Origin of the sequence: Enterobacter sp. Acro-832 (genome assembly GCF_011752745.1) — a bacterium.
Classification (GTDB): domain Bacteria; phylum Pseudomonadota; class Gammaproteobacteria; order Enterobacterales; family Enterobacteriaceae; genus Enterobacter; species Enterobacter quasiroggenkampii.
This window is the reverse complement of sequence record NZ_VWWX01000003.1, coordinates 511,906-569,576: the sequence shown is the minus strand read 5'-3', so window position 1 is coordinate 569,576 and position 57,671 is coordinate 511,906. Positions and strand designations below refer to the sequence as shown.

Sequence of the window (57,671 nt, the reverse complement as noted above, 5' to 3'; positions counted from 1 at the left end):
AACTTGCTATCAACAAACCCTATCGCCATTTAACAGTGGGATATTTCAGAAAGCGCCATGAAGACCGCAATACCAAGATACCGAAGCGCTACAGCGTGCATGCGGCGCTGAGCTTAAAAGGAGACTGGCTTGAACAGGCAGGGTTTACCACCCACTCCCGGGTTCGCGTGGGCGTTGAGCATGGAAAAATAGTCATTGAGTTAATGTCGGAAGATGCCTCGTAAAGCGACGGCATTTTTCTGCGCCGTACCTTTTTTTCATGCGACAATAGAAGGAACAAACGGCCACTGAGCCGCTCAAAACGGTTTATATTCAAAGAAATGGACATCATAACTCCATGAGCACACTCGACAATTTCGACGCACATACGCCGATGATGCATTGGTGTGTTACAATTGATTTATAAACACTTTTTACTAAAAAAATATAAAAACAACATAATGACCTACATTTTAGATACACAGTGCAGCGACTAGATTAATCGGGAAAACGATTGTACCGGTCAAGGACATGGTGGTTCGCTAGGTTGCTTGGGCAGCATTCTCAAGATATTCACTGTAATACCGGAACTGTACGCCCCTTGAGCGCCATTTGCAGACATCGCCTGTTAGCAGAAATTGAGCTGGATCGCGTCACTCGTTTGCAGTGTTTAACACCGTTTAGCCAGCTGGTCCCAACAGTCAGGCCCAAAACGTATCCCCTTGTTGTTCGGCGGAGATTAATGGTCTGTAGATTAGCCGAGTCGTTCAGACAGCCTAACTGTATCGGGGAGCCCTAAGGTAGTTTGAAGATGTTAAAAATAAACTGCTATCTGGCACAACCAGACACTGCTAATATCATGCTAATCACAATCTACTCTAAAGTGATATAGATAGATGAATAAATCGCTGATATTAAACAAATCATGGTGGGAATATTTACTACCTAAGCAGCTTATTCCCCGCCGCCGGGAAGTAGAATCTCTTATTAATGAGTATATTCATGCTGGTTCCTTTGTTAGAGAATGGTTACGGGTGGCTCAAAATCCTGAAGGTGTCTTCCGGGTTAAACCTGGCAACCTCATTCCAAATCTACACATTGTATTCATCGGCAAAAAACCTGGATTCATCGCTCCTTTCAGCAAGATAAAGGAAGGTCATCGGAGCGTCGGGAGAACATCTCTATTCGCATCTGGAAAAGCTCTTGAAAATGACGAACTCGTAACCGTTCCCATTATTTCTGTGGAAATGGTCACTGACCCGCTGTTCATCACGGCTTCAGCGCAAGGTATGACCTCAATAGATGAAAACAAGATTACACAACCGAGTCTGCTATTCTCCATACCTGCTCATTATCTCTTATCCCCAAAACTTTCCCCTTCTAACGCGTATGTACTTTATCAGCATATTTTCGGGCAGGGTGCATCTTACCCTATAGATGGTTACTTCTATGTGGGGGTAACCAAACGCAACTGGCAGAAGCGGTGGGCTGAACATAAGCGCGCAATTAATAATGACAGTCCGTTGCTTTTTCATAGAAAATTTCGCGAAGAGCTTCAAAATGGCCGTGTAACCTATTTGCATCATAAGGTCATGGAGATTACTAATGACCTTGAGCAATTATATGAAGCCGAGGAGTTCTTAGTTGAAGGACACTGGGATGATGAGCGTCGTCTTAACATGATCCCCGGTGGGAAATCAGGTCTACGCTATATGCGTGAGAACGGCATGGTCAAAGGATCTTTAGTTCCCCAGTCTGATGAACGTGATGGCATTGTAAGCACATGGCTAAAGGAACACCCCCGGAAGGGCTTACCAGCGCCATGGATTGCCGAAAAATGGAAAGATAATAATTGGGCCATCGCTCAAATTTGTGGACGAGATGACCGATTATCAGTTGAGCAGGTACGCGCAATTCGCAAACTGGCTGAGACCTTTACATCGGAAGAGATTTGTACTCGTATAGGTGAAAAAGATGTAAACAAGGTTAATCGTGTTATTAAGGGAAAAACATATTCTCGCATTGATTAACTGTCTTGAAAGATCCAATATATAAAAATGAGAACCTGATGAATAATGCAATTGCAATAAGATTTGATTACAGCGATGAAAGAAAAAACCCTGAAGATATTTTACTTATACTCAGTGAATACGTTAAGTTTTACAAAAGGATTGGGATCATAACTTTATCATCAATAGATGAGAAAGACAGTGCTCAGTTTGATCTTGTAAGCTTGCAAGATGGTTCTGCCGTTGCGTGGATCAGATGCAAGATCGCAAAATGGGAAAATTTCTTATTTAATTCAGCCGAAGATCTGGCTGATTATATAGATAATAATCCTGAGATTGCTACCTGTGAAGATCTGGAGGCAGCATCAAACTTCTTGTCCACCTCGATTTCTAAAAATGTAGAACATCAATTGTTAACAGAACCGTATATAGATATGGAGCAATTGGGTAAAGCACTGTCTGATTATTCAGCTTTAAATTCTAAGCTTTACACTGATGAAACCGCTTCAATAGGAATTGGTCAACCAGGCACATCTGATTTCAGCGACTTCAAAACCCTGACAAAAAATTTTGTCTTCTCAGGAAACGTTGTTGATATGTTTTCCAGCGAAATAAAACATTTTAAAAGGACCTCAAAATTTTACGTTCACGTACCCGTAAATAAGGGGAATAACGTCTGGCGCTTAGAGGAATTAACCACCGAGAATCATTTTGCAGCAAGGGTTGTTAATAGTGATTGGTTAGAAAACTATCAATCAGGATTTATAGATCCAATTGGCCCCAAAGACCTTATTGAAGCTATTATCGAGTATGATGAAGTTGTTGCAAAAATTAGTGACAGAAAATCACGTAGGCAAATAAGAAATGCTAAAATTTTAGAAGTGCTTAATATAAATAGAAACCGAGGGGAGCAAGATGGCCTCTTCTAAAAGGACGTATACTGATAAAAAATCAATGTTAGCCGATATTTATGGTGAGGTTATTTTTTTGATGATTCCTTTTTTAGGCTTGATTTTTGTCACTATCTTTAAAAGTCCGCCGACCTTTTCATCCATTCTGCTTTCTTTGGTCTGCACTACAGACTGGTCTATAATGTCTGCCGTCATTTTCGGACAATGTGCATATAAAATCTCTAGAGTAATTCCATTATTGGGGGGTAAAGTAGACGGCCGAAGATTTACATTTTATCTATCCAAGAGAATACTCATGATTTTTGTTTCATTATTTATGTATGCCGTTATGGTATTTAAGCCGAATATATTCGTAGGTATAATTCAAATAACAATATTCTTACTATCAATTTTTTTCTTTTTTAAGGACAGTCTTGCATCATCCATCCTACACTATAGACACAATGAAATTAACAAGTGAATTACTAGATTATTAACAGCGCAATATCTTTTTATAATTAGATAAATATTCAGACTCATATGTGCTGTAGCATGTTCTCTAAAGACACTGAACATGTATTATTTTTCTTTTTTGCGGGATTTCCACAGGCTGCAATGTCGGTTTCTCGTTAAAAGTAAACTGTCTATATAGTGCGACTTGCCTTGTTTTTTTACTTGATATAATTAAGTAAAACGCAAACAGATAACCATGCGAAATGCGAATGGATGGTCAAGAGAATGCGAATCCCCAACTGATGTTTGAAAAGTTTTGGGAGTTCAGGAGAAAAGTTCGGATTTGAAAGTTTTGGAACTTCAGGAGCTAAAGTTTCAGCTCCGAAACTTTAGGACCATCCGATAAGTTTCATTTTCTGTAACTTTCAAAAAATCTCAAAGCAAAAATACAATTAAAAAACCTTAATTTTCAGTGTGTTACAAGAAAAATCACTGTAAGCATATGGAATCTGTAAAGAGTCTAGGTACCAATTCGGTACGCTTAACTAGCGAACTCAGAACATGCCAAATGCACGTTTAATCAAAATCACAACCGTCCTAGAAGTATGCGCGCTTTCCCGTGCAACACTTTATCGTCAAATCAAGGCTGGCTACTTTCCAGAACCAGTTCGTCTTACTGGTGGTAAGTCTTCACGTTCCGTTGCATGGAGAGAAGAAGAGGTACAGAACTGGATAGCCGAGCGCCAAACAGTGAATCTTCGATATAACGCAGTATCTACTTAATATACACCTTCATGTTTTTGCTCTAATAGCACGCTATAGACATATAGCTATAAATATCTGTATATACACATATTAATATGTATCTATACTGCGTAATTTACTATGAATGCATTACTATTTCAATCATATTAACTAACGACTAAAAAATGTATATTAACAAAAAAAACATAGACTTTAATATATCACAAAAAGTTGGAAAAGATGTAGAAGGGCGGACAATCAGAATGAGAATCGACAAACTAACTTTAGTTAGCAATGTCGAAAGCCATCATGAAAACAACTTGATCTATGAAAAACTTGACTATCTCAGTTCTCGGAAATACAAAAAATATCGCATCCAATCAATTCGAGGAATTAATGGGAAGCCATACAGAAAAGCCATAATAATAAGAAAAAAAAATAAAACCATCCCCTCTAATACTAAGGATTGATTATTTCCCCATCAACCATAAAACAGGTAGTATACGCTTAGAGTTTCATCCTCAACATCTCACACCCAAAAACATTGATCATCTAGTATGTTGGCTGAATAAAAAATTAGATAATAAACTAAATGCTTTACTATTGGAATCGTGGATCACTCAAATAGATACTGCTGTAGATATTTATGGAGCACAGCTTGAAGATTATATTTTTGGTTTAAAAAACTCAGAGACCGCAAAATACTTCGACAAAAAATATGGATTACCGGGTCTGAGATTAGGTAGCATACGCTCTCAACTACATATTCATTGTTATGAAAAAATAGATGGGTACAGAAATGAAATTATCAGTTCAATGAAACGAACAAGCCTAATGAATATTCATCCGAATGACTGCGATAAGTTTCTTCGAATAGAATCTCGTTTTAGGCCCAAAAAAAATATTTCAAGCCAAGATAATCGCATTCTTTTGAAAAATATTTTACAAATTGACAACCCTGTTACTCGACTTAGTGTCTTCGATAGAAAAATAGCATTAATTCTCTATAAAAAAGGATTTATAAGATCATATCCCTGTAACCCTAGTCTTATAGAGCTAAAATCCTGCATAAAATCCACTGAAAAAATATCACGATTAACACAAAAACATCTTCACTTGGTATCTAAAAGTGAAATTTCACTATTTGACATTAATATGGTATGGAAATCTTGGCCAAAATGTGTATCTAGATTAGGAAATGCATTTGAAAAAATCATAAAAAAAACCTTCATCACGAAAAAAACCAATCCTTAATACGTTAAGATTGCACACAGATAATATAAACCTGAACTATGCAATTAATTTAAATCATTACACATCAAAATTATGCCCATTAAAATCAGCGCAAATAAATTATTTTAACCCTATCAAAACATAATTCACCTTTAATTTACTTCATTTGCAAATAATATGATCTTTGTTTTTTTCTCCGATAAGTTACATTTCTACTTCAATGTAGAAGATCAATTGATTAATTACACTAAATATAATTTATATAGATTATAGCCATGTATTTTATCGTAAAAAACCCATGATGACTGGTTCATATATAATACTAATCAACACGTGAATAATTCTGGCATATGAGATAGTAATAAAGTCTTTCGGTTTTTTTAGTTATATGTAAAGAAAAGGAATAAACTAATGTACATAAAAAATTAGAATCAAACTTTCTGGGAGGCTTGATATCATATCAAGCCTCCCTTAAATAAAATTATCTAAACCTGCACTTTTCTTGAGCGTATATCATATACTTTAGCTATTGCCATCCTAACTTTATGTTCCAACTCTAACAAAGCTGCGTATTGCTCATCAACATTATTAGCGTTGCTGACTTTGGATACAGAATCTGTAACTTCATCAATGTTTGTTGCAGAAACATTGCTATAGTTTGTATCTTTCCCAAACCTTAATAGCCCACACAGTACAATAGTTTTAACCCCTTTATCAGTGCGACCTCTATATATTAAAAAATTATCGCGAATTTCAATATGTTCATCATAATCATCAATATGCGGATGTACGATGAGGTAATCCTCAGATTTTTCTAGAAAATTCACACGATGATTGGCTTGTGAATTAACAAGAACTTCCTGATCTAATTTGGCTCCGTTACAATCTTTGCAGCTTATAGCTAAGTTTTTAGGCTCGAATATAAATGCGGGATGTTTAGATTTTGGAATTATATGTTCTGCATCCCAAGCCCCTTTATGTTTTACTATAATTTTTTGTTTACAATAACAACATGTATAATCCTGCTCTAATATATAATGAGCTTTTATGGTAGATTTAATATTAACAACGCAAGCATCCTTAACATCCCAGTACGTCCCGACTTTATCTGCATGTGGTCTCGCAGCGAATTCCGCATACGTAATCAAATCATCATCAATAAACTCAACAGAATTAGTAATTTTTTGAGGGTAATGATGCATTATATGATCCTCATCGTATCCTCAACAAGCGACATTAAACGCTTGACTGGATCATCTTCCAATATTTTATCTTTCAGCATAAGTGCATTTTTCATTTCAGAATGCTCTTCTTTTGAAAAAGACTCATTTTTAGAAAACTTAACCAACCAAGAAACCAGTATTCTTGTTAAATATTCATTATTGGAACCTGGTGCATTAAATACATTTGCAAGTTGATAATCCGAAGATCGCTCTTTATATTCACTTGAGTTGAAAAGCATCTCATTGTTTATATTGTAAATATATGCCTTTTTATTACTTAACTTGGAAATTATTTGTGGTGAATGAGTTGCTATTACAAATAAACAATTCCGATAATCGTCAAAAATATCCTTCAGAAAATCAATAAATCGTTCCTGCCATTCAGGATGCAAACTAATTTCTGGCTCATCAATGAATATAATACTATTATTGTCTATTCTAGAGGCAATGCCTACGAGCGTTAAAATAATACTTTGTTCGCCAGAACTTGCTAGCCTCATTGAAGTCCATTCATTCGGACGTCTTTTTTGTTCATATTTTCCAAACCTCACATCAATGATTCTAACTATCTCGTTGTCAATCAACCACATCAATATATCCAATTCTCGATGTTCTAATTTCCCGCCATGATATAACCTAACATCTTCCCCGAGAATATATCCAAGCCGGATGTTATTATTTCTATCTTTTTGAGAGTTAAAAGTTGACATCAACTCGTCAATTAATAATGTTTTTGATTTTTCACTCTCAAATGCAATACGCTCTCCTTTTTTCTCAAAAACATACCCACCAAAAACATCATCCAAAATTGAAACTGAGGGGTCTATTTTTATAATATATTCTAGAACCGGATCGAAGCCAATTGTTTGAAACATCTCTCTTAACTTTACATGACTGCTACCAAGACTGTAATTGTTATATTTTTCGTTATAACTTCTGAGTAATCCCAAACAAGATGAAATAATTAAATTCATCGACGTCCTATTATTTCCACCTCTACTCAAAATGGATTTAGTCCCAATGTAATGATATTTAACACGTCGCTTAATATCACTCATTGTCATTTTCGATGGAAATATCTCAAATACACTAGTAGATGTTGCGATAATATTTTCATACAAATCAGGGGATTTAAATGCTTGTTCAATTAATTTATTTAGAAGACGACTCTTACCCTCCCCATTCTTACCTGTAATAACTAAAAAAACATTATCCTCCCATCTAATAACACTATCAAGAAGATCGTTTCTTGGTACACGCTGAGATAACATCATAATTCAAACCTTTTATTAAAAAATATTTCATTTCCCAATAATTTTAGCTAAGCGAAATATAGAGACAAACACGCTACCTAAGCTCTTCTATTTCGATTTTGTTAAAATCCTATCAAATACTTTAAACCCAACCATTTACAGTAATGTTGAATTACACACTTTCAATTTATGCCATCAAGGTAATCAGCCCAAATCTGTAGCCACTTTCTACATTCAGCATCATATTTATAGAGGTTATAAACCCCTTCAACGCCCCCCTTGGTATGTCCCAAGATTGCCTCCCCTACTTCATTAGGGCATTGCAACCGCGACAATCCAGTTCTCACTGTTCTCCGTAAATCGTGCGGAGTCCAGCTCGGAATATCTAACATTTGCCCTGCTTCACGCATACGCCATGCATTTTCTGTAAGATATTTTTGTAGTATCGGTTGCTTTGTTCGCGATGAGGGGAATAAATACTTGTCAGTATTAAGGCGAAGTATTTTCAGAAATTCTGTAGCTTGTTTAGATAGTTGGACATAACGCTCTACATTCGTTTTGGTATCGCGAAGATGTATAGTCCCTTTTTCCAGATCGACATCTTCCCACGCCATATTACAGACCTCACCTGTACGACACCCCGTCCAAAGCGTCATGCGGAGAACATTTTTTACTGTAGGTGAGTATGCAGATCCAGGCAACCATCGTAATAATTTGGTCAGTTCATTTTCACTAAGAACACGTGTGCCTCGGTCATTAGTTAATTTGAGGCGAGCCTGTCTGAAACTGGATTTTGCTAATACAGCGGGATTGGCAAAGCTCTCCTCAAATCGCCCAAGCCCAATGGCGAATTCATACGCAAGCGATAACTCCCGCAGCACATTCCCTGCCTGGACCTTTGCCCCGCGAGCGACAACGCTGTTTATCAGGTTCACGACATCATTTCTGGTGATCTCGGCTGCGCTTCGGCTTCCCAATTTATTAACAGCATCCGCATAGAGTGTTCTGCGAACTTCCTCCTGTCCCTTCTTCTTTCTCGCCCCTAGAACCAGTTTCCCATCACTTGTTTTACGGTCTTCAATACGTTCCGACAAGTAAAGGTCAACAAGCCCCTTGATGGTTAATGCTGGTACCTTCTCTTTCTCAGCTTCCATTTGCTTAAAGAGCTTTTGTTGTTTTAACTCTGTTGCCGGACATCGCCCATCCTGCCGGATTAATTTCAATTCATGTAATTTGGTACGAGCTACAGCAAGTGTGATTTGTGGAAAGTTGCCAATCTTGACTTGAACTAGCTTGCCCGTCAGGGGACTTGTATATCTATAGAAAAAGGATTTTACGCCAGTTTTACCACACGCCACCCTTAAGCCACGGTTTTCCCCCACATCGGCTTTATCATTATCTCCTGCCCTCATCATCTCGACAGCTTTAGATGAAAGTGGCTTCCCATGTTGTTTTCCTGCCACAAAGACTCCGTTATCATATCCTAATGTACTTATGAGAAAAGTGTAGGTTTCATTAGAACAACCTTACATGACTGAAATGTAGGTTTGCAAGCTACATTTCGACCTACACATTTGTGTAGGTTTTCATGAGATCTTATGAGACAAAGTGAGACTAAATGAGACCCAAAAATCACTTTAACTCATTAATTCATATACAGATGGACATCATAACCTGATGAGTACACTAGAAAATTTCGACACCCACACCCCAATGATGCAGCAGTATCTGAAGCTGAAGGCACAGCATCCGGAAATCCTGCTGTTTTACCGTATGGGCGATTTTTACGAGCTGTTTTATGACGATGCTAAGCGTGCATCGCAGCTGCTCGACATCTCGCTGACTAAACGTGGCGCATCGGCAGGTGAGCCCATCCCGATGGCAGGCATTCCGCACCATGCGGTAGAAAACTACCTGGCGAAACTGGTGAATCAGGGTGAATCTGTCGCCATCTGCGAACAGATCGGCGACCCCGCGACCTCAAAAGGTCCGGTGGAACGCAAAGTCGTGCGCATCGTCACGCCAGGCACCATCAGTGATGAAGCCCTGCTTCAGGAGCGCCAGGATAACCTGCTGGCCGCGCTCTGGCAGGACGGCAAAGGGTTTGGCTACGCGACGCTGGACATCAGCTCCGGGCGTTTTCGTCTGAGTGAACCGGCCGATCGTGAAACGATGGCAGCCGAACTGCAGCGCACCAACCCGGCAGAATTGCTCTACGCCGAAGATTTCGCCGAAATGGCGCTGATTGAAGGTCGTCGCGGGTTGCGCCGCCGTCCGCTGTGGGAATTCGAAATTGATACCGCGCGCCAGCAGTTGAATTTGCAGTTTGGCACCCGCGATTTGATTGGCTTTGGCGTTGAAAATGCCCCACGCGGGCTGTGCGCGGCCGGTTGCCTCCTGCAGTACGTGAAAGATACCCAGCGCACTGCCCTGCCGCACATTCGCTCTATCACCATGGAGCGCCAGCAGGACAGCATCATCATGGATGCCGCCACGCGCCGTAACCTGGAGATCACGCAGAACCTGGCGGGCGGTGTAGAAAATACGCTTGCGTCGGTCCTGGACAGTACGGTCACGCCAATGGGCAGCCGTATGCTGAAACGCTGGCTGCATATGCCGATTCGCGATACCGCAACGCTGGTTTGCCGTCAGCAGACGATTGCCGCCCTGCAGGATCGGTATACCGAGCTGCAGCCTGTCCTGCGCCAGGTGGGGGATCTGGAACGTATCCTGGCCCGTCTGGCGCTGCGCACGGCGCGACCGCGCGACCTCGCGCGGATGCGTCATGCTTTCCAGCAGTTACCGGAACTCCGTGCGCAGCTGAGCGACGTTGACAGCGCGCCGGTACAGAAACTCCGCGAAACCATGGGTGAATTTACCGAACTCCGCGAGCTACTTGAACGCGCCATTATTGATGCGCCTCCGGTTCTCGTGCGTGATGGCGGCGTGATTGCTCCGGGCTACAACGAGGAGCTGGACGAATGGCGGGCGCTGGCCGACGGCGCGACAGACTACCTTGATAAGCTGGAGATCCGCGAGCGCGAGCGTCTTGGGCTCGACACCCTGAAGGTGGGTTATAACGCGGTTCACGGTTACTACATTCAAATCAGCCGCGGGCAGAGCCACCTGGCGCCGATTCACTACGTGCGCCGCCAGACGTTGAAAAACGCTGAACGCTATATCATTCCCGAGCTGAAAGAGTACGAAGACAAAGTCCTCACCTCGAAAGGGAAAGCGCTGGCGCTGGAAAAACAGCTCTATGAAGAGCTGTTCGACATGCTGATGCCGCACCTGGCCGACCTGCAGCTGAGCGCCAGCGCGCTGGCGGAACTGGACGTGCTGGTGAACCTGGCAGAGCGCGCGGAAACGCTGAACTACACCTGCCCGACCTTTACCGACAAGCCCGGCATTCGTATTACCGAAGGCCGTCATCCGGTGGTCGAGCAGGTGCTGAACGAACCGTTCATCGCCAACCCGCTGAGCCTGTCGCCGCAGAGAAGAATGTTGATCATTACCGGTCCGAACATGGGCGGTAAGAGTACCTATATGCGTCAGACGGCGCTGATTGCCCTGCTTGCCTATATCGGCAGCTACGTTCCGGCGCAAAACGTGGAGATTGGCCCCATCGACCGTATCTTTACCCGCGTCGGGGCAGCGGACGATCTGGCGAGCGGCCGCTCAACCTTCATGGTCGAAATGACCGAAACGGCTAACATTCTGCATAACGCGACGGAGCACAGCCTGGTGCTGATGGACGAAGTCGGACGCGGAACATCAACCTATGACGGTTTGTCGCTGGCATGGGCCTGTGCGGAAAGCCTCGCGAATAAAATCAAGGCCATGACGCTGTTCGCCACCCACTACTTCGAGCTGACGCAACTGCCGGAGAAAATGGAAGGGGTGGCTAACGTCCACCTTGATGCGCTGGAGCACGGCGACACCATCGCCTTCATGCACACGGTGCAGGATGGCGCGGCAAGCAAGAGCTATGGTCTGGCCGTTGCGGCGCTGGCCGGGGTACCGAAAGAGGTGATCAAGCGTGCGCGTCAGAAACTGCGTGAACTGGAAAGCCTGTCACCGAATGCGGCGGCGACGCAGATTGACGGTACGCAGATGTCGCTGCTGGTACCGGCGGAAGAGACATCGCCTGCCGTGGAAGCGCTGGAAAACCTCGATCCGGATTCGCTTACGCCGCGTCAGGCGCTGGAGTGGATTTATCGCTTGAAGAGTCTGGTTTAGTTTTCTGCGATCTTTGCCCGGTGGCGCTGCGCTTACCGGGCCAACGGTTTTTGTAGGCCGGGTAAGGCGAAGCCGCCACCCGGCAAAAAAGACCGCACGATGTTATCACCCGGTAAGCGCAGCGCCACCGGGCTTTTTTTACAGTAGCGGCGGGATTGTCGGTACCTGCGGCGCCTCATCGATATCCTTCTGCGTCATGCGGAACGCTTCCGGGTAATGTTCGCGGCTGGTACGACGCAACGGTTCGGTATCGCGCCAGGTATACAGACAATGCTGGCACTGATAAACGGTCCAGACCCCTTTCACCGGTGACGTCGCCATCACTTCAATATGCTCATCGGCACAACGTGGACAAATCATCTTTTCCTCCTTATTGGCGTGCAGCCAGCATCGCGGTCAGTTTTTCAGCCCAGGCTTTGGTTTCGGGGAGATCCTGTACCGGCTGGCTATAGTGGCCCCGGGTATCCGGTGCGACAGGCGTGGTCGCATCGATAATCAGTTTGTCGGTAATGCCCGCCGGACTGGATCCTGGATCGAGTTCCAGCACCGACATGTTCGGCAGCTGCACCAGATCGCCCGCCGGGTTGACCTTCGATGACAGCGCCCACATCACCTGCGGGAGGTTGAACGGGTCGACATCCTCATCCACCATGATCACCATCTTCACGTAGCCCAGGCCGTGTGGTGTGGTCATGGCGCGCAAGCCGACCGCGCGGGCAAAACCGCCGTAACGCTTTTTGGTGGAGATAATCGCCAGCAGGCCGTGGGTGTACATCGCGTTCACCGCCTGCACTTCCGGGAACTCCGCTTTCAGCTGCTGGTAGAGCGGCACGCAGGTGGCTGGCCCCATCAGATAATCAATCTCGGTCCACGGCATACCGAGATAAAGGGATTCGAAAATCGGTTTGGTGCGGTAAGAAACTTTGTCGATACGCACAACCGTCATGTTACGGCCACCGGAGTAGTGCCCGGTAAACTCGCCAAACGGACCTTCAATTTCGCGCTTGCGGCCTTCAATCACCCCTTCCAGGATCACTTCAGAACCCCACGGTACGTCGAAGCCGGTCAGCGGCGCGGTGGCAATCGGATATGGGCTTTCACGCAGCGCGCCGGCCATTTCATACTCTGACTGATCGTATTTCAGCGGCGTCGCGCCCATCAGGGTAATGATCGGATCGTTGCCGAGGGTAATGGCAATCGGCAGGTCTTCGCCGCGCTCTTCGGCTTTGTGCAGATGCAGAGCGATATCGTGCATCGGTACCGGCTGCAGGCCGAGCTTGCGCTTGCCCTTCACTTCCATGCGATAGATGCCGACGTTCTGCTTGCCGAAGTTATCCGGGTCGAGCGGATCGCGCGAGACGACGCACGCTTTATCGAGATAGAAACCCCCGTCGCCGTCGTTCAGACGGAACAGCGGCAGAATATCGAACAGGTTAATGTCTTCACCGTCCACCGTATTCTGCGCCCAGGCCGGATTGGCGCGGCGCTCTGGCGCAATCGGGAATTTATCCCAGCGGCGAATAAACTCGTCGATCTGCTTTTTCACCGGCGTGTTCGCAGGCAGCCCCATCGAGATGGCATGGTTCTGCCAGGAGCCGATAGTGTTCATCACCACGCGGGCATCGGTAAACCCGCGAATGTTGTCGAACCACAGCGCGGGCGCGCCGTCACCGATGCGGCCGGTCGCGTTGGCTGCCGCCGCCAGATCCGGCTCGGCGTTTACCTCTTCCTCAATTTTCAGCAGTTGCCCTTGCTCATCGAGCGCCTGCAGGAAGCTTCTCAAATCATCAAATGCCATCTTTATTCTCCTGTGAAAAATGTTTCGCCTCCCGCAACCCGTTCCAGCGGCGCGCCTTTTTATGCTCCAGACCAAACTGGTCAAGCACGCGGGTCACAATATGCTGGGTAATGTCATCGGCGGTTTGCGGGTGGTTGTAATACGCAGGCATAGGCGGCACCATCGCCACACCCATGCGGGAGAGCGCAAGCATATTCTCCAGATGAATGGTGCTGAGCGGCGTTTCACGGGGCACCAGCACCAGCTTGCGCCCCTCTTTCAGCACCACATCCGCCGCACGGCCCACCAGCCCTTCGGCATAGCCCGCGCGGATCCCGGCCAGCGTTTTCATGCTGCAGGGAATGACGATCATGCCGTCGGTACGAAATGAACCGGAGGAGATGGTGGCGGCCTGGTCAGCCGGGCTGTGGACGACGTCAGCCAGCGCAGCAACGTCCTGCGCGGTGTAAGGGGTTTCCAGTTCAATGGTGGTTTTTGCCCACTTCGACATCACCAGATGCGTCTCTACTTCCGGCATTTCCCGCAGCGCCTGCAGCAGCGCCACGCCCAGCGGAGCACCCGTTGCTCCCGTCATTCCCACGATTAATCTCATTCAGCACCTCAATCAATTTGTTCGTACACGAACATTATGAGTAAACTACTCCCGGATCGATTTCCTGACAAGATTGTTCGCATACGATCACACGAATTGCTAAAAAATGCCGCGTTAAAATCCAGAGCAAGAGCGGCTATCATAGAGGGAGATTTTTTCCGTCGGAGTGTTCATGGAACTAAGACAAGAGGCGTTCCACCTGTTACGTCAGCTTTTTCAACAGCATACCGCCCAGTGGCAACATGCATTACCGGAGCTGACCAAGCCGCAGTATGCGGTGATGCGCTCCATTGCCGAGCATCCAGGCATCGAACAGGTGGCATTGACTGAAGTCGCGGTCAGCACGAAAGCGACCCTGGCGGAAATGCTCAGCCGCATGGAGGCGCGTGGGCTGGTCAAACGCGAGCACGACCCTGCGGATAAGCGCCGTCGCTTTGTCTTCCTCACACCAGAAGGTGAGGCCCTGCTTGCAGACTGTAAGCCGGTAGGCAATGAGGTTGATGAGGCCTTTTTAGGCCGTCTAAACAAGGCCGAGCGGGAGCAGTTCTCGGCTCTCATCAAAAAGATGATGCACGATTAATTCACGCTGGTGCGCATAAAATCGATAAAGGTGCGCACTTTCGCTGACACATGCCGGGCATCAGGATAGACCGCATAGATCCCCTGCCGCGCAAAGGTATACCCCGGTAAAACCGTCACCAGCGTTCCCGCATCAAGCGCATCGCGCACCAGCCATTCCGGCAGTAACGCCACGCCACCGCCTGCGAGCGCAAAAGCCATTAGCGACTGAGCGCTGTCAGCAAACAAACGCGGCGCTTTTTTTATCTCCAGCATGTCAGGCACACCGCTGGCATCTTTCACCTGCCAGCGCAGCGGCGAGGCCAGGCGCTCGTGGATGATCCAGTCGGCTTGCGACAGTTGCGCAAGCGAGTCGATCGGGTTTCGCGCAAGCCACTCGGGCGTTGCGACGGGGAGAATAGAAAAGTGAGAAATCAGTGCGGCATGGTTGCGCGAATCGACAAGCGTCCCCAGCCGGATGGCCACGTCAAAGCGCTCCGAGATAAGGTCAGCATGCAGTGACGACGAAGCATGTCGTACGCGAAGATCCGGGTGTTGGTGGCTAAATCTGGCCAGCAGCGGCACCACGACCCGGGCGCCATATTCAGGCGTGGTCGTGATCCGCAGTTCGCCGGTGAGCCCCGCATGGTTCGCGCGGACATCTTCCTGCAGCCGTTCGGCGTCCTTCAGAAGCGCCACGCTGCGCTGATGAAACAGCGCGCCCGCCTCGGTTAACGTCAGGCGGCGGGTGGAGCGCAGCAGCAGCGTAACGCCCAGCTCATCTTCAAGCTGGCGAATATTGAAGCTGACGACCGCTTTTGTCAGCCCCATCGCCTCGGCGGCCGCCGTAAAACTGCCGGTGTCGGCCACTGCGACAAACATCTGCGTCCGCTGTAGGTTAATCATCATCACGCCCGATACTGTCAAAATATTTTTGACAGTATATCGCGCTTTGTCAGGTTTATCCGTGATTCCCGAGCCGATACGATACGCCACCTCACCGGAGGATCCACCATGACGTATCGCAGCAAAATTGCCGTTGTCTATCTGCTGGGCTTTTTTCTTGATTTGATCAACATGTTTATTGCCAGCGTCGCCTTTCCGGCAATGGCTCACGCCTTTACTGCCACGCCTTCTGCGCTTGCCTGGGTCAGTAACGGGTATATTGCCGGACTGACGCTGGTGATCCCGTTCAGCAGCGTGCTCACGCGCCGCATCGGGCCAAAGCGCGTCATCCTGTTTTCGCTTTTTCTGTTCAGTGCCGCCTCTGCTGCGGCAGGCACGTCGGCAACGCTTGAGAGTCTGATCGCCTGGCGAGTGCTTCAGGGCGTAGGAGGAGGCTTACTGATCCCGGTCGGACAGGCGCTGACCTGGCAACAGTTCAGGCCGCACGAGCGGGCCCGACTCTCCTCAGCGGTGATGCTGGTTGCGTTGCTTGCCCCGGCCTGCTCCCCGGCTATCGGCGGCGTGCTGGTGCAGACGCTGGGCTGGCGATGGATCTTTTTCGCCACTCTCCCGCTGGCTATCGTGACCTTTATTCTGGCCTGTCTGTGGCTTAAAGACGAAAAACCCACGATGAACGCGGCCAGACTGCTAAACCTGACCTTGCTCGCGGACCCGCTTTTGCGTTTTTCCATGCTTGTCTATTTATGCGTCCCCGGCATATTTATTGGGGTGAACGTCACGGGCATGTTTTATCTTCAGCACGAGGCGAACATGAGCCCAGCAGCAACGGGAATGCTCATGCTGCCGTGGTCTGTGGCATCGTTTCTCGCCATCACGGCGACGGGACGTTATTTTAACCGTATCGGCCCCCGGCCGCTGATCGTCATCGGCTGCCTGTTGCAGGCGGCGGGTATTCTGCTTTTGATTGACGTCAGCTCGTCAATGCTGTTGCCTGCCGTCGCGTTTACCCTGATGGGCGCGGGAGGAAGCCTGTGCAGCAGTACGGCTCAGAGCAGCGCGTTTCTGACAATGCGCCGGGACGAGATGCCGGATGCCAGCGCGCTGTGGAATCTCAATCGTCAGCTGAGCTTTTTTGCCGGTGCCCTGCTGCTTGCGCAGGTGCTGAACCTGGCGCAGGCGTGGCTGACACCTCACGCCGCCTGGCACGGGATGTTTATTTTTGCTGCAGGCATGACCTTGCTGCCTGTACTGTACGTTTTTCGTCTTAACAATACGCAGGTGCTAAACCCGCTGCGACAGGAGAATTCATGACGCCTTTCGAACACGACATTATCGACCTCCACATTGCGCTTGAAGACTGGTTAGGCAAAGGTGAAGGCGATCCCGACGCCCTGCTCGCCCGTTTCCGTCCCGATTTTCTGATGATCCCGCCGGGCGGTGTGCAGATCGACTATAGCGGCCTGGCCAGTTTTCTGGAAAAACAGCGCGGAAGCCGTCCCGGGCTGAAAATTGTCATTGACGAATTAACCACGATCCAAAGCGGCGAACGGGGTGCTGTGCTTCACTACCGGGAGACGCAAACCCGTCCAGACCTGCCCGTCAACGTGCGCTGGTCGACCGCAGTGCTCAGTCAGGAAGGCGACAAAATAACGTGGCGTCTGCTGCACGAGACGGCGGCACAGCCGTAACACAAAAGAAAAAGGCCCGTCTCACGACGGGCCTTTTTTGACGAAAGGTTGCTTATTCGCGGAACAGCGCTTCGATATTCAGACCTTGCCCCTGCAGGATTTCACGCAGGCGGCGCAGACCTTCAACCTGAATCTGACGAACACGTTCACGGGTCAGGCCAATTTCACGGCCGACGTCTTCCAGTGTCGCAGCTTCATACCCCAATAAACCGAAACGACGTGCCAGCACTTCACGCTGTTTGGCGTTCAGTTCGAACAGCCATTTGACGATGCTCTGTTTCATGTCATCGTCCTGCGTGGTGTCTTCCGGACCGTTATCTTTTTCATCGGCCAGGATGTCCAGCAGCGCTTTTTCGGAGTCGCCACCCAGCGGGGTGTCAACGGAGGTAATGCGCTCGTTGAGACGCAGCATACGGCTTACGTCATCAACCGGTTTATCGAGTTGTTCGGCAATCTCTTCTGCGCTTGGCTCGTGGTCCAGCTTATGGGACAACTCGCGTGCGGTGCGCAGATAGACGTTCAACTCTTTGACGATATGGATCGGCAGGCGGATCGTACGGGTCTGGTTCATAATAGCCCGTTCGATGGTCTGACGAATCCACCAGGTCGCGTAGGTTGAGAAACGGAACCCGCGTTCCGGGTCAAACTTCTCAACTGCGCGGATGAGACCTAAGTTGCCCTCTTCAATCAGATCCAGCAGAGCCAGACCACGATTGCCGTAACGGCGGGCAATTTTCACGACCAGTCGCAGGTTACTTTCAATCATGCGACGACGCGAGGCGACATCACCACGCAAAGCACGACGTGCGAAATAGACTTCTTCTTCGGCCGTTAGCAGTGGGGAGTAACCAATCTCCCCAAGGTAAAGCTGAGTCGCGTCCAGTACACGCTGTGTGGCACCCTGCGATAACAGCTCTTCTTCAGCCAAATCGTTATCACTGGGTTCCTCTTCTACTAAGGCTTTTTCGTCAAAAGCCTCTACTCCGTTCTCATCAAATTCCGCGTCTTCATTTAAATCATGAACTTTCAGCGTATTCTGACTCATAAGGTGGCTCCTACCCGTGATCCCTGAACGAGACACCCTGGCTGGCATGCCCCGTCAAATTATCGCTGCGGCAAATACTGCAGCGGGTTTACGGATTTCCCCTTGTAACGAATTTCAAAATGCAAGCGTGTAGAACTGGTTCCGGTGCTACCCATGGTAGCGATTTTTTGCCCCGCCTTAACTTCTTGTTGTTCCCGGACCAGCATTGTGTCGTTATGGGCGTAGGCACTCAGGTAATCATCGTTATGTTTGATGATAATAAGATTACCGTAACCGCGCAGAGCGTTACCGGCATACACAACGCGTCCATCTGCGGTCGCGATGATAGCCTGTCCTTTACTCCCTGCGATATCGATCCCTTTATTTCCCCCTTCGGAGGAAGAGAAGTTTTCGATAACCTTGCCGTCAGTCGGCCAGCGCCATGCAGAAATCGGCGAACTGGAGGTCATACTGCTGGCAGTCGGTTCAGTAGAGCTAACCACAGGTGCCGTAACCGGTGCTGTGACAGCAGTCGCAGTCCCTTTATTATTCGGCAACATTTTGTTAGCAGTCTGATCACCTGAATCCTCAGAATACGTAATTACAGGTTGTGAAGCAACCACCGTGGTGGATTTTTGTGCAGGCTTAACGCTGTTATTTTGAGCCGTCACATCGGCCGCTGAAACCGTGTTGCCAGGCGTAAGCGGCGTGCCCGTCGCGTTGCCCACCTGGAGCGTTTGCCCGACTTCCAGACCGTATGGGGCCTGGACGTTGTTGCGCTGCGCGAGGTCACGGAAATCGTTCCCGGTGATCCACGCAATGTAGAACAGCGTATCGCCGCGTTTCACGGTATAGGTGCTGCCACCGGTGTAGCTGCCTTTCGGAATGTTCCCATACTGGCGGTTATAGACTATGCGGCCATTTTGGGTCTGAACAGGCTGTTCAACTGGCTGAACCTGCATTGGCTGTGTAACAGGATGTTGCACAGGCTGAATTTGTGGTGTTTGCTGCGGCGCAGCCGTCCCCATTTTAGGTGGCGGCGTGATTAACATTCCGCTGGACGTGTTACCGGAGCCGCTGTTTCCGCCGACGGAACTGACGGGCGCAGGCGCGTTGTTAGAACTTGTACAGCCTGCCAGCCAGAGCGAAACCAGTGATAATGCCGCAACACGGCTGATGGTGAATTTAGGGCTTCCCGCGCTCATTTATCCCCCAGGAATGTGTTAACTACCAGTGACTTAAAATTTACCGTGATGGCACGAATCTTTCGCGCCACACCATACGCTGAATTTGCCTTAATAACCCTGGATAATTCCGAGTCTCAGGCCAACTCCCCCTTCACCAGAGGCACAAAGCGCACGGCTTCCACGGTGTCGATAATAAACTCGCCGCCGCGCCGACGAACGCGCTTCAACAGCTGCTGCTCGTCCCCGACAGGCAGAACCAGAATGCCCCCCTCATCCAGCTGCGACAACAGGGCTGCTGGAATTTCAGGCGGGGCCGCCGTCACGATGATCGCGTCAAACGGGGCGCGAGCTTTCCAACCCTGCCATCCATCACCGTGTCGTGTCGAAACATTATGTAAATCAAGTTGTTTCAGGCGACGACGCGCCTGCCACTGTAAACCTTTGATCCGCTCAACGGAGCAAACATGATGCACCAGATGCGCCAGGATCGCGGTCTGATACCCCGAACCGGTGCCAATCTCCAGCACGCGGGAGTCGGGCGTCAGCTCCAGCAGCTCCGTCATGCGAGCCACCATGTAAGGCTGCGAAATCGTCTGGCCCTGCCCGATGGGCAGCGCCACGTTTTCCCACGCTTTGTGTTCAAACGCCTCGTCTAAAAATTTCTCACGCGGAACCAGGGCGAGCGCTTCAAGCACGTGCTCGTCGCGGATCCCCTGCGCGCGTAGTTGTTCCAGAAGAGTTTGTACACGTTTGTTTACCATTGCGCGTTCACTCCTGCGCGATCCAGCCAGCCCGACACCACATCATGCGCGCTATACGCGGTTAAATCTACGTGCAGCGGGGTAACCGAAACATAGCCTTCCTCCACGGCGGCAAAGTCGGTATCCGGACCCGCATCGCACTTATCGCCGGGAGGGCCGATCCAGTAAAGCGTGTTGCCGCGCGGATCCTGCTGCGGGATCACCTGATCGGCAGGATGTCGACTCCCGCAACGGGTGACGCGGATGCCTTTAATTTCATCAAGAGGAAGATCCGGCACGTTGATATTGAGGATGCGTCCGGTACGCAACGGCTCGCGGCCGAGCGCCCGCAGGATCGAACAGGTCACCGCGGCGGCGGTATCGTAGTGCGTGTAGCCGTTCAACGAGACCGCCAGCGCCGGGAACCCCAGGTGACGTCCTTCCATTGCGGCCGCCACGGTGCCGGAGTAAATCACGTCATCGCCGAGGTTAGGCCCGGCGTTAATGCCGGAGACGACGATATCCGGACGCGGCCGCATCAGCGCGTTCACGCCCAGAAAAACACAGTCGGTTGGCGTGCCCATCTGTACGGCAATATCGCCATTTTCAAAGGTAAAGGTGCGAAGCGACGACTCCAGCGTCAGCGAGTTAGACGCTCCACTGCGGTTACGATCGGGTGCCACGACCTGCACATCCGCAAACTCGCGGAGGTGTTTCGCCAGGGTCTGAATGCCTGGCGCGTGGATCCCGTCATCGTTACTCAGCAATATTCGCATAATCACCCGAGGTGTTGATAAGTTCCCTGACAACACTGGTGGCAAAGCTGCCTGCCGGCAGCCAGAAGCGTAACTCGACGGTCACGTCATCCCACCAGTTCCAGCTTAACTGCTGCGGATAGAGCAGCATCGCGCGGCGTGCCGCATCGACTTTTTCCCGCACCAGCAAGGACTGCAATTCTGGCGCATCCGCCACGGCTGACTGCTCTGCGGCCAGGGCCTCCCCTTGGGTTCCCCAGTCGCCCGTGCCAGGCAACGCGGCGGTGATCAGCAGCCCTTTTGCGTCCACGCGCGACTGGACATCGGCCATCTCTTCGGCCGTTGCCACAAACCAGCTTCCGCGTCCCGCTAATTGTAGCGCATCGCCAACAACAACTTGATTCGCGTCCGGTTTTTTCAGCCTTTCGCTCACAATCTGATTAAACAACGCACTGCGGGCCGCCGACAACCAAAAACTGCGTTTATTCCTGTCCCGCACCGGCGCGTCGCTTTGCGCCCAGCGCAGTGCGCCCTGCAGGTTGCTGCCGCCAATGCCGAAACGTTGCGCGCCAAAGTAGTTCGGTACGCCGCGGTCACTGATGGCGTTCAGACGTTTTTCAACGTCTTCACGATCAGTCACTTCGCGCAGCACCAGCGTAAACGCGTTGCCTTTCAACGCCCCCAGACGCAGTTTGCGCTTGTGGCGGGCATATTCCAGTACCTTACAGCCCTCAAGCTCAAATTTGCTTAAATCAGGCATCGTATTGCCGGGAACGCGCGCGCAGAGCCACTGTTCGGTGACGGCGTGTTTATCTTTCTGCCCGGCAAAGCTCACCTCGCGGGCATGAATTTTGAGAAATTTTGCCAGCGCGTCGGCCACAAAGCGGGTATTGCAGCCATTTTTCAGAATACGCACCAGGATATGTTCGCCTTCGCCATCCGGCTCAAAGCCCAGATCCTCGACCACGAGGAAATCTTCAGGGCTGGCTTTCAGCACCCCGTTCCCCTGCGGTTTGCCATGCAGATATGTCAGGTTGTCGAAGTCTGTCATTTGCTCGCCTTCACCAGCAGCGCCACGGCTTCACAGGCAATCCCTTCGCCACGACCGGTGAAGCCCAGCTTCTCGGTCGTCGTCGCTTTGACGTTCACGTCGTCCATATGGCAACCCAGATCTTCTGCGATAAACACGCGCATCTGCGGAATGTGCGGCAGCATTTTCGGGGCCTGGGCGATAATCGTCACGTCGACGTTGCCCAGGGTGTAGCCTTTCGCCTGGATGCGGCGCCACGCTTCGCGCAGCAGTTCACGGCTGTCTGCCCCTTTAAACGCCGGGTCGGTGTCCGGGAACAGCTTGCCGATATCACCCAGTGCGGCCGCGCCCAACAGCGCGTCGGTCAGCGCATGCAGCGCCACGTCGCCATCAGAATGCGCCAGCAGCCCTTTTTCATAAGGAATGCGCACGCCGCCAATGATAATTGGGCCTTCGCCGCCAAAGGCGTGTACATCAAAACCGTGTCCAATTCGCATTATGCCTTCTCCTGATGGGTCAAACGGGTAAGATAAAATTCCGCGAGCTGTAAATCTTCCGGACGCGTCACTTTAATATTATCAGCACGTCCTTCAACAAGCGTTGGGTGGAAACCACAGTACTCCAGCGCAGAGGCTTCGTCCGTAATGGTCGCACCTTCGTTAAGCGCGCGCGTTAAGCAGTCATGGAGTAATTCGCGGGGGAAAAATTGCGGCGTCAGCGCGTGCCATAGATCGACGCGATCGACGGTGTGGGCGATAGCCCGTTTGCCCGGCTCGGCACGCTTCATGGTGTCGCGCACGGGGGCGGCCAGAATGCCACCCACTTTGCTGGTTTCGCTCAACGCCAGCAGGCGAGCGAGATCGTCCTGATGCAGGCACGGACGCGCCGCGTCATGCACCAGTACCCACGGCGCGTTACCGGCAGCCTGAATGCCTGCCAGCACGGAATCGGCGCGCTCGGCACCGCCATCGACAACGGTAATCTGTGGATGATTTGCCAGCGGTAGCTGCGCGAAGCGCGCATCGCCCGGGCTGATAGCGATGATCACCCGCGTCACCCGCGGGTGCGCCAGCAGCGCCGCCACGGCGTGCTCGAGGATCGTTTTATCGCCAATAGAGAGGTATTGCTTGGGACATTCTGTCTGCATGCGCCGGCCAAAACCTGCGGCCGGCACCACGGCGCATACGTCCGAAAAAGTTACTGCCATGTCGTAATCCTGGGCCTGATTATCGATTGTTTTGTGCTGAGCCCTGATTGCGTTTAGACGCATCCGGAACCAGACGATAAAAGGTTTCGCCCGGCTTAGTCATACTGAGTTCATTGCGTGCGCGTTCCTCAATCGCCTCTTGCCCGCCATTGAGGTCATCAATTTCAGCGAAGAGTTGATCGTTTCGCGCCTTAAGTTTGGCGTTTGTTGCCTGCTGAGCCGCGACGTCATCGCTCACCCGGCTATAGTCGTGCAGTCCGTTCTTACCGAACCACAGCGAATATTGCAGCCAGATTAGCAAAGCCAGCAACAGCAGCGTTAGTTTACCCATCCTGCCCCCTGAAAAACGGCATCATCATCCCAAGACTTCCCCAGAGCACTACGCCGGGGTAACAGAGATGCCGCAACATCGCGGGCAAATGTACCACATTTTTTCCGCAGAATCGTCCTGCTCAATATCGTTACACAGTTGGTTACGGTTTGAATTATGGCTGAAGTTAGCCCATGAGCCACAAAAATAACAGACCAAACATCAGAACCACCGTCACAATCGTGACCACGGTACTGTAGAGCAGCTTGCCATTGAGCAGCGAGTGCAGCGCAATGCCGACGACAACCGCCACGGGCATCAGCGCCAGAAAGAAAGGCCAGGTGTAGAGAAAGAAGAACAGCGTGTTGCCGCCGTAGATAAGAAACGGGATACCCAGCGCCAGCAACCATGAGACGAAGCCAATGATGGCCCCAGGAAATGACCAGGTCGTTTCGTCGTCGGTCGCAAGCGGCTCCGACCCGGTGGTGGTAATGTAATGTTCACTGTTGCGCATAGCTAGTCCTGTGACCGTGACTCATCGTTCGGGAAGACAGCTCCCGAACGATACCGTCTCAGGATCTGATAATATCGTCCCGTCTGAGCAGGTCTAATAATTGGCTTACTAAATTTGTTACCAATTGTTGACCCTCCAGGTGAATTTCAGGCGATTCAGGCGCTTCGTAGACCGCGTCAATTCCGGTGAAGTTGCGCAGTTCTCCGGCACGCGCTTTTTTGTACAGCCCTTTCGGGTCGCGCGCTTCGCAAACCTCCAGCGGCGTATCCACAAACACTTCAATAAAGCGATCCTGACCGACGCGTTCGCGCACCATCTGGCGCTCGGCGCGGTGGGGAGAGATAAACGCGGTCAGCACCACCAGCCCGGCGTCGGCCATCAGGCTGGCGACTTCCCCGACCCGGCGGATGTTCTCTTTGCGGTCGTCGTCGCTGAACCCTAAATCGCTACACAGGCCATGGCGCACGTTGTCGCCATCCAGCAGGTACGTGCTTACGCCCTGCTGATGCAATGCCTCTTCCAGCGCGCCCGCCACCGTCGATTTACCCGAGCCGGACAGCCCGGTAAACCACAGCACAACCCCACGGTGACCGTGGAGCTGTTCGCGCTGGGCGACGGTGACCGGATGAGGATGCCAGACGACGTTCTCATCATGGGCGGCCATTACTTGCCTCCCAGCAGATCGCGCGCGCCCCAGTGCGGGAAGTGTTTACGCACCAGCGCGTTCAGCTCCAGCTCAAAGGCGCTGAATTCAGAGGCCACGGCAGCCTGTTTAATCGGTTCGCGTACCATACCGGCCCCGACGGTAACGTTGGTCAGCCTGTCGATAAAGATAAGCCCGCCCGTCACCGGGTTCTGCTGATACGGATCCAGCACCAGCGGTTCGTCGAAGGTCAGATCGACCAGACCAATACCGTTCAGCGGCAGCTCGGTAACTTCGCGCTGGGTCAGATTGTTGATGTCCACCTGGAACTGAATACCGTCCACGCGGGCGCGGGTCTTCTTGCCGGCAATTTTGATGTCGTAGCTCTGGCCCGGCGTCAGCGGTTGCTCCGCCATCCACACCACATCCACGGAAGCCCCCTGTACGGCGGCCAGGGTTTCCTGCGCGTCCACCAGCAGATCGCCCCGGCTGATATCAATCTCGTCTTTCAGCACCAGCGTAACCGCTTCACCGGCGCCCGCTTCCTGCAGGTCACCGTCGAAGGTGACGATACGGGCGATGGTCGATTCCACGCCGGATGGCAGCACCTTGACGCGCTGACCGACCTTCACAGAGCCTGACGCAAGGGTGCCGGAGAAACCGCGGAAGTCGAGGTTTGGACGGTTGACGTACTGCACCGGGAAGCGCATCGGCTGAGTCTCAACCACGCGCTGAATTTCAACGGTCTCCAGCACTTCCAGCAGCGTCGGGCCGCTGTACCACGGCATGTTCGCGCTCTGGGAGGCGACGTTATCCCCTTCCAGCGCCGAGAGCGGCACAAAGCGGATATCCAGGTTGCCCGGCAGCTGTTCGGCAAAGGTCAGATAGCTCTGGCGGATCTCCTCGAACTTCTCTTCACTGAAGTTCACCAGATCCATCTTGTTGACCGCCACCACCAGGTGTTTGATCCCCAGCAGCGTGGAGATAAAGCTGTGGCGACGGGTCTGATCCAGCACGCCTTTACGCGCGTCGATCAGCAGGATCGCCAGGTCGCAGGTCGACGCGCCGGTCGCCATATTGCGGGTGTACTGTTCGTGCCCCGGGGTGTCGGCGATAATAAATTTGCGCTTCTCGGTAGAGAAATAGCGGTAGGCCACGTCGATAGTGATGCCCTGCTCGCGCTCCGCCTGCAGGCCATCCACCAGCAGCGCCAGATCCAGTTTTTCACCCTGGGTACCGTGACGCTTACTGTCATTATGCAGGGAAGAGAGCTGATCTTCGTAAATCTGGCGCGTATCGTGCAGCAGGCGGCCAATCAGGGTACTTTTCCCGTCATCCACGCTGCCGCAGGTCAGAAAACGCAGCAGGCTTTTGTGTTGTTGCGCATGTAGATACGCTTCCACACCGCCTTCTTTGGCAATTTGTTGAGCAATAGTGGTGTTCATGGCGGCTCCTTAGAAATAACCCTGACGTTTCTTCAGCTCCATGGAGCCTGCCTGGTCGCGGTCAATCACGCGCCCCTGTCGCTCGCTGGTGGTCGACACCAGCATCTCTTCGATGATCTCCGGCAGCGTCTGCGCACTGGACTCCACCGCGCCAGTCAGCGGCCAGCAGCCGAGGGTGCGGAAACGGACCATCTGTTTTTTGATCACTTCGCCCGGCTGCAGGTCGATGCGATCGTCGTCGATCATCATCAGCATGCCGTCGCGCTCCAGCACCGGGCGCTCGGCGGCCAGGTACAGCGGAACGATCTCGATGTTTTCCAGATAGATGTACTGCCAGATATCCAGCTCGGTCCAGTTGGAGAGCGGGAAGACGCGGATGCTTTCGCCCTTGTTAATCTGGCCGTTGTAGTTGTGCCACAGCTCCGGACGCTGGTTTTTGGGGTCCCAGCGGTGGAAGCGGTCGCGGAAGGAGTAGATACGCTCTTTGGCGCGGGATTTCTCTTCGTCACGACGCGCGCCGCCGAAGGCCGCATCAAAACCGTATTTGTTCAGCGCCTGCTTCAGCCCTTCGGTTTTCATGATATCGGTGTGTTTGGCGCTGCCGTGCACGAACGGGTTAATGCCCATCGCCACCCCTTCCGGGTTTTTATGCACCAGCAGTTCGCAGCCGTAGGCTTTCGCGGTACGATCGCGGAACTCGTACATCTCGCGGAATTTCCAGCCGGTATCCACGTGCAGCAGCGGGAACGGCAGCGTACCTGGATAAAACGCTTTACGCGCCAGATGCAGCATGACGCTGGAATCTTTACCGATGGAGTACATCATCACCGGGTTAGAAAACTCGGCGGCCACTTCGCGGATGATATGGATACTTTCCGCTTCGAGCTGCCGCAGGTGTGTAAGACGTTTTTGGTCCATAACCGTTCCTTAAGCCAAATTTACAACAGAAGAACCAAAGCCTTCTGTATCGGTTGTGTGCTGAAACCAGGCGAGCGTGCTGTGCAGCTGCACCACTTCCCCCACCACGATCAGGGCGGGCATAGGGGCGTCTTTCGCCAGGGTTGCAAGCTGTTCCAGGGTGCCCGTCGCAACGTGCTGATCGACGCGCGTGCCGCGAGAAATGACGGCAATGGGCGTCGTCGCCTCGCGACCGTGCTGAATAAGCTGTTCACTGATGTCCGCCGCCTTCATCGTGCCCATGTATATCGCCAGCGTCTGGCGGCTCTGGGCGAGATGCGACCAGTCAAACGGCGTGCTGTCCGCCTTATAGTGGCCGGTCACAAAGGTGACGCTCTGGGCGTAATCGCGGTGGGTCAACGGGATACCGGCGTAAGCCGTCACCGCAGAGGCCGCCGTGATGCCGGGCACCACCTGGAACGGTATGCCCGCTTCGGCCGCCGCCTGCAGCTCTTCGCCGCCGCGACCGAAGATAAACGGATCGCCCCCCTTCAGGCGCACCACGGTTTTGCCCGCTTTGGCGGCGTCAACCAGCATCTGGTTGGTGTCGTGCTGCGGCACAGAATGCTCGCCTGCCCGTTTGCCGACGCAGATTTGCTCCGCGTCACGACGGATCAGCTCGCGCACGCCGTCGGTGACCAGATGGTCGTAGAACACCACGTCCGCGTCCTGCAGCACCTGCAGACCGCGCAGCGTCAGAAGCCCGGCATCGCCCGGCCCCGCGCCTACCAGAATGATCTCCCCGCCGGTGCTGCCGGGGTTATCCAGTTCATCTTCAAGAATTTTCTGCGCCGCTGTCTCATTACCGGCATGCATCAGGCTGGCAAAGCGGCCGCGAAACACGCGCTCCCAGAAGCGACGGCGTTCCGTCACGCTGGTCAGGCGGGTTTTCAGATGGTTGCGCCAGTAACTGGCTTTCTCAGCCATACGCCCGAGGCTGGTCGGCAGCAGCGCTTCGATTTTTTCCCGCAGCACGCGTGCCAGCACCGGTGCGGTACCGCCGGAGGAGATCGCCACCAGCAGCGGCGAGCGGTCAACGATCGACGGGAAAATAAACGAGCATAAAGGCTGGTCGTCCACCACGTTCACCAGGCGGTAACGGGCCTGAGCGGCGTCGGAGATCCGCCGATTGAGGTCACGATCTTCGGTCGCCGCAATCACCAGCACGACGCTATCGATTTGTGACTCGTGAAAATCTGCCTCTGCAACGACCTGCACCTGCGCCCCTGCGCGCTGCAGAAACGCAATTTTGCGATCGGCGATTTCACCCGTGCCAACAACCAGCACCGGTTTCTCTTTAATCGCAGCAAATAAGGGCAGATAGTCCACAAGCAACAACTCACTAACAACGAGGAATAGAGGGACTATAGGGGGCGGCTTAGACCGAATGAAATTACGAATTGGAATGAGTAGTTACTCAATGGAATAACGCGATAAAAATGCTAATACCAAAAAGTGCTTAACACGCGATATTTCGGGCATTTAAGAGCAATTCAAATTGTGTATGGACGATCACAGTTTCATACTAGGCGGGTGACTATTTTGCTCTGTTTTTAAGGACTCACTATGTTTTCCGCAACGCGCCACCGTATTGCTGCCCTGGCGCTCGGCGTTTGCTTTATTCTTCCCGCTCAGGCAAAAAACCAACCTTATGGTGAAATCGCCAATATGCAGGCGCGGCATATTGCCACCGTTTTCCCCGGGCGCATGACCGGATCGCCTGCGGAAATGCTCTCCGCAGACTATCTTCGCCAGCAGTTTGCCGACATGGGTTATCAGAGCGATATCCGCTCGTTTCACAGCCGCTACGTCTATACCTCACGAAATAAAACGAAAAACTGGCATAACGTGACCGGCAGTACGGTGATTGCGGCCCACGAAGGCACCGCAAAAGAGCAAATTATTATTATGGCGCACCTTGATACCTACGCCCCGATGAGTGACGCCGATACGGATAATAATCTTGGCGGGCTGACGCTGCAGGGCATGGACGACAATGCCGCAGGCCTCGGCGTAATGCTCGAACTGGCCGAGCGGATGAAAGATATTCCCACCCAATATGGCATTCGTTTTGTTGCCACCAGCGGTGAAGAAGAGGGCAAACTCGGCGCTGAGAATCTCCTTAAGCGCATGAGCGCTGAGGAGAAGAAAAATACGCTGCTGGTGATTAACCTCGACAACCTGATCGTCGGCGACAAGCTCTATTTCAACAGCGGGCAGAGTACGCCGGGTACCGTGCGGAAGCTGACGCGCGACCGGGCCCTGGCGATAGCCCGCAGCCATGGTGTTTATGCCACCAGCAACCCTGGCGGTAACCCGGATTATCCGCGAGGCACAGGCTGCTGCAACGACGGGGAAGTGTTCGATAAGGCGGGCATTCCGGTGCTGTACGTGGAAGCGACAAACTGGGCGCTGGGCAAAAAAGATGGCTACCAGCAGCGGGCTAAATCGAAGGCCTTCCCGGACGGGACGAGCTGGCACAACGTGATGCTGGACAATCAGCAGCACATCGATCGCGCGCTGCCGCAGCGGATTGAGCACCGCAGTCGTGATGTGGTGAAGGTGATGCTGCCGCTGGTGAAGGAGCTGGCGAAAGCGGGGAAAGCCTGAGGCCGTTAAGCCCGGTGGCGGCTACGCCTTACCGGGCCTACATAGGGAACGAGCCTTTGTAGGCCCGGTAAGCGCAGCGCCACCGGGCAAAAAGGTTATCACCCTTCGTGCAACCCGCACTCGCGCTTCAGCCCGAAGAATCGCGTCTCTTCTTCCGCCATTCCTGGTTCCCACTTACGCGTGGTGTGGGTATCGCCCACCGACAGATAGCCCTGGTCCCACAGCGGATGGTATTTCAGCCCGTGCTTTTGCAGGTACTGATACACAGTCCGGTTATCCCAGTCGATAATCGGCAGCACTTTAAAGACCCCGCGCTGCACCGCCAGCACCGGTAAGGTTGCCCGGCTACCGGACTGCTCGCGGCGCAGACCCGCAAACCACGTCTGCGCATTAAGCTCTTTCAGCGCCCGGTTCATCGGCTCAACTTTGTTAATCTCATTGTACTTCTCAATGCCCTCAACGCCCTGCTCCCACAGCTTGCCGTAGCGCGCCTCCTGCCAGGCCGCGCTCTCCGTCGCGCGGTAAACTTTGAGGTTCAGTCCGAGCTTGTCCGTCAGCTCGTCAATGAACTGGTAGGTTTCCGGGAACAGGTAGCCGGTGTCGGTGAGGATCACCGGAATGTCCGGACGGATCTGATTCACCAGATGCAGACTGACCGCCGCCTGAATACCAAAGCTCGACGAGAGCACATACTCTCCCGGCAGGTTTTCCAGCGCCCACGCCACGCGCGCTTCGGCGTCCAGCTTTTCAAGGTGGGCATTGGTTTCTGCCAGCGCCAGAATGCGTTCGACTTTTGGCAGGTCATTTAGGGCGTTTAGATCGAGTACGGACATAAGAACCTCGTTTGCCTGTTTTGCCGGGCGGCACTGCGTTTGCCCGGCCTACAACACCAGTTAAACCGTCGGGATGTTACTCCCAGAAATCCCTGGCGGGATCGAGCACCGGGCGAATGATGCCCGCACGCACCGTAAAGTCGCCGAAGCCTTCACCCGCTTCGCGCTCTTTCGCCCAGCGCCCGACAAGCTCGTCGATGGAATCAAGAATTTCCGGCTCGGTGATGTTCTCGCGGAACATACGCGGGATGCGCGTACCGATTCGGTTACCGCCCAGGTGCAGGTTGTAACGACCCGGCGCTTTCCCCACCAGTCCGAGCTCGGCCAGCATCGCGCGACCGCAGCCGTTCGGACACCCGGTGACGCGCATAACAATATGCTCGTCCGGAATGCCGTGTTTTTCCAGAATCGCTTCCACTTTATCGGTAAACGACGGCAGGAAACGTTCCGCTTCCGCCATCGCCAGCGGGCAGGTCGGGAACGACACGCAGGCCATTGAGTTTTCGCGCTGCGGCTTCACCGCATCCATCAACCCATGTTCGCGCGCCAGCTTCTCGATCTTCGCCTTCTGGCTTTCCGGCACGCCGGCAATGATCAGGTTCTGGTTAGCCGTAATGCGGAACTCGCCCTTATGGATCTTCGCAATTTCCAGCAGACAGGTTTTCAGCGGACGCCCCGGATAATCCAGAATACGGCCGTTTTCGATAAACAGCGTCAGGTGCCATTTATTGTCGATACCCTTCACCCAGCCAATGCGATCGCCGCGACCGGTGAATTCGTAAGGGCGGATCGGCTCAAACTTGATGCCCGCGCGACGCTCCACTTCCGCTTTGAACGTCTCCACGCCCACGCGCTCCAGGGTGTATTTGGTTTTCGCGTTTTTACGGTCGGTACGGTTACCCCAGTCGCGCTGGGTCGTCACCACCGCTTCCGCCACGGCCAGCGTATGCTCCAGCGGCAGGAAGCCGAACTCGCTGGCGGTACGGGCGTAGGTTTTCTTGTTACCGTGTTCGATGGACAGGCCGCCGCCCACCAGCAGGTTAAAGCCCACCAGCTTGCCGTTTTCGGCAATCGCCACGAAGTTCATGTCGTTGGCGTGCAGGTCGATATCGTTCTGCGGTGGAATAACGACCGTGGTTTTAAACTTACGCGGCAGGTAGGTCTGACCGAGGATCGGCTCTTCGTCGGTGGTCGCGACTTTTTCCTGATCGAGCCAGATCTCTGCATAGGCGCGCGTGCGCGGCAGCAGGTGCTCGGAGATCTTCTTCGCCCACTCGTACGCTTCGGCGTGCAACTCGGACTCATACGGATTCGAGGTGCAGAGCACGTTACGGTTCATGTCGTTGGCGGTCGCCAGCGCGTCCAGCCCAACGGAGTGCAGCATCTGGTGCACCGGCTTGACGTTCTTCTTCAGAATGCCGTGGAACTGGAAGGTCTGACGGTTGGTCAGACGGATGCTGCCGTAGATCGTGTTTTCACCGGCAAACTTGTCGATCGCCTGCCACTGTTTGGTGGTAATCACCCCGCCCGGCAAACGGCAGCGCAGCAGCATCGCGTGACGCGGCTCCAGCTTCTGCTCTGCACGCTCGGCGCGGATGTCGCGGTCGTCCTGCTGATACATGCCGTGGAAACGGATCAGCAGGAAGTTGTCGCCTTTGAAACCGCCGGTGAGACCGTCATTCAGATCTTCAGCAATGGTGCCACGCAGATAGTTGCTTTCCAGCTTCATGCGCTCGGCGTCTGTCAGTTTACCTTCGACCACCAGTGGCCCTGGATGTTTTTCGCTCATTAGTAGACATCTCGCTGATAACGGCGCTCAACGCGCAGCTCACTTAAAAATTCGTCCGCCGCTTCGGCATCCATACCGCCGAATTCGGCAATCACTTCCAGCAAAGTCTGCTCAACGTCTTTCGCCATGCGATTGGCGTCGCCGCAGACATAAATGTGGGCACCGTCATTGATCCAGCGCCACAGCTCTGCGCCCTGTTCGCGCAGTTTGTCTTGTACGTATACTTTTTCTTTCTGGTCGCGAGACCAGGCCAGATCGATGCGGGTCAGTACGCCTTCTTTCACATAGCGCTGCCACTCAACCTGGTAGAGGAAATCTTCGGTAAAGTGCGGATTGCCAAAGAACAGCCAGTTTTTACCCGGCGCGCCGTCTGCCGCGCGCTGCTGCATGAAGGCGCGGAACGGCGCAATGCCGGTGCCCGGGCCAATCATAATGACCGGCGTTTCCGGGTTTGCCGGCAGGCGGAAGTTATCGTTGTGCTCGATAAAGACGCGCACTTCGCCCTCTTCTTCCACGCGATCCGCCAGGAAGCCTGATGCCCCACCCGTGCGGGCGCGGCCCTCGATATCGTAGCGCACCACGCCGACGGTAATATGCACTTCACTCTCCACTTCAGCTTGGGAAGAGGCAATGGAGTACAGGCGCGGAGTGAGCGGACGCAGCAGACCGATCAGCGCATCGGCATCCAGCTGAGCCGGAGAGAAGCGCACCATATCGACAATCGGCGTCGTCGCGGCGTAATGCTGCAGCTTCGCCTTGTCGCCCACCAGCGGCAGCAGGGATTCGCTGCGCGTCAAGGTGGCATAATTTTCGACGATATTCGGGGTGTTCACCGTCAGCTCAAAATGCCACTGCAGCGCATCAGAAAGCGGCTGCGTTTTACCGTCAACGGTGACAGGCTCGTCGCCTTTCAGCCACAGCAGCTCAACCAGCTCTTTCACCAGCGCCGGATCGTTCTGATACCAGACGCCCAACGCATCGCCAGGCTGATAGCGCAGGCCCGAGTCGCCCAGATCGATTTCGATATGGCGCACATCTTTTTCTGAATCGCGGCCGGTAATTTTCTGGTTCACCGACAGGCTCGCCGTCAGCGGCGCCTCTTTGGTGTACGGGCTGGTGTGGATGTCGTTAACAGCACCCGTCGCGGTGAACGCGGCCTGCGCCGACGTCTCTTTCGGCACGCGCGCTTTTAGCACCTCAACGATGCGGGCGCGCCATTCGGCGGCGGCGGCCTGGTATTCAACATCCGCGTCAACGCGGTCCAGCAGGCGCTCCGCGCCCAGCTCCGCCAGCTTGCTGTCGAAGTCTTTGCCGGACTGGCAGAAGAATTCATAGGAAGTATCACCCAGGCCAAAGACGGCAAACGCCGTGCCATCCAGCTTCGGCGCTTTTTTCGAGAACAGGAACTTATGCAGCGCCACCGCTTCTTCAGCGGGTTCACCTTCACCCTGCGTAGAGGCAACCACCACCAGCAGTTTTTCTGACGCGATTTGCTTAAATTTGTAATCCCCGGCGTTGACCAGGTTCACGTTCAGTTTCGCGGCCAGCAGGTCGTCGCGCAGTGCTTCGGCCACGCGGCGGGCATTGCCCGTCTGCGAGGCGGAAATCAGGGTAATGGCCGGAATTTCAACGGCCGTGGCCGGAGCACCCGCCACAGCGCCAGGCTGCTGATTGAGCATTCCCCAGAAATAACCGGAGACCCAGGCAAGCTGAGTGGGAGAAAAATCAGAGGTGGCAGCCTGAAGGCGCGCCAGTTGCTCCGGGTTCAGGGGAAGCAAATTTGAAGGTGGGGCCTGTGTTGTCATGCGTCGTTATGTTCCAGTAGCCAAGCGGACTTTAAGCGAATAAATCCAAACTGAAGATAAGGTTAACGGCGAGGATAATAACAATTAAAGAAGGGATGGAAATAATAAATAACCAAATGGACTAACCTGTTTTGGTTGTCATGCTTAGCGATAAAACCGATTAAATAACCTTATGAAATAAAAGAACAAATAGCAATAAACACCCTGAATACGAGGCGGTTGCCGCTCAGAGCCGTTTTAGTTAATGCTAAAAATTGTGCTTTCCGGTACTATGCGGCGGTTTTTTCCGCATTACTGAGAGCGATCATGTCCACCACACTGTTTAAAGATTTCACCTTCGAAGCCGCCCACCACCTTCCGCATGTCCCTGAAGGGCATAAATGTGGCCGTCTGCACGGGCATTCGTTCATGGTGCGTCTTGAGATCACCGGTGAAGTTGATCCGCATACCGGTTGGATCATGGATTTTGCCGAGCTGAAGGCGGCGTTTAAGCCGACCTACGATCGTCTGGATCACTACTACCTGAATGAGATCCCGGGCCTCGAAAACCCAACCAGCGAAGTGCTGGCAAAATGGATTTGGGATCAGGTGAAACCGCAGGTACCGCTGCTGAGCGCGGTGATGATCAAAGAGACCTGCACCGCGGGCTGCATCTATCGCGGGGAGTGATCGTCCTCATCCTCGCAGGCGTTTAACGGCGTGAGTTCATAAAGAACGAGCGCGTTACTTTCCAGCGACTCCGTGATTTGCCAGCCGTCATAAAGCCGTTCATCGTGTACGGAAAGCGTTGGACGCGCTTTATGTGCAATCCAGTTCCACATCTCTTCGTCAGGCCCGCTTTCGCTTCGAACGCCTTCCAGCAGCGGGTAAAGCGCGCCGTTATGGCGATCGAACAGATGGCGCTTGATGCGCCATCTGCCGCGCGCCCCCTGCAGTTGCAGGTGGTGGTGGTGCTGAAAACGCTGGATAAAGGCCTCTTCACTCGACAACAGCGGATTGAATACCACCACGTTGCGCAGCAGCAGTTGGTAGCCACCTTCATGACGCAGCAGTAGCACGCTCTTATCGTTAACGAGCACCTCTCCCCGCAGACGCTGCCACAGCCAGAGTACCCAATAGATGGGCCGTGGAAGGCCGTGATTATATTGAAGCGCAAGGCTCGATGTATCGAGGGTGTTGTTCGCCCTCGCTTCTCCCTGTAGACCAGAATTCAGCCAGAATCCCGCCAGCCAGACCTGTTCTGAAAGCCCGAGCAGGTTTTGCATCAGCAGCGCGCCGCGGAAAAACCAGCCGTTGGTCGCCCGCGTGTTGCCGGTAAGGGTATTCCATGAGAGTAACCATACCGGCAGCGTCCGCTGCCGCTGGCGAAGGGCGGCGAGGATCTGGCGGACCTTTAGCACGGGGTAATTTTCAGACGAGGAAAGATGCGCGGGATCCAGCTGCGCCAGATCGAGCAGCTCATTGGCATCGGCCGGACACGCGAGGAAATCAGCCTGGTTCAGGATAGCTGACTGGAACAGCGCGTCACCGCCAGGCCCGGTTCCCGCGGGTAAGAAACGATACCATACGCCAAACTTCGCCTGCGGAAGGTACGACTTGAGCACCGCTCGCTGCGTGTGCCAGGCGTGCTCCTGCGTTTCCGCGTTGGCCTGAGAAGACCAGTGCATAACCGCGTGCCAGCCTGCGGTGACGTCGGGCGAAAAACGGTTAATCGATAGCTGCAAAAAACGCGTCAGCAGATCGCATCGGGTGGTGACGCCCGTGTGCAGCAGCACTGTCCAGCCCTTTTTGGCCACCCAGCTGAACACCTGCTGCAGATTGTACCAGCAGGCGTAGCCGGCCATCTCGGGATCGTCCCACCCCGTGGCGAACAGACGGCTGCTGAGAAAAGGTTCCGCGATATCAATACCCTCAATGGGGATCGCTTCATGAAGCGCCTCCAGATGCTGGCGAACATCCTCCCGCAACAAATCGTCGAGCTCGCGCAGGGTCACAACAAGCCGCGTGCGGCGCAGCGAAGCCGAGATCGGGTGAAGCTGCGCCAGATTCAGGATCCGCTCCTGACGCGGCGCGTGGGCGAGCGGAGGGGGTTCCCAGCCGTGCGCCTCAGCGCCGTTAAGCAGGCCGAAAAGCGTATCCACCGCAACGGGAAAGCGCTGCTCGTCCGCACTCGCCCGCAGGCGGGACGCCTCTGGGCGATGGCGCCCGGCCTTGCGAAACTCGCCCGGAGACATGTTGTGATAGCGCCGGAAGCGATCGGTCATTATGCGCGTGCTGGCAAACCCGTGCTCCAGCGCAATCTGATGCAGAGGACGGCTGGTGAGACGCAGGGCGTCAGCCGCTTTTTCCAGCCGCAGGGCGGTGATGTACTGCATAAAACTGACTCCCGTCTCTTTTCGAAAGAGACGGGAGAGCCACGCTTCTGAGACGAACTCACTCTCTGCGATTTCGGCCAGCGTAATGCGGCGGGTGTAGCTGGCGTCGATCCGCTCCAGGACACGGGCGATGCGCTTGCTTACGTTCGCGTGCTGGTGCCGGGGTTTCTGGCGGGTGGGCTGCTGAAAGCGACCGGTTAGCAGCAACAGGATCTCGCTCAGCCAGCGATTCGCCTCCAGCCGATAGCGGCGCGGATCGTTCACCAGCGTCACCACCAGAAGCTGGCGCAGCAGGTGCCGAAGCGCGTCGCACTGCGGCAAGCTCGCGCCGGGCTCCGCCGGAATCGCATAGTCATGGGCAAAAAAGTCTTCGTACAGATGGATGACCCAGCCCCCGGAGAGGGTGACACGCAGGGTGACGTTAGCGCTCCGGCTGCTGAACCGCCAGCGCTGATGGCGGTTTATTATCGCAAGACCGTTTGTCTGCATCGTTTCTGGCCCCGCGTCGGCGTGCAACTCCCCCTCACCCTCCAGCACCCAGAGTATCGTCAGCGAATCACCTTCATCCTGCGCATAGCGTCGGATGTCCTCAACGGTTACCGCAAACTCACTTTTACGCTGCTTCATTTGCTGCTCCTGCCAGGACAAATAATGACATCCTCTTTTTTGTCATAACTGAATCGTATGAAAAACAATCAGAAAAAAGGCGTCGATTCACAACAAAAAAGGGCGTTTTCCGGCAATGCGATCGACATAAACTCGAAACTAACACCATTTTGCAGGAAAAGGATAACAAAAATGACACATCCAATTGTTGACGCGCTGCGAGGCTCCGAGGCTCAGTTCACTGAATTACGACGCGAGTTTCACCGGCATCCTGAAATCGGCTTCGAGGAGCATAAAACCAGCGACCGCGTCGCGGCACTCCTGAAGCAATGGGGCTATGAGGTCCATCGGGGAATGGCCAAAACCGGCGTGGTCGGCACCCTGAAGGTGGGCAACGGCAGCAAACGTCTGGGCCTGCGCGCCGACATGGACGCACTGCCGATGCAGGAAAATAGCGGCAAAGCGTGGAGCAGCACGGTTGAAGGTAAATTTCACGGCTGCGGACACGATGGGCACACCACTACCCTGCTTTATGCCGCAGAGTATCTGGCCCGTACCCGCAACTTTAGCGGCACGCTGCATCTGATTTTTCAGCCAGCCGAAGAACTGCTGTATGGCGGGCGCGTCATGGTTGAAGACGGCCTGTTTGAACAATTCCCCTGCGACCATATTTTTGGCCTGCATAACATGCCCTCCCAGCCGCTTGGGAAAATTGGCCTGCGCGATGGCGCCATGATGGCCTCCTCTGACACCATTCATATTGAAGTGAACGGCGTAGGGGGACACGGCGCCGTTCCGGAACACACCGTTGATGCCACGCTGGTTGCCTGTCACATCACCCTCGCCCTGCAGTCGATTGTGTCGAGGAATATCACCCCATTCCAGCCGGTCGTCGTGACCGTGGGCAGCATCCAGGCAGGACATGCCCCGAATATTATCAACGATAAGGTATTAATGAAGCTGACAGTGCGCACGCTGGATGAAGCGGTGCGTCAAACCGTCCTGCAGCGAATCCACGACATTGCCGTGGCGCAGGCTGAGAGCTTCAACGCCACGGCCACGATTCGTCACGTGAATGGCAGCCCGGTGCTGCGCAATAGCCCGCAGGCCAATGACATGGTGCGCACGGTGGCGACTGACCTGTTCGGTCAGGATGCCGTTGCATCGGTCAATGCGTTTATGGGAAGCGAGGATTTTGCGTTCATGCTCGAAAAAAATCCTCAAGGCTGCTACTTCACTCTCGGTGCCGGAGATGAGCCGGACCGTTGTATGGTGCATAACCCAGGCTACGACTTTAACGACAAGCTCCTTCTGACCGGGGCGGCGCTCTGGACTGCGTTAACCGAACACTATCTGCGCTGATTCGCGCCAATCTGAGGGCTGCACGATGAGTACCGTTCCACTGACAGATACAACGTCCTACGCAGGTAACGATCGGCTGCTGGCCGGTATTGTGATGAGCGTCCTGACATTCTGGTTATTTGCGCAGTCTGTGATTAACGTTGTGCCGGCAATGAAAAACAGCCTCGCAATCTCTCTTGAAACCCTTACGCTGGCGGTCAGCCTCAGTGCGCTATTCAGCGGCTGTTTTGTCGTTGCCTGCGGGGGATTTGCCGATAAGTTTGGCCGCGTGCGCATGACGTACATTGGCCTGATGCTGAGCATCATCGGCAGTGCCTTACTCTTCGTATCGTGGGAGCCCGTTCTATTTTTGCTGGGGAGAGCGATACAAGGTCTGTCAGCGGCCTGCATCATGCCCGCCACGCTGGCGCTGATTAAAACCTGGTATCAAGGCAACGCTCGCCAGCGGGCAATCAGCTTTTGGGTCATCGGCTCATGGGGCGGCAGCGGCCTGAGCTCATTTGTCGGCGGCGCCATCGCCACCACGCTCGGCTGGCGCTGGATCTTTATTTTTTCCATGCTGGTGGCGGCGGTGGCACTCCTGCTGATTCGCGGTACGCCGGAAAGCCGAAGCGACAGCGCACGTCGCCATAAGCTGGATACTAGCGGCCTGGTGAGTTTTGTCCTTATGCTGGTGCTGCTGAATCTGTTTATCAGCAAAGGCCACAGTTGGGGCTGGAGCAGCGGCCTGTCATTGCTGGTGCTGGGGGGCACCGCGCTGGCAGCGGCCTGCTTTGTGCTCACCGGGCGACGCAAGGGTGATGCGGCGCTGATTGATTTTGCCCTGTTTAAAAACCGAGCCTACAGCGCCTCGGTATTCTCTAACTTTTTGCTCAACGGCTGCATTGGTACCATGATGATTGCCAGCATCTGGCTGCAACAAGGCCACCGTCTGTCACCACTGCAAACCGGCATGATGACGTTGGGGTATCTGATTACCGTGCTGGCGATGATCCGGGTGGGGGAAAAGCTGCTTCAGCGCTACGGCGCGCGCCTGCCGATGATAACCGGGCCGCTGCTGACCGCAACGGGCATCACGCTTATCTCCTGCACGTTTTTAAGCAAGGAGATCTACATCATCACCGTCTTTCTCAGTAACATTTTATTTGGGCTGGGGCTGGGATGTTACGCTACGCCGTCAACGGATACGGCGGTGATGAACGCACCAGAAAACAAAGTCGGGGTGGCCTCTGGGGTGTACAAAATGGGCAGTTCGCTGGGGGGAGCGATGGGGATCGCGGTTACCGCGTCGCTCTATGCGCTGCTGCTGCCGCTGGGCATGGCCAGCGCCGCACAGTATGCGCTTCTTTTTAACAGCGCGATGTGTCTCGCTTCGGTGGGAGTGACCTGGGCGTTACTCCCTTCAGGTCGGGCCCCACGATAGGCGGGGCCACGAAAGGGTCAGGCAATATTCAGATATTTGTGCGTCTGCATCGACAGGCGCCAGTTGCGCGCAATACAGGTTTCAATGCACAGGCGCGTTGCATCGTCTTTCTGGCTGATAGGCTGCAGGGCAATCACCCGCTGCTTTTCATCTGTCAGGGTGGCCAGCAGTTCATCCAGCGCTTCGATATCACGCACGCGCCCTACCGGGTGCTTAATCTCATCCGCGCGCTCCAGCGCCTGAGACAGCACGTCATACCCGCCGCGCATATTCACTTTTGGCGATACCGTCACCCAGGTGGTGTGCGAGCAGCGCACTTCATGAGTGCCGCTGGTTTCGATCTGGCAGCTGTAGCCGTTCTTTTCGAGCAGCTCGGTCAGCGGGGTCAGATCGTGGATGCAGGGTTCACCGCCGGTGATCACGACGTGACGGGCCGTCCAGCCCTGACGGCCAATAATGGCCAGCAGATCTTCGGCACTGCCCGCGCCCCACTTATCGCTCTCTTTGGTTTTCGCCAGAATGCTAAACAGCGACACTTCCCGATCTGCGAGCTTATCCCACGTATGTTTGGTGTCACACCAGGCACAGCCAACCGGGCATCCCTGTAAACGAATGAAAATAGCGGGAACGCCGGTAAAGTAACCCTCGCCTTGCAGGGTCTGGAACATCTCGTTAATCGGGTACTGCATAGTCATCTCAGTAAAGGGGATAAACGATAAGTATCGCAGATCCCCGCCGGATGGTCATGCTCCATCGGTGCTTTACGCGCCAATCGCCGCCATAAACCGTTCCGTGATTTGCTGTGGACGGGTGATCGCGCCGCCGACCACCACCGTATGCGCGCCCAGCGCCAGGCATCTGGCCGCACGTTCAGGCGTATCCACGTTGCCTTCGGCAACCACGGGCACCGTCACGGCCGCCAGCACCGCTTTCAGGAAGGCGCAGTCGTTGTCAGGCAATGTATGACCCGCGGTTTCCGCCGTGTAGCCGTAAAGCGTGGTGCCGACGCAGTCGAAGCCCAGCGCCTGCGCCGTCACGGCTTCGTCCACGGAGGAGATATCCGCCATCAGCAGCACTGCGGGATAGCGTGAGCGGATGCGCGAGACCAGCGTTTCCAGGGATTCGCCACCGGGACGTTCCCGCGCCGTCGCATCAAGCGCAATGATGTCCGGCGAGACGCGCATGAGCTCATCCACCTCTTTCATTGTCGCGGTGATAAACACCTCGCTTTCGGGATAATCCCGTTTGATGATGCCGATGACCGGCAAAGACACCTGCTGCTTTATGGCCTCAATATCCACCACGCTGTTGGCGCGAATAGCCGCGGCCCCGCCCTGTGCCGCCGCCAGCGCCATTCTCGACATAATAAACGGGCTGTGCAGCGGTTCATTTTCCAGCGCCTGACAGGAGACGACCAGTTTTCCCTTCAGGGTATCCAGTACAGTTTTCATTACGATAAGATCTCTTCCACTTCGTTTTTGATAATCGTGACGTGCGGGCCATAAATGACCTGAACGCCGTTGCCGCGCACGATAACGCCGCGCGCCCCGGTGGCTTTCAGCGCCGCGTCATTCACTTTGCTGCCGTCTTTAACCGTGACGCGAAGACGCGTGGCGCAGCAGTCCACCTCGTCCAGATTGTCTTTTCCGCCTAATCCGGCGATCACCGCAGCAGCGCGTTCGTTTTGCGGCAGACTGACTTCGTCAGCCATCGCCTCCTTTTCCCGACCCGGCGTCGCGAAATCAAAGCGGTTAATCAGATAGCGGAAGGTAAAGTAGTAAAGGAAGAACCACGGTACGCCGACCAGCGGAACGAACATCCAGTTGGTTTTGGCCTCTCCCTGCAAAATGCCGAACAGCACGAAGTCGATGAAACCGCCGGAGAAGGTTTGCCCGATGGTGATATGCAGCATGTGCGCGAGCATGAATGCCAGCCCGTCAAACAGCGCATGGATGACGTAGAGTACCGGCGCAATAAACAGGAACGAGAATTCGATAGGCTCGGTAATCCCCGTCAGGAACGAGGTTAACGCCGCAGAAAGCAGCAGTCCGGCAACGCGTTTTTTGTTCTCGGGTTTTGCCGTGTGGTACATCGCCAGGCACGCCCCGAGCAGGCCAAACATCATCGTGATAAAGCGCCCGGACATGAAGCGTGACGTGCCTTCGTAAAACTGACGCGTGGTCGGATCGGCCAGCTGAGCGAAGAAGATCCGCTGCGTGCCTTCCACGAGGTGTCCGTTGACGATTTCACTCCCGCCAAGCGCGGTGGTCCAGAAAGGCAGATAGAAGATGTGGTGCAGACCGAACGGGCCCAGCATGCGGAGAATAAAGCCGTACAGCAGGGTGCCCAGATAGCCGGTCGCATCCACCAGCCCGCCCAGACCAAAAATCAGCTTCTGGAAATGCGGCCAGACCACGGTCATGAGCGCACCGACGAGTATCGCCGCCAGCGAACTGATAATGGGAACAAAGCGCGAGCCGCCAAAAAAGCCCAGAAACTGCGGAAGCGCAATTTTATTAAACCGATGATGGAGCGCGCAGGTCACCAGCCCAATCACCACGCCGCCAAACACGCCGGTTTCCAGCGTCTGAATACCCAGCGTCATGCCCTGCCCCACGGCCCCCGGGTTTTCATGCGCCAGTTTGCCGGTGAGGATCAGCAGCGCGTTGATGGTGGCATTCATCACCAGAAACGCGAGTAACGCCGCCAGACCCGCCGTACCCTTATCGCTTTTTGCCAGCCCGACGGCCACCCCAACGGCAAACAGCACCGAGAGGTTCGCAAACACGATGGAGCCTGCGCTACTCATGATGGTGAAAATGGCCTGCAGCCAGCTCACGTCTAAAAACGGATAGGCTGCCAGCGTGTTGGGATTCGATAACGCGCCGCCTATCCCCAGCAGCAGACCCGCCGCAGGCAACACGGCAATCGGCAACATAAAGGATTTGCCAAAGCGCTGCGCTTTTTCAAACCATCCTCCTGAAGAAGCCCCACTGAATATTTGCATCATTTTTTCATCCCCTCATTAAACGATGAAAATTTTTACCATATAAATATTTAATAGTGAAAATTATCATCACAAACCAGGACGACGATCATACTTTTTCAAAATGACTGGCATCTTTCCCCCGCTTTCCGCCACACTAGTCGCAGAGAAACGCATTAAGGATCGAGCATGTCAGACCATGAAAACCTGCTGCTGAAGCTACGCCAGGAGGCTTCCGGGTACAGCCCAACACAACAAAAACTCGGTGAGTTTGTCCTCAGCGATCCAGCCCGGGTGCTCTACCTGACGATCACCGAGCTGGCGCGCGAGAGCCACACCAGCGAGGCCAGCGTCACGCGTCTTTGCCGGACGCTGGGCTGCAAGGGCTATAACGAATTTAAAATGGCGCTTGCGCTGGATATTCAGCAGGGCCAGCCCGCGCGTCAGGCGGCGGATGAGATTGATAACGTGGTGGATGAGTCGGTGCAGGCATTGCAGGATACCGCCAGGCTTCTTGACCGCGCGCTGCTTGAAAAGGCCGCGCTGGCGCTGCATCAGGCGCAGTCGGTGCAGATTTATGGCGTTGCGGCCAGCGCGATCCTCGGGGAGTATCTCCACTACAAGCTGTTGCGTCTGGGGAAACCCGCACAGCTGTTTAGCGATATGCACCGCGCGGCCATGAATGCGACAACGCTTTCAAAAGAGACCCTGGTGGTGGCTATCTCCAGCTCGGGTTCAACGCGGGATTTACTCCACGTGGTGAAGCTTGCCCGCAAACGTGGCGTTAAGGTACTGGCTCTCAGCAATACGCCCCGCAGCCCGCTGGCGTCCCTGAGCGACATGCAGTTGGTGGCCGCCAAGCCAGAGGGGCCGCTTAGCGCGGGCGCGCTCAATGCTAAGGTTGGGGTCATGCTGCTGGTCGAGCTGCTGACTACGTCCCTGATTGCGCTGGATGGTCATTACGGCGACGTTAGCCAGCAAACAGCCAGCGCCACGCTTCCCCTTTTACTCTGAAAATCATTCGCAGGCTAAATAAAACAGCCTGCGTCTTGTGTCGTCTGATTTACGTTAAGGGGCGTTTAAATCATTTATCCGGTAAATGTTTGGTGTAACAAAGTATTATATTTATTACATTTTGAATTAAGCTAACCACATGGTGGCTAAGCCGTAAAAAACATTAAAATCAACACCTTAAAATATTAATTTTAATAAATTGAATTTTTACCCAACCTGTAATGTCCAATATCTCCACCTGATTTTCTTTCCTTAAAATAAGCTTAAGACGCCATTGATTTCGGCGTTTTATTATTTAAATGCCGTTTACTTTTGCCCGCCTACAATCCGCCTCATCAATCATAATGAGACGGTATTAATGAAGATGTTATTGATTACAGGCGTGACCGGATTTCTGGGCGGTGCAGTACTGGAAAAAATACTCACCAGCGATCAACCCGTAAAACTGCTTTTGCTCGCGCGTGCCAGCGATCCGCAGAGCGGGCTGGAGCGCGTGCTGGAGAACATGCGCAAGTTCAACGTTCCTGAGGACAAACTGGCCTCTCTGAATGTGGATAATATCCTGATTGGCGACCTCAGCCAGCCTGAAGCCTTCCTGAACGATACCCGTCTGGATCGGGTCACTCATGTCGTGAACTGTGCGGCTGTCGCCTCATTTGGTAACAACCCGCTCATCTGGAAGGTCAACGTTGAAGGAACGCTGGCGCTGGCGCGCCGTATGGAGCAAGTCTCAGGACTGCAGCGTTTCCTCCACGTGGGTACGGCAATGTCATGCACGCCGGAGCAGGATTCCCTGGTCGCCGAAAGCGCCGAATTCAGAGAGAATGCTGAACACCTGGTGGAATACACTTATTCGAAGTCAACCATCGAACAGCTGATGCGCCAGAAGTGTCCGAACCTGCCGCTGCTCATCGCCCGTCCGTCCATCGTTGTCGGCCATACCCGCCACGGCTGCACGCCGTCGAGCAGCATTTTCTGGGTCTTTAGCATGGGCCTGATGCTGCAGAAGTTTATGTGCTCCATGGAAGACAGGATCGACGTTGTTCCGGTGGATTATTGCGCCGACGCGCTGTTAATGCTGCTGAACAGCAACGCGCGTCCGGGGGAAGTGGTACACATTTCTGCCGGTGAAGAGAATAGCGTTCGCTTTGCGGATATCGATCAGGCGATGGCGCAGGCGCTGGAGAAAGCCCCCGTCGGGGATAAATATGCGCAGGTTAGCTACGAAACGCTGGTCAGAATGCGCCGCGAGTTGAAAACGATTTTTGGCCCGTGCAACGAACGTCTGATGCTAAAAGCCATGCGGTTATACGGTGCGTTTGCCACGCTTAACGTGCGCTTCAGCAACGATAAGCTGCTGAGCATGGGGATGCCGAAGCCACCCCGGTTTACGGATTACATCGCCCGCTGCGTGCAAACCACCCAGGGGCTGACGATTCCGGAGCAAATGGCGGTCGATTTTAAATAGCCAAAAAAAATGCCAGTCATTCGACTGGCATTTTCATTTTAAGGCGTAGGCGATTATGCCTGGCCTTTGATCTCTTTACGACCGTTGTATGGTGCTTTTTCGCCCAGCGCTTCTTCGATACGAATCAGCTGGTTGTATTTAGCAACACGGTCAGAACGGCTCATAGAACCGGTTTTGATCTGGCCTGCAGCGGTACCCACAGCCAGGTCGGCAATGGTAGCGTCTTCAGTTTCGCCAGAACGGTGAGAGATAACCGCGGTGTAGCCAGCGTCTTTCGCCATTTTGATCGCAGCCAGCGTTTCGGTCAGAGAACCGATCTGGTTGAATTTGATCAGGATGGAGTTAACGATGCCTTTCTCGATACCTTCTTTCAGGATCTTAGTGTTGGTTACGAACAGGTCGTCACCCACCAGCTGGATTTTGTCGCCCAGTACTTTAGTCTGGTATGCGAAGCCAGCCCAGTCAGACTCGTCCAGACCGTCTTCGATAGACACGATTGGGTACTGTTTGGTCAGGTCTTCCAGGAAGTGAGTGAACTCTTCGGAGGTGAACGCTTTGTTGCCTTCGCCAGCCAGAACGTATTTACCGTCTTTGTAGAATTCAGATGCTGCACAGTCCATCGCCAGGGTGATGTCTTTGCCCAGCTCGTAGCCTGCAGCTTTTACTGCTTCTGCGATAACAGCCAGTGCTTCTGCGTTAGAACCCAGGTTTGGCGCATAGCCACCTTCGTCACCAACAGCCGTGTTCATGCCTTTAGCTTTCAGAACTTTAGCCAGGTTGTGGAACACTTCAGAACCCATACGTACCGCTTCTTTCAGGGATTTCGCGCCAACTGGCTGAATCATGAATTCCTGAATATCAACGTTGTTGTCTGCGTGCTCACCACCGTTGATGATGTTCATCATTGGTACAGGCATGGAGTATTTGCCTGGGGTGCCGTTCAGTTCAGCGATGTGCTCGAACAGTGGCATACCTTTCGCAGCCGCAGCCGCTTTGGCGTTTGCCAGAGAAACAGCCAGGATTGCGTTCGCACCGAAGTTAGATTTGTTTTCAGTACCGTCCAGATCGATCATGATCTTGTCGATGCCAGCCTGGTCTTTGGCGTCTTTGCCAATGATTGCCTGAGCAATAGGACCGTTTACAGCGCCAACCGCTTTCAGTACGCCTTTACCCAGGAAGCGAGATTTGTCGCCATCGCGCAGTTCCAGCGCTTCGCGGGAACCGGTAGAAGCACCTGATGGAGCAGCAGCCATACCAACGAAACCACCTTCCAGGTGAACTTCGGCTTCAACGGTCGGGTTACCACGGGAGTCGATGATTTCACGACCGATGACTTTAACGATTTTGGACATTAGATTTTCCTCAGTACAAGTTAAACTAAAACTCCAGACAAACAACGCGTACCAAAGGTACGCGTTGCCGTTCTAACTTTTTTTACTTCGCCTGACGCTTCTGGTAGTCGCTGGCGGCCTTCACAAAGCCTGCAAACAGCGGATGCCCGTCACGTGGCGTTGAAGTAAATTCCGGGTGGAACTGGCAGGCGACAAACCACGGATGGTTTGGCACTTCAATGATCTCGACTAACTGATCATCCCCGGAGCGTCCCGCAACACGCAGGCCCGCGGCTTCAATAGGTTTCAACAACATGTTGTTGACTTCATAGCGGTGACGATGGCGCTCGGTAATGACCGGCTCGCCATACAGCTTGCGAACCACGCTATCGTCAGTCAGCTGGCAGGCCTGTGCGCCAAGACGCATGGTGCCACCCAGATCGCTCTTCTCGGTACGGACTTCGACGTTACCTTCTTCGTCACGCCATTCGGTGATAAGCGCCACAACAGGGTACTTACAGTCTGGCACAAATTCCGTAGAGTTCGCGTTTTCCATTCCCGCTACGTTGCGCGCAAATTCGATCAGCGCAACCTGCATACCCAGACAGATGCCGAGGTATGGAATATTGTTTTCACGCGCATAGCGCGCGGTGGCGATCTTGCCTTCTACGCCACGGTAGCCGAAGCCGCCAGGGATAAGAATAGCATCCAGATCTTTCAGGATTTCAACGCCACGCGTTTCAACATCCTGCGAATCAATCAGCTTGATGTTCACGGAGACACGGTTCTTCAGACCACCGTGTTTCAGCGCTTCGATCACTGACTTATAGGCATCCGGCAGCTCAATGTACTTGCCGACCATACCGATAGTCACTTCGCCTGCCGGATTGGCTTCTTCGTAAATAACCTGTTCCCATTCAGACAGGTTAGCTTCCGGACAGTTCAAGCTGAATCGTTTACAAATATAATCGTCCAGGCCCTGAGATTTCAACAGGCCCGGGATTTTATAAATGGAATCGACATCTTTCATTGAAATAACGGCTTTTTCAGGCACGTTACAGAACAATGCAATTTTCGCACGTTCGTTCGCCGGCACCGCACGATCGGAACGGCAAACCAGGATGTCTGGCTGAATACCAATGGAGAGCAGCTCTTTAACAGAGTGCTGAGTCGGTTTGGTTTTCACTTCACCTGCAGCGGCCATGTACGGCACCAGCGTCAGGTGCATGAACAGCGCGTGTTCACGGCCAATGTCTACCGCCAGCTGACGAATCGCTTCCAGGAATGGCAGGGATTCGATATCACCCACGGTACCGCCGATTTCAACCAGCACCACGTCGTGGCCTTCGCCACCCGCAACAATGCGTTCTTTGATGGCGTTAGTGATGTGCGGGATAACCTGAACGGTGGCACCCAGATAATCACCACGGCGCTCTTTACGCAGAACGTCGGAGTAAATGCGGCCGGTCGTGAAGTTGTTACGACGGGTCATTTTGGTGCGGATGAAACGCTCGTAGTGGCCAAGATCCAGATCGGTTTCAGCGCCGTCTTCAGTAACGAACACTTCCCCGTGTTGGATTGGGCTCATGGTGCCCGGATCGACGTTGATGTACGGATCCAGTTTCATCATGGTCACATTGAGGCCACGGGCTTCAAGAATGGCTGCGAGGGAGGCTGCGGCAATGCCTTTACCCAGAGAGGATACGACCCCGCCGGTCACAAAAATATAGTTCGTTGTCATGCTGAACCTGAGAAGTTAGGGTGAAACGATGGAATAACCAGGACGGGAAAGTAGTATACCCGAACACGGCGAGCGCCACAAACTTTCATTCTCCGTCTCCATTCCAGGCCATGACAAACATAAGGAGTGAGAAAATAGCCCCTTTTGGGTAAATGTTTTTGACGCAAATCAAGCGCTTGTCATTTAAAAAATCACACAAATTGCGCTTGATCGCAAAATTTCGTTAGAGATCAGATTCCTGGCGCTTTACTTCCTGCCAGACTTCTTCCATCGCGTCGAGGTCAATACCGGTCATTTCCAGGCCTCGTGAGGCGACAATCCGCTCTACTTCGCGAAAGCGGCGTTCGAATTTCAGGTTGGCTTTTTGCAGTGCCGTTTCCGCTTTTACACCCAGGTGGCGAGAAAGGTTGACGGTCGCAAACAGCAGATCGCCCATCTCTTCCTCAAGCTTTGCTTCATCCACCACTGCCTGCTGCGCTTCGTGCATGACTTCGTCAATCTCTTCGTGCACTTTATCCAGCACCGGGCCGAGGGAGGTCCAGTCAAACCCCACCGCGGAGCAGCGTTTCTGGATTTTGTGCGCGCGCATCAGCGCGGGCAGGCTCAGCGGGATATCATCCAGCGCGGAGTGCTGGGATTTTTCTGCCCGCTCTGCGCTTTTGATCTGCTCCCAGCGGGCCAGCACTTCGGTGCTGTTTCCTGCGGTAGCATCACCGAAAATATGGGGATGACGGCGCTCAAGCTTGTCGCTGATGGCAGCGCAAATATCGTCAAAGTTAAAGCGCCCTTCTTCCTGCGCCATCTGCGCGTAGAACACCACCTGGAACAGCAGATCGCCCAGCTCGCCGCGCAGGTCGTCAAAATCTTCACGGGAAATGGCGTCCAGCACCTCGTAGGTCTCTTCAAGGGTGTACGGGGCGATGGTGGCGAAAGTCTGCTCTTTGTCCCACGGGCAGCCGTTTTCCGGGTCGCGCAGGCGTTTCATGATGCCGAGCAGGCGGTCGATTTGAGTCATAGTTCTGTCCTGATGAAAAAATGCCGGGGGGCGGCGTTGCCTTACCCGGCCTACGGAAGAGGATGTTTAGCCGCCGTGCAGACGACGTGCGTCAATCACATCCGGCACCTGGTTCAGCTTGCCGAGCACGCGGCCCAGCACCTGCAGGTTGTAGATTTCGATAGTCATATCGATGGTGGCAAGCTGCTCGCGGGTATCGCTGCGGCTGGCGACGCCCAGCACGTTGACCTTCTCGTTGGCGAGAATAGTCGTGATGTCGCGCAGCAGGCCGCTGCGGTCGTTGGCGGTAACGCGCACCACCAGCGAGTAGCCAGCGGAATAGCTTTCCCCCCAGACCGCTTCCACGATGCGCTCCGGCGCATGGGACTGCAGCTCGGCAAGCTGGTCGCAGTCGGAACGGTGAATCGAAATTCCGCGCCCCTGGGTGATAAAGCCGACGATATCATCCCCTGGGATTGGCTGGCAGCAGCGAGCAATGTGGTGCATCAGGTTACCGACACCTTCGACCACCACGCGGCCGTTGTCCTTGCTGCGCTGCTGCGGCGCGTAGGTTTTCTGCTGCAGCTGCTTCAGTGCCGCCGCGTCCTGCTCTTCCGCGCTTGGCTTATTGAACTGCGCCTGCAGGAAGTTCACCATCTGATTCAGACGAATATCACCGCCGCCAATGGCCGCTAACAGCTCATCAAGCTCGTTGAAGTTGTAGCGCGGCAGCAGGAATTTCTCCGCCTCTTTCAGACTGATTCCGATATGCTCCAGCTCGTCGTCGAGGATCTGACGACCGGCAAGGATATTCTTGTCACGATCCTGTTTACGGAACCAGGCGTGAATTTTCGAGCGTCCGCGGCTGGTGGTGACATACCCCAGGTTCGGGTTAAGCCAGTCCCGGCTCGGGTTCGGCTGCTTCTGGGTAATGATTTCAATCTGGTCACCCATCTGCAGCTGATAGGTGAACGGTACGATACGCCCGCCAATTTTCGCCCCGATGCAGCGGTGCCCCACATCGCTATGGATGTGGTAGGCAAAATCGAGCGGCGTAGAGCCGGCCGGCAGGTCAACAACGTCCCCTTTCGGCGTAAAGACATACACCCGATCATCAAAGACCTGGCTGCGCACTTCGTCGAGCATCTCGCCGGAATCGGCCATCTCTTCCTGCCACGCAATCAGCTTACGCAGCCAGGCAATGCGGTCTTCGTGGCCTGAACGCGCCCCGCCGGACGTGCCTTCTTTGTATTTCCAGTGCGCGGCAACGCCCAGTTCGGCATCTTCATGCATCTGTTTGGTGCGGATCTGAATCTCGACCGTTTTACCGCCCGGGCCAAGCACCACGGTATGGATAGACTGATAGCCGTTCGGTTTGGGGTTGGCGACATAGTCATCGAACTCATCCGGCAGATGACGGAAGTGCGTGTGTACTATCCCCAGCGCGGCGTAGCAGTCCTGCAGACGCTCCGCCACGATACGCACGGCGCGCACGTCAAACAGCTCGTCAAAGGCGAGGTGTTTCTTCTGCATTTTGCGCCAGATGCTGTAGATGTGTTTTGGTCGACCGTAGACTTCGGCGCGCACGTTCTCTTCTTTCATCGCCTGACGCAGGCCGCCGACAAACTCCTCGATATAGTGCTCTCGGTCGATACGGCGCTCGTGCAGGAGTTTGGCAATCCGTTTATATTCCGCCGGGTGCAGATAGCGGAAGCAGTAATCTTCCAGCTCCCATTTCAGCTGACCAATCCCTAAGCGGTTCGCCAGCGGCGCATAGATGTTTGTACACTCTTTGGCGGCCAGCACGCGCTCGTCTTCCGGCGCATCCTTCACCTCTCGCAGGTGGGCAATACGCTCGGCCAGCTTGATGACCACGCAGCGGAAATCATCCACCATGGCCAGCAGCATCCGGCGAACGTTATCGACCTGCTCTGAGGAGACGGAATCGGTGTGCGCGGCTTTAAGCTGGCGGATAGCCGCCATATCGCGTACGCCGTGGATCAGCGCGACGACGGATTTCCCGACGCTGTCGCGCAGCACGTCTTCGCTGACCACGTCCGCATCCGCAAGGGGGAACAGCAGCGCGGCCTGCAGCGTTTCGATGTCCATGTTCAGCATGGACAGGATTTCAACCATCTCCACGCCGCGCCACAGGAGAAGATCGGCGTCGGGATGCCCCTGCGTGGTGCGCAGACAATAGGCCCAGGTTTCGGTTAAGCGTTCACACGACTGCTGGCTGGAAATTCCCAGACTTGCGATCCATTTTTGTGGGTCAAACTCCCCAGCTTTATTGAGATGTGCACTTCTTACCGCAACCATTGTCCTCTCCTTTAGGGACCAGGGCCTGTCGAAGTCGACAAGCCAAACAAATTAGATGTGCTCGAACAACACCATCGATTCCAGATGCCCAGTGTGCGGGAACATGTCCAGCATTGCCAGACGCTGAATCTGGTAACCCGCGCTGAGTAATGCCTCGCTGTCCCGGGCAAGCGTTGCCGGGTTACAGGAAACATAGACCACGCGCTTCGGCGCGAGTTTAATAATATGTGCCATCACGCCCGGGGCACCGGCACGTGCCGGGTCGAGCAAAATTTTATCGAAGCCCTGTTTTGCCCACGGCTGTTGGGTGACATCTTCCTCAAGATTTTGATGAAAGAATGTCACATTTTGCAAGCCGTTCTGCCGCGCGTTCTCCTGCCCTTTCGCCACCAGCGCCTCAACGCCTTCCACGCCGACGACGCTGGCCGCTTCTCGCGCCAGCGGCAGTGTGAAGTTGCCCATTCCGCAGAACAGATCGAGCACCCGGTCGCTTTTCTGAACATCCAGCCACGCCAGCGCTTTCGCCACCATCTGCTGGTTAACGCCATCATTGACCTGAATGAAATCTCGCGGACTGAACGTTAAGCGTAGTCCGTTTGACGCATACCAGGGCGCCTCACCGGTAACCTGTTCAAGTATCTCGCTTTGTGGTGCAAGGAAAAGCGCCAGGTCGTGGGAATGCGAAAAGCGTTCCAGTTTTTCGCGATCTTTTTTCGACAACGGCGCGGTATGGCGCAGCACCATCAGCGGGCCATTGTTTGCCATGACCAGTTCGACATGCCCAAGATGGCGAACGCCGTCCAGCCCGGAGAGGCAGATGCGCACTTCCGGAAGCAATGCCTCAAGATGGGGCACCAAAATGGGGCACTGCTTCACATCAACGATGTCGCTGGAGCCAGCCTTGCGAAACCCCATCTCCAGCCGCTCCGTTTTTGGCTGATAGCTGAGGCTCAGGCGTGCGCGACGACGATAGCCCCAGGGCGCATCGGCAAGAATTTCGTTAACGTCATGTTTAAGCAGACGCGCCAGCGCGCGGCTTTTGCTTTTTTGCTGTAATTCTGTGCTTGCGTGCTGTTGCTGGCAGCCGCCGCACACGCCAAAATGAGGACAGCGGGGCGCCACTCGCTCCGGGCTGTCGTTGAGTCGACGCTTAACCTGCCCGCGCGCAAACTGGCGTTTATCTTCCGTCAGCGTAATTTCTGCTCGTTCTGCTGGCAGTAAACCTGTTATAAACAGAGCCTTACCATTGTGGCGTGCCACTCCCTGACCAAACGGATCAAGGTCCGTGGCCTCAACAGTGATGATTTGACGCGTCGTCACGCGTCGCTTTGCAGAGTAGAATTGCGCCATCGCCGAGATTTTTCTCACATAAACATAATTATCTTAATTGTCCCATAACGGAACGCCATGACCAACTACAGCCTGCGCGCGCGCATGATGATTTTGATCCTCGCCCCCACCGTTCTCATCGGTTTGCTGCTGAGTATCTTCTTTGTGGTGCACCGCTATAACGATTTGCAGCGACAGCTGGAGGATGCAGGCGCCAGCATTATCGAACCGCTTGCCGTCTCCAGCGAGTACGGCATGAACCTGCAAAACCGCGAATCCATTGGGCAGTTAATCAGCGTACTCCACCGCCGCCACTCGGACATCGTACGCGCCATTTCCGTTTACGACGAACATAACCGCCTGTTTGTCACCTCGAACTTTCATCTCGATCCGGCGGCTTTAAAGATCCCGGATGGTACGCCGTTCCCGCGTCACCTCACCGTACTGCGGCGCGGCGATATCATGATCCTGCGCACGCCGATCGTGTCGGAGAGTTATTCCCCCGATGAGTCTGCGCAATCCGACGCCAAATCCAGCAATAATATGCTGGGATATGTGGCGCTGGAGCTGGATCTCAAGTCGGTCCGGCTACAGCAGTACAAAGAGATTTTCATTTCCGGCGTGATGATGCTGTTCTGCATCGGCATTGCGCTGATCTTCGGCTGGCGCCTGATGCGCGACGTGACGGGTCCCATCCGCAACATGGTTAACACGGTTGACCGCATTCGCCGGGGACAGCTCGACAGCCGTGTGGAAGGGTTTATGCTGGGCGAGCTGGATATGCTGAAAAACGGCATCAACTCGATGGCGATGTCGCTGGCGGCCTATCACGAAGAGATGCAGCACAACGTTGACCAGGCGACGTCCGACCTGCGCGAAACGCTGGAGCAGATGGAGATCCAGAACGTTGAGCTGGATCTGGCGAAAAAACGCGCTCAGGAAGCCGCGCGTATTAAATCGGAATTCCTTGCCAATATGTCGCACGAGCTGCGCACGCCGCTCAATGGCGTGATCGGCTTTACCCGTCTGACCCTGAAAAGCGAGCTGAATCCTACTCAGCGCGATCACCTGCACACCATTGAACGCTCGGCCAACAACCTGCTGGCGATCATTAACGACGTGCTGGACTTCTCCAAGCTGGAAGCGGGCAAGCTGATCCTCGAGAGTATCCCCTTCCCGCTGCGCAGCACGCTGGATGAAGTGGTGACGCTGCTCGCGCACTCGTCGCACGACAAAGGCCTGGAGCTGACGCTTAACATTAAAAACGACGTGCCGGATAACGTTATTGGCGATCCGCTGCGCCTGCAGCAGGTTATAACCAACCTTGTCGGGAATGCCATTAAGTTCACCGAAAGCGGTAATATCGACATCCTGGTAGAGAAACGCTCGATCAGCAGCAATAAGGTCCAGATTGAAGTCCAGATCCGCGATACCGGCATCGGTATTCCGGAGCGCGACCAGTCGCGTCTGTTCCAGGCGTTCCGTCAGGCGGATGCTAGCATCTCCCGCCGTCATGGCGGTACCGGTCTGGGGCTGGTGATCACCCAGCGCCTGGTGAACGAGATGGGCGGCGATATCTCTTTCCACAGCCAGCCAAATCGCGGTTCAACTTTCTGGTTCCACATTAATCTGGACCTCAATCCGAACGTGCTGACCGATGGCCCGGTGACGGACTGCCTGAAAGGCAAGCGTCTGGCCTACGTTGAACCTAACGCTGCGGCGGCGCAGTGTGCGCTCGACATCTTAAGCACCACGCCGCTGGAGGTGGTCTACAGCCCAACCTTCTCCGCTCTGGCCGTTGAGCATTATGACATCCTGCTGATGGGGATCCCGGTCACCTTCACCGGCGAGCTGACCATGCAGCAGGAGCGGCTGGCGAAAGCCGCGTCGATGACCGACTACCTGCTGCTGGCGCTGCCTTGCCACGCGCAGCTGAATGCAGAAGAGTTGAAAAATGACGGAGCCGCCGCCTGCTTGCTTAAACCGCTCACTGCGACCCGCCTGCTGCCCGCGCTCACGGAATATTGCCGTCTTAGCCAGCATGCCCTTCCGCTGATTAACGATGAGCAAAAATTGCCGATGAGCGTGATGGCGGTGGATGATAATCCGGCCAACCTGAAGCTCATTGGCGCATTGCTTGAAGACCAGGTTCAGCATGTTGAACTGTGCACCAGCGGCGTGCAGGCGGTTGAACAGGCTAAGCAGATGCAGTTCGATTTAATCCTGATGGATATTCAGATGCCGGGCATGGACGGCATTCGGGCCTGCGAGCTGATCCACCAGCTGCCGCATCAGCAGCAAACGCCAGTTATTGCTGTCACCGCGCACGCGATGGCGGGCCAGAAGGAGAAGCTGCTGAGCGCCGGGATGAATGACTATCTGGCAAAGCCCATCGATGAAGAGAAACTTCATAGCCTGCTGTTGCGCTACAAGCCGGGTCATATTGGCGGAACGTACACGGTTTCCAGCGAGCAGGCTGAGATAAGCGTTAATCAGAACGCCACCTTTGACTGGCAGCTTGCGCTGCGCCAGGCGGCAGGTAAACCCGATCTCGCCCGCGACATGCTGCAAATGCTGGTCGCGTTTCTGCCGGAAATTCGCAATAAGGTGGAAGAGCAGCTGGTGGGTGAAAACCCGGAAGATCTGCTGGACGCAATCCACAAGCTGCACGGCAGCTGCGGGTACAGCGGCGTACCGCGGCTGAAAAACCTCTGCCAGCTGCTGGAGCAGCAGCTGCGTGCGGGCACGCCGGAATCGGAGCTTGAACCGGAGTTCCTGGAGCTGCTGGATGAAATGGATAACGTGACGCGCGAAGCGATGAAGGTATTGGGGATCTGAGGTAGAAGCCCGCTTAACGGGCCTACAGGTGCACTAACGTAGGCCGGGTAAGGCGAAGCCGCCACCCGGCAATCACAGCTAAAATGTCTGCCCCACTTTGAGCACCGCCGCGATATTTCTTGCGGCCATCCTGACGTTCTCGCCGGCATTTTCCAGCGCGTCTTCCAGCGAGCAGATGGTGTAGATCACGCTGAACACCGCATCAATGCCGTGATCGTGTACCACGCCAACGTCCGCCGTCAGGCTTCCTGCAATGCCGATAACGGGTTTGTTAAAGCGTTTCGCCACCTTCGCCACCCCCACCGGGACTTTGCCGTGGATCGTCTGGCTGTCAATGCGGCCTTCACCGGTGATCACCAAATCCGCATCGGCCACCTGGTCGGCCAGGTGTAGCGCATCGGTCACGATCTCAATGCCCTGGCGCAGCTGCGCGCCGCAAAAGGCGTAGAGCGCCGCGCCCATGCCCCCCGCTGCGCCGCCGCCAGCAAGGTTTAGCACATCAATATCCAGGTCCCGGGCAATCACGCTCGCATAGTGCGCAAGCGTGTTGTCCAGGGTGACGATCATCTCGGGTGTAGCCCCCTTCTGCGGGCCGAATACCGCTGACGCGCCGTCCTTCCCGGTAAGCGGATTGGTTACATCGCAGGCCACCTCAATCCGGCACTCCGCCAGACGTCTGTCCAGCCCGCTCAGGTCGATACGCGCGAGTTTTCCCAGCTCGCCCCCGCCCAGCCCAAGGGGCTGTTCATTGTCGTCCAGCAGCTTCGCCCCCAGCGCCTGCACCATGCCTGCACCGCCGTCATTGGTCGCACTGCCGCCAATGCCAATAATGATATGCTTAACGCCTGCGTCCAGCGCGTGACGAATCAGTTCGCCCGTGCCCCAGGAGGTGGTTTTCAGCGGATTACGCAGCGAAGGTGCAACCAACTCCAGGCCGCTTGCCGCCGCCATTTCAATAAAGGCGCTCTGCTTATCTCCGGATAAGCCATAGAACCCCTCCACGCGCTCGCCCAGCGGGCCGGTCACCGGAACATGCACAATGCTTCCCTGCGTTGCTGCGATCATCGCCTCAACCGTCCCTTCGCCACCGTCCGCGACCGGCAGTTTCACATAAACCGCCTCGGGAAAGATCTCGCGAAAACCACGTTCTATCGCTGTCGCAACCTCAAGCGCACTCAAACTTTCCTTATACGAGTCCGGTGCGATAACAATTTTCATAAGCCATCCTTACGCATAGTCGTTACGTTAAGCATACACCACGTAAAAGACCGCTCATGGGAGCGGTCCCAATGCGTTTATCGTACCATGCACGGACGTTTATTGTCGAATGTCCAGTCCGGGATCAAATACTGCATCGCCATCGCATCGTCGCGCGCGCCCAGACCGTGTTTCTGATACAACTCATGGGCCTTCATGACCTGGTCCATATCCAGCTCAACCCCCAGCCCCGGCGTGGAAGGCACCTGCACCA

50 protein-coding genes (2 of these 50 only partly in view) are annotated in these 57,671 nt (G+C 53.9%); 16 read left to right on the top strand and 34 right to left on the bottom strand.

All coding sequences use genetic code 11. The annotated features are described in order from the left end of the window. The 5 genes from F3J31_RS14135 to F3J31_RS14115 all read left to right on the top strand — a co-directional run. On the top strand, positions 1-224 hold the 3' portion of the coding sequence (locus F3J31_RS14135) for a SymE family type I addiction module toxin (protein ID WP_045908493.1). 7 nt of this gene lie to the left of the window's left edge; 224 of the gene's 231 nt are visible here — the last part of the coding sequence; its start codon lies off the left edge, out of view; the stop codon is at positions 222-224. Positions 225-875: 651 nt separating this feature from the next. Beyond that, entirely contained in the window at positions 876-2,009 is a 1,134-nt protein-coding gene (locus F3J31_RS14130) for a hypothetical protein (RefSeq protein WP_045371953.1), read from the top strand. Positions 2,010-2,047: 38 nt separating this feature from the next. Then, the gene (locus F3J31_RS14125) at positions 2,048-2,917 is read left to right on the top strand and encodes a hypothetical protein (RefSeq protein ID WP_167213712.1); all 870 of its coding nucleotides are present in this window, start codon (positions 2,048-2,050) and stop codon (positions 2,915-2,917) included. Between the two features lie 975 nt (positions 2,918-3,892). Next, positions 3,893-4,114, top strand: a complete 222-nt coding sequence (locus tag F3J31_RS14120; protein ID WP_045371948.1) for an AlpA family phage regulatory protein — start codon at positions 3,893-3,895, stop codon at positions 4,112-4,114. Between the two features lie 564 nt (positions 4,115-4,678). Continuing rightward, entirely contained in the window at positions 4,679-5,329 is a 651-nt protein-coding gene (locus F3J31_RS14115) for a hypothetical protein (protein WP_167213710.1), read from the top strand. A 464-nt stretch (positions 5,330-5,793) separates the two neighbouring features. On the opposite strand, the gene F3J31_RS14110 is transcribed toward F3J31_RS14115, so the two are convergent. The 3 genes from F3J31_RS14110 to F3J31_RS14100 all read right to left on the bottom strand — a co-directional run bounded on the left by F3J31_RS14110 (position 5,794) and on the right by F3J31_RS14100 (position 9,247). After that, a complete protein-coding gene (locus tag F3J31_RS14110; protein WP_167213707.1) occupies positions 5,794-6,510 on the bottom strand; it encodes an HNH endonuclease in 717 nt (238 codons plus the stop codon). Further along, complete coding sequence (locus F3J31_RS14105) at positions 6,510-7,805, bottom strand: ATP-binding protein (protein ID WP_167213704.1); 1,296 nt, start codon at positions 7,803-7,805, stop codon at positions 6,510-6,512. Before F3J31_RS14105 ends, F3J31_RS14110 begins: the two co-directional genes overlap by 1 nt. Before the next feature lie 161 nt (positions 7,806-7,966). Further along, a complete protein-coding gene (locus tag F3J31_RS14100) occupies positions 7,967-9,247 on the bottom strand; it encodes a site-specific integrase (RefSeq protein WP_167213701.1) in 1,281 nt (426 codons plus the stop codon). A 214-nt stretch (positions 9,248-9,461) separates the two neighbouring features. On the opposite strand from F3J31_RS14100, the gene mutS reads away from it, so the two are divergent. Continuing rightward, positions 9,462-12,023: a DNA mismatch repair protein MutS gene (gene mutS / locus F3J31_RS14095; RefSeq protein WP_167213698.1), complete on the top strand. Its 2,562-nt coding sequence runs from the start codon at positions 9,462-9,464 to the stop codon at positions 12,021-12,023. Between the two features lie 138 nt (positions 12,024-12,161). On the opposite strand, the gene F3J31_RS14090 is transcribed toward mutS, so the two are convergent. The 3 genes from F3J31_RS14090 to F3J31_RS14080 are packed head-to-tail and all read right to left on the bottom strand — an operon-like array spanning position 12,162 to position 14,413. Continuing rightward, positions 12,162-12,383 (bottom strand): non-oxidative hydroxyarylic acid decarboxylases subunit D, encoded by a 222-nt coding sequence (locus F3J31_RS14090; RefSeq protein WP_003862116.1) that lies wholly within the window; start codon positions 12,381-12,383, stop codon positions 12,162-12,164. Positions 12,384-12,393: 10 nt separating this feature from the next. Beyond that, complete coding sequence (locus F3J31_RS14085) at positions 12,394-13,821, bottom strand: non-oxidative hydroxyarylic acid decarboxylases subunit C (protein ID WP_008499594.1); 1,428 nt, start codon at positions 13,819-13,821, stop codon at positions 12,394-12,396. Continuing rightward, positions 13,811-14,413: a non-oxidative hydroxyarylic acid decarboxylases subunit B gene (locus F3J31_RS14080; protein ID WP_008499595.1), complete on the bottom strand. Its 603-nt coding sequence runs from the start codon at positions 14,411-14,413 to the stop codon at positions 13,811-13,813. Before F3J31_RS14080 ends, F3J31_RS14085 begins: the two co-directional genes overlap by 11 nt. A 172-nt stretch (positions 14,414-14,585) precedes the next feature. On the opposite strand from F3J31_RS14080, the gene F3J31_RS14075 reads away from it, so the two are divergent. After that, positions 14,586-14,993 carry a MarR family transcriptional regulator gene (locus tag F3J31_RS14075; RefSeq protein WP_023294441.1) on the top strand — a complete coding sequence of 136 codons (408 nt, stop codon included), beginning with the start codon at positions 14,586-14,588 and terminating at the stop codon, positions 14,991-14,993. On the opposite strand, the gene F3J31_RS14070 is transcribed toward F3J31_RS14075, so the two are convergent. Further along, complete coding sequence (locus F3J31_RS14070) at positions 14,990-15,877, bottom strand: LysR family transcriptional regulator (RefSeq protein WP_167213902.1); 888 nt, start codon at positions 15,875-15,877, stop codon at positions 14,990-14,992. The two genes, F3J31_RS14075 and F3J31_RS14070, sit on opposite strands and share 4 nt — an antisense overlap. A gap of 108 nt (positions 15,878-15,985) precedes the next feature. On the opposite strand from F3J31_RS14070, the gene F3J31_RS14065 reads away from it, so the two are divergent. After that, the gene (locus tag F3J31_RS14065) at positions 15,986-17,188 is read left to right on the top strand and encodes an MFS transporter (protein WP_167213694.1); all 1,203 of its coding nucleotides are present in this window, start codon (positions 15,986-15,988) and stop codon (positions 17,186-17,188) included. After that, positions 17,185-17,565, top strand: a complete 381-nt coding sequence (locus F3J31_RS14060; protein ID WP_048224621.1) for a DUF4440 domain-containing protein — start codon at positions 17,185-17,187, stop codon at positions 17,563-17,565. Before F3J31_RS14065 ends, F3J31_RS14060 begins: the two co-directional genes overlap by 4 nt. Before the next feature lie 52 nt (positions 17,566-17,617). Here the strand turns inward: F3J31_RS14060 and rpoS are convergent, their stop codons facing one another. From rpoS to cysG, 13 genes are all read right to left on the bottom strand, one after another. Then, complete coding sequence (rpoS, locus tag F3J31_RS14055; protein ID WP_008499600.1) at positions 17,618-18,610, bottom strand: RNA polymerase sigma factor RpoS; 993 nt, start codon at positions 18,608-18,610, stop codon at positions 17,618-17,620. A gap of 59 nt (positions 18,611-18,669) precedes the next feature. Then, a complete protein-coding gene (gene nlpD, locus F3J31_RS14050) occupies positions 18,670-19,794 on the bottom strand; it encodes a murein hydrolase activator NlpD (RefSeq protein ID WP_008499601.1) in 1,125 nt (374 codons plus the stop codon). A 116-nt stretch (positions 19,795-19,910) separates the two neighbouring features. Continuing rightward, on the bottom strand, positions 19,911-20,537 hold the full coding sequence (locus F3J31_RS14045) for a protein-L-isoaspartate(D-aspartate) O-methyltransferase (RefSeq protein WP_167213691.1): 627 nt from the start codon (positions 20,535-20,537) through the stop codon (positions 19,911-19,913). Then, entirely contained in the window at positions 20,531-21,292 is a 762-nt protein-coding gene (surE, locus tag F3J31_RS14040; protein WP_021241911.1) for a 5'/3'-nucleotidase SurE, read from the bottom strand. Before surE ends, F3J31_RS14045 begins: the two co-directional genes overlap by 7 nt. After that, positions 21,273-22,322 (bottom strand): tRNA pseudouridine(13) synthase TruD, encoded by a 1,050-nt coding sequence (gene truD, locus F3J31_RS14035; protein WP_104950218.1) that lies wholly within the window; start codon positions 22,320-22,322, stop codon positions 21,273-21,275. The genes surE and truD overlap by 20 nt, the downstream gene beginning before the upstream one ends. After that, a complete protein-coding gene (gene ispF / locus F3J31_RS14030; protein ID WP_008499607.1) occupies positions 22,319-22,798 on the bottom strand; it encodes a 2-C-methyl-D-erythritol 2,4-cyclodiphosphate synthase in 480 nt (159 codons plus the stop codon). The genes truD and ispF overlap by 4 nt, the downstream gene beginning before the upstream one ends. Continuing rightward, entirely contained in the window at positions 22,798-23,508 is a 711-nt protein-coding gene (gene ispD, locus F3J31_RS14025; protein ID WP_048029219.1) for a 2-C-methyl-D-erythritol 4-phosphate cytidylyltransferase, read from the bottom strand. The genes ispF and ispD overlap by 1 nt, the downstream gene beginning before the upstream one ends. Before the next feature lie 19 nt (positions 23,509-23,527). Continuing rightward, complete coding sequence (ftsB, locus tag F3J31_RS14020; RefSeq protein WP_008499609.1) at positions 23,528-23,839, bottom strand: cell division protein FtsB; 312 nt, start codon at positions 23,837-23,839, stop codon at positions 23,528-23,530. 166 nt (positions 23,840-24,005) lie between these two features. Next, positions 24,006-24,332 (bottom strand): DUF3561 family protein, encoded by a 327-nt coding sequence (locus tag F3J31_RS14015; protein ID WP_008499610.1) that lies wholly within the window; start codon positions 24,330-24,332, stop codon positions 24,006-24,008. Between the two features lie 58 nt (positions 24,333-24,390). After that, positions 24,391-24,996 carry an adenylyl-sulfate kinase gene (gene cysC / locus F3J31_RS14010; protein WP_021241908.1) on the bottom strand — a complete coding sequence of 202 codons (606 nt, stop codon included), beginning with the start codon at positions 24,994-24,996 and terminating at the stop codon, positions 24,391-24,393. Beyond that, the gene (gene cysN, locus F3J31_RS14005) at positions 24,996-26,420 is read right to left on the bottom strand and encodes a sulfate adenylyltransferase subunit CysN (protein WP_167213688.1); all 1,425 of its coding nucleotides are present in this window, start codon (positions 26,418-26,420) and stop codon (positions 24,996-24,998) included. Before cysN ends, cysC begins: the two co-directional genes overlap by 1 nt. 9 nt (positions 26,421-26,429) lie before the next feature. After that, the gene (gene cysD / locus F3J31_RS14000) at positions 26,430-27,338 is read right to left on the bottom strand and encodes a sulfate adenylyltransferase subunit CysD (protein ID WP_006811770.1); all 909 of its coding nucleotides are present in this window, start codon (positions 27,336-27,338) and stop codon (positions 26,430-26,432) included. A gap of 9 nt (positions 27,339-27,347) precedes the next feature. Then, the gene (gene cysG, locus F3J31_RS13995; protein ID WP_167213899.1) at positions 27,348-28,697 is read right to left on the bottom strand and encodes a siroheme synthase CysG; all 1,350 of its coding nucleotides are present in this window, start codon (positions 28,695-28,697) and stop codon (positions 27,348-27,350) included. A gap of 246 nt (positions 28,698-28,943) precedes the next feature. Here cysG and F3J31_RS13990 point away from each other — a divergent pair, with 246 nt between their 5' ends. After that, on the top strand, positions 28,944-29,987 hold the full coding sequence (locus F3J31_RS13990) for an aminopeptidase (protein ID WP_048029216.1): 1,044 nt from the start codon (positions 28,944-28,946) through the stop codon (positions 29,985-29,987). A 98-nt stretch (positions 29,988-30,085) separates the two neighbouring features. Here the strand turns inward: F3J31_RS13990 and cysH are convergent, their stop codons facing one another. From cysH to cysJ, 3 genes are all read right to left on the bottom strand, one after another. Next, entirely contained in the window at positions 30,086-30,820 is a 735-nt protein-coding gene (gene cysH / locus F3J31_RS13985; RefSeq protein ID WP_167213685.1) for a phosphoadenosine phosphosulfate reductase, read from the bottom strand. Between the two features lie 76 nt (positions 30,821-30,896). Then, positions 30,897-32,609, bottom strand: coding sequence for an assimilatory sulfite reductase (NADPH) hemoprotein subunit (gene cysI, locus F3J31_RS13980; RefSeq protein WP_167213682.1), 1,713 nt, complete (start codon positions 32,607-32,609; stop codon positions 30,897-30,899). Further along, positions 32,609-34,414 (bottom strand): NADPH-dependent assimilatory sulfite reductase flavoprotein subunit, encoded by a 1,806-nt coding sequence (cysJ, locus tag F3J31_RS13975; protein ID WP_167213679.1) that lies wholly within the window; start codon positions 34,412-34,414, stop codon positions 32,609-32,611. The genes cysI and cysJ overlap by 1 nt, the downstream gene beginning before the upstream one ends. A 306-nt stretch (positions 34,415-34,720) precedes the next feature. Between cysJ and queD the strand changes: the two genes are divergently transcribed. Continuing rightward, on the top strand, positions 34,721-35,083 hold the full coding sequence (gene queD, locus F3J31_RS13970) for a 6-carboxytetrahydropterin synthase QueD (protein ID WP_167213676.1): 363 nt from the start codon (positions 34,721-34,723) through the stop codon (positions 35,081-35,083). Here the strand turns inward: queD and F3J31_RS13965 are convergent. Beyond that, positions 35,068-37,416, bottom strand: coding sequence for a helix-turn-helix domain-containing protein (locus F3J31_RS13965; RefSeq protein WP_167213673.1), 2,349 nt, complete (start codon positions 37,414-37,416; stop codon positions 35,068-35,070). The genes queD and F3J31_RS13965 overlap by 16 nt on opposite strands. A 171-nt stretch (positions 37,417-37,587) precedes the next feature. On the opposite strand from F3J31_RS13965, the gene F3J31_RS13960 reads away from it, so the two are divergent. Both F3J31_RS13960 and F3J31_RS13955 read left to right on the top strand, forming a co-directional pair. Further along, positions 37,588-38,757 (top strand): M20 aminoacylase family protein, encoded by a 1,170-nt coding sequence (locus F3J31_RS13960; protein ID WP_048224638.1) that lies wholly within the window; start codon positions 37,588-37,590, stop codon positions 38,755-38,757. 25 nt (positions 38,758-38,782) lie between these two features. Then, entirely contained in the window at positions 38,783-40,180 is a 1,398-nt protein-coding gene (locus F3J31_RS13955; protein ID WP_167213670.1) for an MFS transporter, read from the top strand. Between the two features lie 17 nt (positions 40,181-40,197). Here the strand turns inward: F3J31_RS13955 and queE are convergent, their stop codons facing one another. The 3 genes from queE to F3J31_RS13940 all read right to left on the bottom strand — a co-directional run bounded on the left by queE (position 40,198) and on the right by F3J31_RS13940 (position 43,190). After that, positions 40,198-40,869 carry a 7-carboxy-7-deazaguanine synthase QueE gene (gene queE / locus F3J31_RS13950; protein ID WP_021241905.1) on the bottom strand — a complete coding sequence of 224 codons (672 nt, stop codon included), beginning with the start codon at positions 40,867-40,869 and terminating at the stop codon, positions 40,198-40,200. Positions 40,870-40,941: 72 nt separating this feature from the next. Further along, positions 40,942-41,631, bottom strand: a complete 690-nt coding sequence (locus tag F3J31_RS13945; RefSeq protein ID WP_167213668.1) for an N-acetylmannosamine-6-phosphate 2-epimerase — start codon at positions 41,629-41,631, stop codon at positions 40,942-40,944. Next, positions 41,631-43,190, bottom strand: a complete 1,560-nt coding sequence (locus F3J31_RS13940; protein ID WP_048029207.1) for a PTS transporter subunit EIIC — start codon at positions 43,188-43,190, stop codon at positions 41,631-41,633. The genes F3J31_RS13945 and F3J31_RS13940 overlap by 1 nt, the downstream gene beginning before the upstream one ends. A 165-nt stretch (positions 43,191-43,355) precedes the next feature. On the opposite strand from F3J31_RS13940, the gene F3J31_RS13935 reads away from it, so the two are divergent. After that, positions 43,356-44,180 carry a MurR/RpiR family transcriptional regulator gene (locus F3J31_RS13935; RefSeq protein WP_167213665.1) on the top strand — a complete coding sequence of 275 codons (825 nt, stop codon included), beginning with the start codon at positions 43,356-43,358 and terminating at the stop codon, positions 44,178-44,180. Between the two features lie 358 nt (positions 44,181-44,538). Further along, the gene (locus tag F3J31_RS13930) at positions 44,539-45,648 is read left to right on the top strand and encodes an SDR family oxidoreductase (RefSeq protein WP_069720023.1); all 1,110 of its coding nucleotides are present in this window, start codon (positions 44,539-44,541) and stop codon (positions 45,646-45,648) included. A 53-nt stretch (positions 45,649-45,701) separates the two neighbouring features. Here the strand turns inward: F3J31_RS13930 and eno are convergent, their stop codons facing one another. The 5 genes from eno to rlmD form a co-directional block, all read right to left on the bottom strand. Continuing rightward, positions 45,702-47,000, bottom strand: coding sequence for a phosphopyruvate hydratase (gene eno, locus F3J31_RS13925; protein WP_024909267.1), 1,299 nt, complete (start codon positions 46,998-47,000; stop codon positions 45,702-45,704). Positions 47,001-47,082: 82 nt separating this feature from the next. Beyond that, positions 47,083-48,720 carry a CTP synthase (glutamine hydrolyzing) gene (gene pyrG, locus F3J31_RS13920; RefSeq protein WP_032648095.1) on the bottom strand — a complete coding sequence of 546 codons (1,638 nt, stop codon included), beginning with the start codon at positions 48,718-48,720 and terminating at the stop codon, positions 47,083-47,085. Positions 48,721-48,943: 223 nt separating this feature from the next. Then, the gene (gene mazG / locus F3J31_RS13915; protein ID WP_167213662.1) at positions 48,944-49,735 is read right to left on the bottom strand and encodes a nucleoside triphosphate pyrophosphohydrolase; all 792 of its coding nucleotides are present in this window, start codon (positions 49,733-49,735) and stop codon (positions 48,944-48,946) included. A 66-nt stretch (positions 49,736-49,801) separates the two neighbouring features. Continuing rightward, on the bottom strand, positions 49,802-52,033 hold the full coding sequence (gene relA / locus F3J31_RS13910) for a GTP diphosphokinase (protein ID WP_008499628.1): 2,232 nt from the start codon (positions 52,031-52,033) through the stop codon (positions 49,802-49,804). 51 nt (positions 52,034-52,084) lie between these two features. Next, the gene (rlmD, locus tag F3J31_RS13905; RefSeq protein WP_048029198.1) at positions 52,085-53,383 is read right to left on the bottom strand and encodes a 23S rRNA (uracil(1939)-C(5))-methyltransferase RlmD; all 1,299 of its coding nucleotides are present in this window, start codon (positions 53,381-53,383) and stop codon (positions 52,085-52,087) included. A 57-nt stretch (positions 53,384-53,440) separates the two neighbouring features. On the opposite strand from rlmD, the gene barA reads away from it, so the two are divergent. Then, on the top strand, positions 53,441-56,200 hold the full coding sequence (barA, locus tag F3J31_RS13900; RefSeq protein ID WP_167213659.1) for a two-component sensor histidine kinase BarA: 2,760 nt from the start codon (positions 53,441-53,443) through the stop codon (positions 56,198-56,200). A gap of 78 nt (positions 56,201-56,278) precedes the next feature. Here barA and F3J31_RS13895 read toward each other — a convergent pair whose 3' ends face one another. Both F3J31_RS13895 and gudD read right to left on the bottom strand, forming a co-directional pair. After that, entirely contained in the window at positions 56,279-57,418 is a 1,140-nt protein-coding gene (locus tag F3J31_RS13895) for a glycerate kinase (protein WP_167213656.1), read from the bottom strand. 77 nt (positions 57,419-57,495) lie between these two features. Then, positions 57,496-57,671, bottom strand: partial view of a glucarate dehydratase gene (gene gudD, locus F3J31_RS13890; RefSeq protein ID WP_045908470.1) — the final stretch only. It continues 1,165 nt past the right edge of the window; 176 of the gene's 1,341 nt are visible here — the last part of the coding sequence; its start codon lies off the right edge, out of view; the stop codon is at positions 57,496-57,498.

What these genes read in the sequence shown, in the direction of transcription:
- F3J31_RS14130 (WP_045371953.1), top strand. Translation starts at nt 876, where the DNA reads ATGAATAAATCGCTGATATTAAACAAATCATGGTGGGAATATTTACTA.
- F3J31_RS14125 (WP_167213712.1), top strand. Translation starts at nt 2,048, where the DNA reads ATGAATAATGCAATTGCAATAAGATTTGATTACAGCGATGAAAGAAAA.
- F3J31_RS14120 (WP_045371948.1), top strand. Translation starts at nt 3,893, where the DNA reads ATGCCAAATGCACGTTTAATCAAAATCACAACCGTCCTAGAAGTATGC.
- F3J31_RS14110 (WP_167213707.1), bottom strand. Translation starts at nt 6,510, where the DNA reads ATGCATCATTACCCTCAAAAAATTACTAATTCTGTTGAGTTTATTGAT.
- F3J31_RS14105 (WP_167213704.1), bottom strand. Translation starts at nt 7,805, where the DNA reads ATGATGTTATCTCAGCGTGTACCAAGAAACGATCTTCTTGATAGTGTT.
- mutS (WP_167213698.1), top strand. Translation starts at nt 9,462, where the DNA reads ATGAGTACACTAGAAAATTTCGACACCCACACCCCAATGATGCAGCAG.
- F3J31_RS14090 (WP_003862116.1), bottom strand. Translation starts at nt 12,383, where the DNA reads ATGATTTGTCCACGTTGTGCCGATGAGCATATTGAAGTGATGGCGACG.
- F3J31_RS14085 (WP_008499594.1), bottom strand. Translation starts at nt 13,821, where the DNA reads ATGGCATTTGATGATTTGAGAAGCTTCCTGCAGGCGCTCGATGAGCAA.
- F3J31_RS14080 (WP_008499595.1), bottom strand. Translation starts at nt 14,413, where the DNA reads ATGAGATTAATCGTGGGAATGACGGGAGCAACGGGTGCTCCGCTGGGC.
- F3J31_RS14075 (WP_023294441.1), top strand. Translation starts at nt 14,586, where the DNA reads ATGGAACTAAGACAAGAGGCGTTCCACCTGTTACGTCAGCTTTTTCAA.
- F3J31_RS14070 (WP_167213902.1), bottom strand. Translation starts at nt 15,877, where the DNA reads ATGATTAACCTACAGCGGACGCAGATGTTTGTCGCAGTGGCCGACACC.
- F3J31_RS14065 (WP_167213694.1), top strand. Translation starts at nt 15,986, where the DNA reads ATGACGTATCGCAGCAAAATTGCCGTTGTCTATCTGCTGGGCTTTTTT.
- F3J31_RS14060 (WP_048224621.1), top strand. Translation starts at nt 17,185, where the DNA reads ATGACGCCTTTCGAACACGACATTATCGACCTCCACATTGCGCTTGAA.
- rpoS (WP_008499600.1), bottom strand. Translation starts at nt 18,610, where the DNA reads ATGAGTCAGAATACGCTGAAAGTTCATGATTTAAATGAAGACGCGGAA.
- nlpD (WP_008499601.1), bottom strand. Translation starts at nt 19,794, where the DNA reads ATGAGCGCGGGAAGCCCTAAATTCACCATCAGCCGTGTTGCGGCATTA.
- F3J31_RS14045 (WP_167213691.1), bottom strand. Translation starts at nt 20,537, where the DNA reads ATGGTAAACAAACGTGTACAAACTCTTCTGGAACAACTACGCGCGCAG.
- surE (WP_021241911.1), bottom strand. Translation starts at nt 21,292, where the DNA reads ATGCGAATATTGCTGAGTAACGATGACGGGATCCACGCGCCAGGCATT.
- truD (WP_104950218.1), bottom strand. Translation starts at nt 22,322, where the DNA reads ATGACAGACTTCGACAACCTGACATATCTGCATGGCAAACCGCAGGGG.
- ispF (WP_008499607.1), bottom strand. Translation starts at nt 22,798, where the DNA reads ATGCGAATTGGACACGGTTTTGATGTACACGCCTTTGGCGGCGAAGGC.
- ispD (WP_048029219.1), bottom strand. Translation starts at nt 23,508, where the DNA reads ATGGCAGTAACTTTTTCGGACGTATGCGCCGTGGTGCCGGCCGCAGGT.
- ftsB (WP_008499609.1), bottom strand. Translation starts at nt 23,839, where the DNA reads ATGGGTAAACTAACGCTGCTGTTGCTGGCTTTGCTAATCTGGCTGCAA.
- F3J31_RS14015 (WP_008499610.1), bottom strand. Translation starts at nt 24,332, where the DNA reads ATGCGCAACAGTGAACATTACATTACCACCACCGGGTCGGAGCCGCTT.
- cysC (WP_021241908.1), bottom strand. Translation starts at nt 24,996, where the DNA reads ATGGCCGCCCATGATGAGAACGTCGTCTGGCATCCTCATCCGGTCACC.
- cysN (WP_167213688.1), bottom strand. Translation starts at nt 26,420, where the DNA reads ATGAACACCACTATTGCTCAACAAATTGCCAAAGAAGGCGGTGTGGAA.
- cysD (WP_006811770.1), bottom strand. Translation starts at nt 27,338, where the DNA reads ATGGACCAAAAACGTCTTACACACCTGCGGCAGCTCGAAGCGGAAAGT.
- F3J31_RS13990 (WP_048029216.1), top strand. Translation starts at nt 28,944, where the DNA reads ATGTTTTCCGCAACGCGCCACCGTATTGCTGCCCTGGCGCTCGGCGTT.
- cysH (WP_167213685.1), bottom strand. Translation starts at nt 30,820, where the DNA reads ATGTCCGTACTCGATCTAAACGCCCTAAATGACCTGCCAAAAGTCGAA.
- cysI (WP_167213682.1), bottom strand. Translation starts at nt 32,609, where the DNA reads ATGAGCGAAAAACATCCAGGGCCACTGGTGGTCGAAGGTAAACTGACA.
- cysJ (WP_167213679.1), bottom strand. Translation starts at nt 34,414, where the DNA reads ATGACAACACAGGCCCCACCTTCAAATTTGCTTCCCCTGAACCCGGAG.
- queD (WP_167213676.1), top strand. Translation starts at nt 34,721, where the DNA reads ATGTCCACCACACTGTTTAAAGATTTCACCTTCGAAGCCGCCCACCAC.
- F3J31_RS13965 (WP_167213673.1), bottom strand. Translation starts at nt 37,416, where the DNA reads ATGAAGCAGCGTAAAAGTGAGTTTGCGGTAACCGTTGAGGACATCCGA.
- F3J31_RS13960 (WP_048224638.1), top strand. Translation starts at nt 37,588, where the DNA reads ATGACACATCCAATTGTTGACGCGCTGCGAGGCTCCGAGGCTCAGTTC.
- F3J31_RS13955 (WP_167213670.1), top strand. Translation starts at nt 38,783, where the DNA reads ATGAGTACCGTTCCACTGACAGATACAACGTCCTACGCAGGTAACGAT.
- queE (WP_021241905.1), bottom strand. Translation starts at nt 40,869, where the DNA reads ATGCAGTACCCGATTAACGAGATGTTCCAGACCCTGCAAGGCGAGGGT.
- F3J31_RS13945 (WP_167213668.1), bottom strand. Translation starts at nt 41,631, where the DNA reads ATGAAAACTGTACTGGATACCCTGAAGGGAAAACTGGTCGTCTCCTGT.
- F3J31_RS13940 (WP_048029207.1), bottom strand. Translation starts at nt 43,190, where the DNA reads ATGATGCAAATATTCAGTGGGGCTTCTTCAGGAGGATGGTTTGAAAAA.
- F3J31_RS13935 (WP_167213665.1), top strand. Translation starts at nt 43,356, where the DNA reads ATGTCAGACCATGAAAACCTGCTGCTGAAGCTACGCCAGGAGGCTTCC.
- F3J31_RS13930 (WP_069720023.1), top strand. Translation starts at nt 44,539, where the DNA reads ATGAAGATGTTATTGATTACAGGCGTGACCGGATTTCTGGGCGGTGCA.
- eno (WP_024909267.1), bottom strand. Translation starts at nt 47,000, where the DNA reads ATGTCCAAAATCGTTAAAGTCATCGGTCGTGAAATCATCGACTCCCGT.
- pyrG (WP_032648095.1), bottom strand. Translation starts at nt 48,720, where the DNA reads ATGACAACGAACTATATTTTTGTGACCGGCGGGGTCGTATCCTCTCTG.
- mazG (WP_167213662.1), bottom strand. Translation starts at nt 49,735, where the DNA reads ATGACTCAAATCGACCGCCTGCTCGGCATCATGAAACGCCTGCGCGAC.
- relA (WP_008499628.1), bottom strand. Translation starts at nt 52,033, where the DNA reads ATGGTTGCGGTAAGAAGTGCACATCTCAATAAAGCTGGGGAGTTTGAC.
- rlmD (WP_048029198.1), bottom strand. Translation starts at nt 53,383, where the DNA reads ATGGCGCAATTCTACTCTGCAAAGCGACGCGTGACGACGCGTCAAATC.
- barA (WP_167213659.1), top strand. Translation starts at nt 53,441, where the DNA reads ATGACCAACTACAGCCTGCGCGCGCGCATGATGATTTTGATCCTCGCC.
- F3J31_RS13895 (WP_167213656.1), bottom strand. Translation starts at nt 57,418, where the DNA reads ATGAAAATTGTTATCGCACCGGACTCGTATAAGGAAAGTTTGAGTGCG.